38 protein-coding genes and 1 pseudogene (1 of these 39 running past the window's edge) are annotated in these 47,772 nt (G+C 72.2%); 16 read left to right on the forward strand and 23 right to left on the reverse strand.

Annotated elements, in window-relative coordinates:
* Positions 1–1,239 carry the 3' end of a tetratricopeptide repeat protein gene (locus AB0O82_RS06885; protein WP_363580919.1) on the forward strand. It extends 1,320 nt beyond the left edge of the window, so only the last 1,239 of its 2,559 coding nucleotides appear in the window; the start codon falls outside the window, past its left edge; it ends in the stop codon at positions 1,237–1,239.
* Positions 1,240–1,260: 21 nt separating this feature from the next.
* On the opposite strand, the gene AB0O82_RS06890 is transcribed toward AB0O82_RS06885, so the two are convergent.
* The gene (locus AB0O82_RS06890; RefSeq protein WP_363580921.1) at positions 1,261–2,172 is read right to left on the reverse strand and encodes a serine/threonine-protein kinase; all 912 of its coding nucleotides are present in this window, start codon (positions 2,170–2,172) and stop codon (positions 1,261–1,263) included.
* A 146-nt stretch (positions 2,173–2,318) separates the two neighbouring features.
* Here AB0O82_RS06890 and AB0O82_RS06895 point away from each other — a divergent pair, with 146 nt between their 5' ends.
* Genes AB0O82_RS06895 through AB0O82_RS06910 form a run of 4 tightly spaced genes read left to right on the forward strand, consistent with a single transcriptional unit; the run spans position 2,319 to position 11,066 of the window.
* On the forward strand, positions 2,319–3,833 hold the full coding sequence (locus tag AB0O82_RS06895; RefSeq protein ID WP_363580923.1) for a PD-(D/E)XK nuclease family protein: 1,515 nt from the start codon (positions 2,319–2,321) through the stop codon (positions 3,831–3,833).
* Positions 3,830–4,945: a hypothetical protein gene (locus AB0O82_RS06900; RefSeq protein WP_363580925.1), complete on the forward strand. Its 1,116-nt coding sequence runs from the start codon at positions 3,830–3,832 to the stop codon at positions 4,943–4,945. Before AB0O82_RS06895 ends, AB0O82_RS06900 begins: the two co-directional genes overlap by 4 nt.
* Positions 4,917–8,405: a hypothetical protein gene (locus AB0O82_RS06905; protein WP_363580927.1), complete on the forward strand. Its 3,489-nt coding sequence runs from the start codon at positions 4,917–4,919 to the stop codon at positions 8,403–8,405. The genes AB0O82_RS06900 and AB0O82_RS06905 overlap by 29 nt, the downstream gene beginning before the upstream one ends.
* A 48-nt stretch (positions 8,406–8,453) precedes the next feature.
* Positions 8,454–11,066 carry a DUF3962 domain-containing protein gene (locus AB0O82_RS06910; RefSeq protein WP_363580929.1) on the forward strand — a complete coding sequence of 871 codons (2,613 nt, stop codon included), beginning with the start codon at positions 8,454–8,456 and terminating at the stop codon, positions 11,064–11,066.
* A gap of 98 nt (positions 11,067–11,164) precedes the next feature.
* Here the strand turns inward: AB0O82_RS06910 and glnA are convergent, their stop codons facing one another.
* Positions 11,165–12,577 carry a type I glutamate--ammonia ligase gene (gene glnA, locus AB0O82_RS06915; protein ID WP_063347323.1) on the reverse strand — a complete coding sequence of 471 codons (1,413 nt, stop codon included), beginning with the start codon at positions 12,575–12,577 and terminating at the stop codon, positions 11,165–11,167.
* A 263-nt stretch (positions 12,578–12,840) separates the two neighbouring features.
* Between glnA and AB0O82_RS06920 the strand changes: the two genes are divergently transcribed.
* Positions 12,841–13,308, forward strand: coding sequence for an RDD family protein (locus AB0O82_RS06920; protein WP_350885262.1), 468 nt, complete (start codon positions 12,841–12,843; stop codon positions 13,306–13,308).
* Between the two features lie 125 nt (positions 13,309–13,433).
* Here AB0O82_RS06920 and AB0O82_RS06925 read toward each other — a convergent pair whose 3' ends face one another.
* From AB0O82_RS06925 to AB0O82_RS06955, 7 genes are all read right to left on the reverse strand, one after another.
* Positions 13,434–14,123, reverse strand: a complete 690-nt coding sequence (locus AB0O82_RS06925; protein WP_063347321.1) for a DUF4191 domain-containing protein — start codon at positions 14,121–14,123, stop codon at positions 13,434–13,436.
* Between the two features lie 220 nt (positions 14,124–14,343).
* The gene (locus tag AB0O82_RS06930; RefSeq protein WP_363580931.1) at positions 14,344–14,523 is read right to left on the reverse strand and encodes a hypothetical protein; all 180 of its coding nucleotides are present in this window, start codon (positions 14,521–14,523) and stop codon (positions 14,344–14,346) included.
* Between the two features lie 224 nt (positions 14,524–14,747).
* Positions 14,748–15,701 (reverse strand): lipoyl synthase, encoded by a 954-nt coding sequence (lipA, locus tag AB0O82_RS06935; RefSeq protein ID WP_063347320.1) that lies wholly within the window; start codon positions 15,699–15,701, stop codon positions 14,748–14,750.
* A gap of 186 nt (positions 15,702–15,887) precedes the next feature.
* Positions 15,888–16,685, reverse strand: a complete 798-nt coding sequence (gene lipB / locus AB0O82_RS06940; protein ID WP_363580933.1) for a lipoyl(octanoyl) transferase LipB — start codon at positions 16,683–16,685, stop codon at positions 15,888–15,890.
* 169 nt (positions 16,686–16,854) lie between these two features.
* Entirely contained in the window at positions 16,855–18,762 is a 1,908-nt protein-coding gene (locus AB0O82_RS06945) for a GAF domain-containing protein (protein WP_363580935.1), read from the reverse strand.
* A 59-nt stretch (positions 18,763–18,821) separates the two neighbouring features.
* Positions 18,822–20,189, reverse strand: a complete 1,368-nt coding sequence (locus AB0O82_RS06950; RefSeq protein ID WP_363580937.1) for an MFS transporter — start codon at positions 20,187–20,189, stop codon at positions 18,822–18,824.
* A gap of 185 nt (positions 20,190–20,374) precedes the next feature.
* Positions 20,375–21,136, reverse strand: a complete 762-nt coding sequence (locus AB0O82_RS06955; protein WP_363580939.1) for a 3-hydroxybutyrate dehydrogenase — start codon at positions 21,134–21,136, stop codon at positions 20,375–20,377.
* Between the two features lie 310 nt (positions 21,137–21,446).
* Between AB0O82_RS06955 and AB0O82_RS06960 the strand changes: the two genes are divergently transcribed.
* Positions 21,447–23,351, forward strand: a complete 1,905-nt coding sequence (locus tag AB0O82_RS06960; RefSeq protein ID WP_363580941.1) for a regulator — start codon at positions 21,447–21,449, stop codon at positions 23,349–23,351.
* Positions 23,352–23,517: 166 nt separating this feature from the next.
* Here AB0O82_RS06960 and AB0O82_RS06965 read toward each other — a convergent pair whose 3' ends face one another.
* The 3 genes from AB0O82_RS06965 to AB0O82_RS06975 form a co-directional block, all read right to left on the reverse strand.
* Positions 23,518–24,741, reverse strand: coding sequence for a cation:proton antiporter (locus AB0O82_RS06965; RefSeq protein ID WP_363580943.1), 1,224 nt, complete (start codon positions 24,739–24,741; stop codon positions 23,518–23,520).
* A gap of 216 nt (positions 24,742–24,957) precedes the next feature.
* Positions 24,958–26,289 carry an NAD(P)/FAD-dependent oxidoreductase gene (locus AB0O82_RS06970; RefSeq protein ID WP_363580944.1) on the reverse strand — a complete coding sequence of 444 codons (1,332 nt, stop codon included), beginning with the start codon at positions 26,287–26,289 and terminating at the stop codon, positions 24,958–24,960.
* 505 nt (positions 26,290–26,794) lie between these two features.
* On the reverse strand, positions 26,795–27,700 hold the full coding sequence (locus tag AB0O82_RS06975; protein ID WP_363580946.1) for a TIGR01777 family oxidoreductase: 906 nt from the start codon (positions 27,698–27,700) through the stop codon (positions 26,795–26,797).
* 64 nt (positions 27,701–27,764) lie between these two features.
* Here AB0O82_RS06975 and AB0O82_RS06980 point away from each other — a divergent pair, with 64 nt between their 5' ends.
* Together AB0O82_RS06980 and AB0O82_RS06985 are read left to right on the forward strand one after the other, a co-directional pair.
* Entirely contained in the window at positions 27,765–28,262 is a 498-nt protein-coding gene (locus tag AB0O82_RS06980) for a GNAT family N-acetyltransferase (protein ID WP_363580948.1), read from the forward strand.
* A gap of 119 nt (positions 28,263–28,381) precedes the next feature.
* The gene (locus AB0O82_RS06985; RefSeq protein WP_363580950.1) at positions 28,382–29,443 is read left to right on the forward strand and encodes a DUF2510 domain-containing protein; all 1,062 of its coding nucleotides are present in this window, start codon (positions 28,382–28,384) and stop codon (positions 29,441–29,443) included.
* Positions 29,444–29,485: 42 nt separating this feature from the next.
* Here the strand turns inward: AB0O82_RS06985 and AB0O82_RS06990 are convergent, their stop codons facing one another.
* The 7 genes and pseudogenes from AB0O82_RS06990 to cobU all read right to left on the reverse strand — a co-directional run.
* Entirely contained in the window at positions 29,486–30,001 is a 516-nt protein-coding gene (locus tag AB0O82_RS06990; RefSeq protein ID WP_350885237.1) for a DUF4240 domain-containing protein, read from the reverse strand.
* A gap of 211 nt (positions 30,002–30,212) precedes the next feature.
* Entirely contained in the window at positions 30,213–31,949 is a 1,737-nt protein-coding gene (gene sucB, locus AB0O82_RS06995) for a 2-oxoglutarate dehydrogenase, E2 component, dihydrolipoamide succinyltransferase (protein ID WP_363580952.1), read from the reverse strand.
* 56 nt (positions 31,950–32,005) lie between these two features.
* Positions 32,006–33,394 (reverse strand): dihydrolipoyl dehydrogenase, encoded by a 1,389-nt coding sequence (gene lpdA / locus AB0O82_RS07000; RefSeq protein ID WP_363580954.1) that lies wholly within the window; start codon positions 33,392–33,394, stop codon positions 32,006–32,008.
* A 406-nt stretch (positions 33,395–33,800) separates the two neighbouring features.
* Complete coding sequence (locus tag AB0O82_RS07005; protein WP_363580956.1) at positions 33,801–35,306, reverse strand: leucyl aminopeptidase; 1,506 nt, start codon at positions 35,304–35,306, stop codon at positions 33,801–33,803.
* Between the two features lie 260 nt (positions 35,307–35,566).
* Complete coding sequence (locus tag AB0O82_RS07010) at positions 35,567–36,346, reverse strand: adenosylcobinamide-GDP ribazoletransferase (RefSeq protein WP_363580958.1); 780 nt, start codon at positions 36,344–36,346, stop codon at positions 35,567–35,569.
* 87 nt (positions 36,347–36,433) lie between these two features.
* Entirely contained in the window at positions 36,434–37,549 is a 1,116-nt protein-coding gene (locus tag AB0O82_RS07015; protein WP_363580960.1) for a nicotinate-nucleotide--dimethylbenzimidazole phosphoribosyltransferase, read from the reverse strand.
* 28 nt (positions 37,550–37,577) lie between these two features.
* Positions 37,578–38,132: pseudogene (gene cobU, locus AB0O82_RS07020) on the reverse strand (bifunctional adenosylcobinamide kinase/adenosylcobinamide-phosphate guanylyltransferase); the annotation flags it as partial.
* 135 nt (positions 38,133–38,267) lie between these two features.
* Between cobU and AB0O82_RS07025 the strand changes: the two are divergent.
* On the forward strand, positions 38,268–38,468 hold the full coding sequence (locus AB0O82_RS07025) for a hypothetical protein (protein WP_350886321.1): 201 nt from the start codon (positions 38,268–38,270) through the stop codon (positions 38,466–38,468).
* Between the two features lie 17 nt (positions 38,469–38,485).
* On the opposite strand, the gene AB0O82_RS07030 is transcribed toward AB0O82_RS07025, so the two are convergent.
* Together AB0O82_RS07030 and AB0O82_RS07035 are read right to left on the reverse strand one after the other, a co-directional pair.
* Complete coding sequence (locus tag AB0O82_RS07030; protein WP_363580980.1) at positions 38,486–39,226, reverse strand: methyltransferase domain-containing protein; 741 nt, start codon at positions 39,224–39,226, stop codon at positions 38,486–38,488.
* A gap of 158 nt (positions 39,227–39,384) precedes the next feature.
* Positions 39,385–39,975, reverse strand: a complete 591-nt coding sequence (locus tag AB0O82_RS07035) for a DUF3043 domain-containing protein (protein ID WP_350886323.1) — start codon at positions 39,973–39,975, stop codon at positions 39,385–39,387.
* 298 nt (positions 39,976–40,273) lie between these two features.
* Here AB0O82_RS07035 and AB0O82_RS07040 point away from each other — a divergent pair, with 298 nt between their 5' ends.
* On the forward strand, positions 40,274–41,077 hold the full coding sequence (locus AB0O82_RS07040) for a PspA/IM30 family protein (protein ID WP_363580962.1): 804 nt from the start codon (positions 40,274–40,276) through the stop codon (positions 41,075–41,077).
* A gap of 37 nt (positions 41,078–41,114) precedes the next feature.
* Positions 41,115–41,408: a hypothetical protein gene (locus tag AB0O82_RS07045; protein ID WP_363580964.1), complete on the forward strand. Its 294-nt coding sequence runs from the start codon at positions 41,115–41,117 to the stop codon at positions 41,406–41,408.
* Positions 41,409–41,494: 86 nt separating this feature from the next.
* Here the strand turns inward: AB0O82_RS07045 and nadA are convergent, their stop codons facing one another.
* Positions 41,495–42,667, reverse strand: coding sequence for a quinolinate synthase NadA (nadA, locus tag AB0O82_RS07050; RefSeq protein WP_363580982.1), 1,173 nt, complete (start codon positions 42,665–42,667; stop codon positions 41,495–41,497).
* Positions 42,668–42,898: 231 nt separating this feature from the next.
* Between nadA and AB0O82_RS07055 the strand changes: the two genes are divergently transcribed.
* The 3 genes from AB0O82_RS07055 to AB0O82_RS07065 all read left to right on the forward strand — a co-directional run bounded on the left by AB0O82_RS07055 (position 42,899) and on the right by AB0O82_RS07065 (position 46,089).
* Positions 42,899–43,822 (forward strand): NADP-dependent oxidoreductase, encoded by a 924-nt coding sequence (locus tag AB0O82_RS07055; protein WP_363580966.1) that lies wholly within the window; start codon positions 42,899–42,901, stop codon positions 43,820–43,822.
* A 215-nt stretch (positions 43,823–44,037) separates the two neighbouring features.
* The gene (locus AB0O82_RS07060) at positions 44,038–44,502 is read left to right on the forward strand and encodes an Lrp/AsnC family transcriptional regulator (RefSeq protein ID WP_363580968.1); all 465 of its coding nucleotides are present in this window, start codon (positions 44,038–44,040) and stop codon (positions 44,500–44,502) included.
* 219 nt (positions 44,503–44,721) lie between these two features.
* Entirely contained in the window at positions 44,722–46,089 is a 1,368-nt protein-coding gene (locus AB0O82_RS07065) for a pyridoxal-dependent decarboxylase (RefSeq protein WP_244293334.1), read from the forward strand.
* A 91-nt stretch (positions 46,090–46,180) separates the two neighbouring features.
* On the opposite strand, the gene AB0O82_RS07070 is transcribed toward AB0O82_RS07065, so the two are convergent.
* On the reverse strand, positions 46,181–47,041 hold the full coding sequence (locus AB0O82_RS07070) for a GNAT family N-acetyltransferase (protein WP_363580970.1): 861 nt from the start codon (positions 47,039–47,041) through the stop codon (positions 46,181–46,183).
* Between the two features lie 246 nt (positions 47,042–47,287).
* Between AB0O82_RS07070 and erpA the strand changes: the two genes are divergently transcribed.
* Entirely contained in the window at positions 47,288–47,641 is a 354-nt protein-coding gene (erpA, locus tag AB0O82_RS07075) for an iron-sulfur cluster insertion protein ErpA (protein WP_030391519.1), read from the forward strand.
* Positions 47,642–47,772 lie beyond the last annotated feature (131 nt).

The raw sequence follows: 47,772 nt of genomic DNA on the forward strand, positions 1-47,772 counted from the left end.
GCCCTTTCCGAAGAAGCTAGTTGTCTGCTCTGGCAGCTCGCGGTGCATCCTGGGCCGTCGATCGGCTGGGATGCGGTGATGGATCTCGGTTCGGCGGCCGAGAGCGTGCACCCCGACCGGGCGGTGGAGGAGTTGCGGGCGGCGCACCTGGTGGAGTTGCAGTCGGGCCGGTACCGCCTGCACAACCTGGTGCGGACCTTCGCCCGCCAACAGGTGCGACCTCCGGCCCTGACCTCGTCCCCCAGGTTCGAGGAGGCCACCGTCTGGCAGATCCTGGAACACCAACTGCACTACGTCTGGGCCTGCGACCGGTGGCTGGACGGGCAGCGATGGCTGCCGGTCGGAGAGCCGGAAGGGATTACGGTGGTCCAGCCCGAGGACCTGGAGCGGGCGCTGGCCCTCCTCGACGACGAGTACGAAGCAGCCATGCGCGGAGTCGAATTGTCGATCGAGCGCGGAAGCCGACGCCACATGTGGCTGCTGCCGATGGCCTTGGTCACCTACCAATGGCGCCGCCATCGCTTCGAGGACGCCCAGCGGGGTCTCACGTGGGCCAGCGAGGCCGCAGAGCGGAACGACGCACCCCCGGTCGACCAAGCCATGATCTTCCGGATGCTTGCGGGGACCCGCTGGCGTCAGGGCCGCTTCGAGATCGCCGCCAACCATCTGTCCCGTGCCGTGCTGCTGAGCAAGCGGGACAGCAGCCCGAGTGGGCGGCTGAGCCTGGCCCGATCCCTGCACACCCTGGCGCTCACCCGCCGCAAACAGGGACAGGAGACGGACGCGGAGCAGTGCCATCGGTCGGCGTTGGAGCTGTACCGGGAGCTGGCCGACGACGCGGGGGCGGCGGCCGCGTTGAACGGATTGGGGACGCTCTACCACGACCGCGGGGAGCACGACGAAGCCCTCAGGCTCTGCAACGAGGCGCTCGACCTGGTGCGCCGGACGGCAGACCGCAGCGGCCGGGCCGACGTGCTGCGCACCCTGGCCGGAGTCCGATTCGCGCTGGGTGAGAGGGAGTCGTCGCTGGTGCTGTTCCAGCAGGCCGTCGACATCTACCGCGATCTGGGCTCGTGGACCGATGAGGACAGGGCGCTGTGCCTGCATACCGATGCCCTGGTGGCGCTGGGTCGGGCGGCCGAGGCCGTGTCGGCACTGGAACGGGTGTTGGTGCTGCGCGAGCTGATGGGCAGAGGGGATCTCCGGGAGGTGCGCGACCGTCTGGAGTCACTGCGGTGACGGCCCGGGGCCGTCACCGCCTCACCACCTGGGCGGCCGGGTCCGGTAGTACTCCGTCGGGTCGGGCCGGAGCGGTTTCACGGGTCGGGGCCCGTCGACTGTGGGCAGGTGCGGGCGGAGGCATTCGAACACCTCGCGCACCGAGGCGGGGCGCTTCTCCGCCGTGAACTCCACCATCGAGAGGGCGAGCGCGGTGAAAGGCGTCGGCACGAGGGCGAGTCGATCCGCAGGCAGGACGACCGGAGGGGTGGCGGTGATCCCCGCCCTCGTCCCGCCGTAGGGGAGCTGCATGACGGTCATCTCCAGGAGTAGGCAGCCGAGTGCGAAGATGTCGGCCCGCGCGGTCACTCCGTCGGCGGTCGCGGTGAGTTGCTCGGGGGGCGCGTAGCCGATCGTGCCGCAGCCGTGCCGGGTGCCCTGGCGGGCCAGCACGCTGAGCCCGAGATCGAGCAGCCGCACCCGCCCGGAGTGCTCCACCATGACGTTCTCGGGCTTCAGATCACGGTGGACGAATCCCTTGCGGTGGACATCGTCCAGGATTTCGCAGAGTTGGCCGGTGATCGAGGCCACGGTGGCTACATCCTTGATCGGCCGGAAATCCGTCATCAGGTCATACAGCAGGACGCCGTCGACGTACTCCATGACGATGCAGCGCCGACCTTGGTATTCGCCCATTCCGAACAACTGCAGCGTTCCGCCCGGACCGTCGGAGACCAGGTGGCTGAAGACCCCTTCGCGGGTGAGTTCACGTGCAAGTTCGGCGAAGCTCCGCTCCGATTCGAACTCTTGCTCCCGCTGGATCTTGATGGCTACCTGTTCCCCGGTTCCCAGGCCATGGGCGAGGTAGAGATCTCCTTGGGCACCCCCGCCGATGTGTTCGATCAGTTCGTAGTGGTCTTCGATTGCGCCGAACTTCTTGATCCGTCGCGTCATGGTCGTCTTCCCGTCCTGTCGTTGTTCGGAGTCCGGCTGATTTCCGAGCATGTCAGCAGGGCTCCGGTTTCCACAGATATGGAGTCATAATGCCTGACTCATGGCTACCCCCGGACGGGGTTCGCCGTGTTTCCAACGTCATCAGGGTGTCGGTCGGCATGTTCAAGGGCGGCGACTTCCGCTGTCCGGCCGCTGACGCGCTCAAGGCGCGCGGCTACCAGCCGGTGCAGGCCGGCCGTCGGCGCCAAGAGCGGTTGGAACAGTTCGCCTTCGGCCCCTTCATGGCCGCATGTGACGCCCTCAGCCAGCCCACGGGCGAGCCCGCCGAGGAGCCGCGGTCCGCGAAGCCGCTGCATGATGGCCTGCGTCAGTGGACAGCGCACGCGGTGGCGAGCTACACCGCCGCCTTTCCGGAGGACCCGGATCTCCTGCTGTCAGACGTGAAAACTCCTTGGCGCTACAGCCACTTGGTGACCGGTACCAGTTCCTCGGGTGCGGACGAGTACCACCTGACGGTCTGGGGCCGGTGCTTGCAGTCCCGTGATGGCACGGTGCGCGAACTGCGTTTGCCTGTCAATCGCTTGGGACGGCAGCGTCCGCCGGAAAGCTTCGTCGCGGCGGCTGCTCTGGTGCTCGCCGAGGGTGCCCCCGGGCCACGGCCGGAGCGCGTGCGGATCGTTGAGTTCGCACTGCTGGACGGCCGGGTCCGCCCGCTCTTCGACGGCACTCGGGAGGAGTCGCTCGCGCACTACCGTGCACACGGTCGCGCCGCGTTGACCGCGTTGTTGGCCAGCCAGGAGTACCGCCCGGGCGCCTCCTGCGCCGACTGCCCGTACGTCTCCGCCTGTCCGGTGCTGCGCCGCGCTCCCGGCCTGCTGGGGATCGACGAGCCGGGACGGACCAAGCGTTGGTGGTCCGTCACCAATGGACGGAACTACAGGGCTTGCCCGGCCCGCGATCACATGCGTCGGCTGCACCTGCCGGCTGCGGACGACGTCGAGCACGCCGCGGCGGTCGATCGTGGCCGCGCCCTGCACGCGTACCTCGCCGAGCGCCACGGCGGTGGTCCACCGCGCCCGTGCACGGTGAAGGTCCCCGAGCAGTGGGTGCCCGAAGGCTTCGAACTGCCCGAGCCCGAGCGCGCGCTCGGCGCGAAGCTGCTGCGCGGCCACGCTGCGGTCTGTCCGATGCGGCTGGTCCGGGACGCCACCGATGTCCGCAACGAGCCGCGGGTGGTGCGCCACGACACCGCCGCTGACGTGGTGGTGGTCGCCAGGCCCGACCTGCTCTACCGGGACGGCGGTGCCTGGGTGTGGCGCGAGACCAAGACGGCGGCGCGCGATCGGTCCTTCGACCGCCCGCTGTTGGAGCAGTACCCGCAACTGGCCTTGGCCGTGTTGCTGCTCGCCCGCGGCGACCTGGCCGGCACGTCGGACCGGGCCCGGATCGAGTTCGAGGTGCTGCGGCCGGGCGGCGCGGACTTGGAGATCATCGATCCGTTCGTCCTGGAAGTACGGGCCGCGGCCGAGCAGGTCGTGCGCGGGCTGGTGGACCGCTGGCTCCGGGACGAGGACTACGCGCCACGTCCCGGACCGGCCTGTGCCCGGTGCGAGACGGCGCGATGGTGCTCCAGCGGACCGGCTTTCCAGGCGGCCCGATGACGTCGGACGGAGTCGCATTGCTCCGTGAACTTGCGGAAGTCGTATGCGAGTTGGGGGAGGAGGTCGGTCTCAGGTCGTTCCTGCTGCCCTACCCGCCCGCTGCGCAGCGAGTACTGGACCGGATGGTGCTGCACTGTATGGGCCTCGGCCTGGTGCCTCCGAAGAGCCTGCCGGAGCTGATCGAGTGGTGTCGTTGCACGCTGGCCGGCGACCGGCCTTTCGAGGTCCCACCCGCGCTGGTCTTCCCGGACGCGGCCCTGGTCGACCGGAACGGGTTGCTGCCCACCCGCACCTGCCTGGAGCTGGCCTCCGCGGGCGCGGAGGGTGGTCCGGAGAAGACCGCTCACGTGCTGCTGAGCGAACTGGCTGGCCGGTGCGGCTCGATGGAGCGGTTTCACAAGAGCCGGCGGTTCCTGGCACTCAATCCGGTGGTGCGTCATGGAGACCGCTTCCAGCGCGGCTGGAGCAAGGAGATCTGGTCCCGGGTCAAGGACCTCTACCGTCCCGTGCCGGAGTCTCTGACCGTCGAGGGCACCCTGTTGCGCTGCGGTACTTGCCGGCTGCCGGCCCTGCTGGGGGGACGTCGGGTGCCGGACCAGGGGGCGGTGTCCGGGTCGGATACCTGGTGCGAGGGCGAGAGCTGCCCGCATGGGATCCCGATGGAGCTGATCCGCACGACGGACGGCGTCCTGCTGCTGGGCAGGCCGTTGCGGGCCTTCCTGTCGCTCCCGTTCCGGTTGGAGCAGGCGGTCCTGGCCGACCTGGACCGCGCGGCCGTCGGCTACCAGGCCCTGCCGAATGAGCTGAGCGCGTACCGGCTCCAGGGCGCCGGGCTGTCGGTCCGCCAACTACACATTCATGACCGGGTTCAGCCTGCGCTGTTGGCTGAGCGGTTCAGCGGTGCCACGGGGCCGGTCCTGGTGGTGGTGCCGGAGGACCTCGCCGGCGTCGTCCGGTACCGGAACGCCTTCACCCAGGCGCTGTCCGCCCCAGAACAGGTCCTGCTGACCGGGCCGGGCGATCTGGGAGCCCGGCTCCGTGGTGAACGAGCCGTCGGCGAAACAGAGATGAGAGGAGAAGGAAGTGCGCAGTCTGACGCCGATCCTGCATAGGACGGTTCGGGAGCTCCAGCATTACGCCCGACCGAAGTTGCCCGGACCGACGGCGGAGTTCCTTTGCCAGGTCGAACTCGGCCTGTACCTCCAGCACCGGCTGATGCCGGAGGCCCCGGCGGCCCAGGCCTGGGTGCTGTTCAGCGGGTACGGGTTCGCCAAGGCCTATCAGGTTCCGCTGCCGCCGGATGCCGATCGAACCCTCAAAGTCGCCAGGTATTCACTCTGGACCCTGGCCCGGCGCAGGGCCTGGCGGGAGGCTCTGGAGCGCTACCAGCAGCTGGACCCGGCGCTACGCGGTTACGACGTGGCGCACGCCGACACCGCGGCGGTCCGCCGGGAGGTCTCGGTGGGAACAGAGCGGTGGCAGACCTACGACCAGCTGCTGTCGGTGGCACCACCTTTGGCGGGTCGGAGGCTTCCGGTCGCCGGTCCGGGGCCGCACGCCTTCCCGGTCGGCCGCTCGCTGGCGGTGGTCGACCTGCCGGAGGTCTCCCCGGCGCCCATGGTGGTCCACGACGTGGATCTGGTCCCGGCCGGCGGGGGTGAGCCGCTGACCTTCCGGTTGAAGGACCTGGCACGCACCGCAGCCGTGATGGACGCCGTGGACCGGCGCTTCGACAAGGCGAAGGACCTGAGCTGGGCGGGGCGGTTGCGAGGGTTCGAGATGTCCACGGCGGAGCTCGGTGTCTTCCGGGGGTCCGAGGAGTTCACCGTGGACGGGATCCAGCACCTGCTCGGCATCGTCGGGGCGGGCAAGAGCACGCTGCGGGACATTATCGCGGTCCACTTGGCCAGGCGCCGGAGGCGGACTACCGTCGTGGTCTCCGACGTGGCCGAGGTCCTGAAGCTGGTCGAGCTCTACAACCGGTACACCGGTGGCGCGGCGGCGCCGGTGCTCGGCTCCTCCGGCCGGGAGCGCCACGCCCAGCGGCTGCACCGCAGACTGGCCGGCCGCGGCGAACACCGACTGCTGGCGCACGACGACCCGGCCTTCGCCTACCTGGGGACGTCCTGCGTGCTGAACCTCAAGCTGCGCGGCGGGAACGGCGAGCCGCTCGCCTTCGGCGAGTCGCCGTGCAGCCGGCTACGCCCACCGTCCGACCCGCACCGGCGGACCGGGCGCGCCCACGCCTCGGAGTGGCAGAAACAGAACCTGGCCTGCCCGTACTGGTCCGCCTGCCCCCGGCACCATGGTGCGCGGGCCCTGGTCGAGGCGGCCATCTGGGTCGCCACGCTGCCCAGCCTGATCGACTCCGCGCCACCGTACCCGCAGAACGGGGAACGCATCCGCTACCTCGAACTCGCTTGCCGGCGCAGCGATCTGGTGATCATCGACGAGGCCGACCGGATCCAGATGCAACTTGACCAGACTTTCGCCCCCGCGGTGCTGCTGGCCGCCGACAAGGAGCGGGGGCTGATCGACTGGCTGAGCCGGCACAAAATCCGCGAACTCGCCGCGAGTGGTCGCACCCAATTGTCCGACCGAGACGTGGCGATCTTCTCCGCCGCGCTCAACACCGTAGTGGCGGCGACCGACCGGCTGCACGCCATGCTGGTGGCCCAGTATCCACTGCGCCAATGGGTGGGGCGCGGCTACTTCAGCGCCTGGACGCTCCAGTTGGACATCCTCGACGAGCGATTCCCCCTGCCTGAGGACGCGGCTGAGGACCACCCGCACCGTGCCCCGCTGGAGGAGCTCCAGAACCTACTGGAGGCCTTCCGCGACAACCCGTTCGGCGACCGCGCCCGGCACACCGAGGTGGACTTCTCGCACCTCACGGTGCTGCTCAACGAACTGCTGCACACCGGGAACCCGGAGCGGACCCGGGCCCGCCTACTGGCCGTCGTGAAGTCCCTGCTCCAGCTCGATGAGGCCTTCATGGCCGAGAAGGAGGCGGAGTACCAGGAACGGTTCGCGGCCTGGCAGGCGAAGCAGGAGGCGCGGCAGTGCCGGCAGCGCAGCGGCAAGCGAGTCGGAAAGGAGGCCCCGCCGCCGCAGACCCCCGGGCAATGGTGCGACAGCATGGCCGATCGGTTCGAACTCACCTTGTTGTTGAGCGCCCTGGAACCGCGCCTGGCGCTGATCAACGCCATGTGGCCGCGGGTCGAAGCCGCACTCAGTCTGGGCTTCAGCGAGATGTACCGACGGCCGAACGACTACGCCCCGATGGTGCCCGAGGCGCCGATGGGAAACGTGCTCGGCTTTCAGTTCCTGGTGCACGGCGAGGACGGCGAAGGGGTCCGTAGCGGGGAGCTGACCTTCTTCCGGTGCAGCGGGGTCGGCCGTGAACTGCTGCGGGTCATGCCCGGCTTGGCCGCAGTGGACGGCCGGCCCGGTGCCCACGTGCTGCTCATGTCCGGCAGCAGTTGGGCGGGGCAGTCCAGCCGCTACCACATCCAGGTTCCGGTCGGAGTGGTGATCGAGCCACCGCCGGAGGCGATGGAGCGGATCGCCGCCGAGAGCGGGATGCGCTTCGAGTTCATCGACGACGACCAGGGGAAGTTGCGTGTGTCGGGCAGCGCCCCGGCGGAGCGGCCGGCCAAGCTGCGCCGCATCGCGACCTGGCTCGGCGCCAGCGCGGACGACATCGAGGACGGCGGGCCGCTGGAGCAGGAACTGCTGTCGCTCCCTCCGGAGCGCGACCAGATCCTGCTGCTGGTGGGCAGCTACCAAGAGGCACGCGTGGTGGCGGACACCCTGCACAACCTCAACAAGCGCTGGCGGAACAAGGTGCTCTGCCTCGTCTCGGATGACGAGGAGATCGAGGAGGAGGACGAGGCCCCGTCCGCGCAGCGGGCCCGGACCCTGCGCCGGGGCGACGTCGAACGCCTGCGGGACCTCCAGGCGGACATCCTGGTGGCGCCGCTGCTCTCGGTGGAACGCGGGCACAACATCCTCAACCGCAGGGACGAGGCGGCCATCGGGTCGGTCTACTTCCTCGCCCGTCCGAACCCGCACCCCGACGACCTGTCACTGGCGGTGCATGCCGTCAACGACTGGATCGTGCGGGCCCAGGAGGATGGACGGTTCGGGGAGTGGGTGCGCAGCGGGAACAGTTTGGAGGCAGGCGCCGAAGCGGTCCGTCGGGAGGCGAGGTCATGCTGGTACCGGGTGCTGCAGCGGTCCATGGCGTGGAGCCGGCTCAACGAGGACCGAGCGCAGGTCACCTGGGACATCCTGGTGTTGATGTGGCAGGTCATCGGTCGGCTCGTGCGTGGCGGTGTCCCGGCTCGTGTGGTCTTCGTGGACGCGGCCTTCGCCCCGAACCGCGCGTCGTGTCCGCCGGCCGCGGACACGGCGAAGTCCAGCCTGCTGCACAGCATCCTTGAGGTCCTCGATCCGTACTTCCAGGACGGGGCGACACCTGCCGACCACGAATTCATCGTCCGGGCCCTCTACCAGCCGCTGTGGCGCATGCTCGGTCGCTGCCTGGCCCAGCCGCTGCCAGCAGCTTGATGGTGCATCAGTCGTCGAGTCCGTGTCCTTTCACCGAGGAGCACTGCCATGTATCACGCCATTCGTGCCGTGGCTTACGAGCCGAACCCTGAACACGGAGCCTGGCAGGAAGACCTGCACGTCCTGCAGCTCGGATGCGGCCTGCAAAAGGAGTTGATGGATCGTCAGAAACGTTCGCGCGGCGGTGGCCAGTCGCACCTCCCCGTAGCCCGGCTCCACTCGCTGCTGCGGGCCTGGGCGCCGGGGGTACTGGCCACTGGGCGCAACGCCGGAGCCGACGGCCGACTGCCTTGGCTCTACGCGCGCGAGCCCGTTCCGCGGCAGGTCCTCGCGCCGCTGATCGGCACCTGGGCCGCCGCCCTTTCCAGCAGCGATGACGAAGCGGTCGACCTGGAACGGGAGTTGCAGACAGGGTGTGAAGCTACGGCGCTATCCCTGCCTGAGTGGGAGACCGAACGGGTTGACCTTACAGAGACGGTCGTGTCCCCCGGCGGTACGGCGGAACCTCTGTCCAGGCTCTACCGCCTGCTCCCCGAGGCGGTTGCCTTCCGCTTGGCCGGCACGCCTTTTCGTACTGGTGGCGGCAGCCTCCGCTTCCGTGTCGTCAGTTCCGGAATCGGCGGGGTCGATCTGGTCTCCTGGCCGCCGCTGCGGTACGAACACCGGAAGCAGACCTGGTACTACTCGGCCCACCTGACCGTCACCGTCCATACGGTGCCGTTCGCCCAGCGGTTCCGGGTCCACGTGACCACCGGGGTGCGTCGCTGGGCCACCCGGCTGGACATCCCCCGGTGGAAGCTGGGCGGAGCGACCGTACTGCTGGATACCCCACTGCCGTGGCCGGAAGGGCCGGACCAAGGCTACCGGCTGATGGTCAACACCCTGGGGTACGACTGGAGGTCCAAGGAAATCGCCTGGAAGCGGCGCAGCCCCGCCCTGCTCCTGTCCGATCTCGACATCACCCGCCGGTTTCCGGAGCCGGAGGAGCTGTTCACCTCCCCCGAGAAGTGGCTCAACGGACGCCAGGACGTTGCTGCCGGAATCGTCTACCACCCGGTGCTCGGGCTGCACGAGGTAGGGGCCGGCCTGATGCCACGGGAGCGGGCTGGACTGGACGCGTGGATCGAGCAGGGGCTGAGCCCCGTCCTGCGCCGAGTAGCGGACCTGAGCCGGGTCACCCGGCGGAACACCCCTTCCCTGCTGCCCCGCTCCGCAAAGAAGGGCGAGCCGGGCAGCAGGGAAGCACAGCAGGCTCTGGCACGCCGTACCGCGTTGGGCCGTGCTCTCGACGGCCGACCGCTGGACGTGGAGATCCTCTGGCAGTCACCGCAGACCCGGGACGCCCTCCTTGCGGCACTTCCGAAGGTCATCGGTCTTGTGCCGGGGAGCCGGACCGACGGGGGCGGCGCGACCAGCTGGACGGCCGACGGCGTCCGGATCGTGGTCCGGACCAGGCCGGCCGGAGAGCTGGCGAGCGCCCTGCGGCTTTCCACCGACCGCAAGCGCCGCCCGGCCGTTCGCCTGGCCGAGGCCATCACTGAGCGCTGCGCCCTGGTGGCGGAAGCGGATGACCGGACGCGTGACGGCGTCAGTCTGGTGATCGCAGAGATCGCCGGGAAGGAGCACTTCGCCTCGGTGCCCGGTTCCGACCCCAAACATGCGCTGCGCCTCGCCTGCGGGCGACAGGGGAGGCTCACCCAGTTCATCAACCTGCCCGATCCCGGGACGGCGGCCCTGGAACACCGGGCCAACTGGGCTTGGCTGGACGCCTTCCGGCAGCTCGGTGCGATCAGCCCGCCGGCCCACCGGGCGGGTGACGGTATCCCAGGGGACCTGCAGTACGCCGCGCTCTGGCTGGTGCGCTGCACAAAGGACGGGCCCACCCGGAGCCCAGCCCGCCGCCTGGTTGCGGTGCGGGTCCGTTCCGACGGAGACCCGGGGACGGTCGAGGGTTGGGACACGGGACGGGCCGAGTGGGTGCCCTACCCCAGCATGCTGCTGTCTCTCGTAGAGGCCGGCGGCACGGTCCCCACGGACCTGGAGCGCGAGATTCGCACCGTGCTCTTCCAACTCCGTGACCGGCCGACCTTGTTGCTGGTCAACTCGGGAAACCTCCGGCAGTGCTGGCCGAGGCTGCGCAACGGCGCGCTGACCCGCGACATGCTCGCCTTCGGCACCGGTCCGGATCAGCGACTCACGGCCTACGGCAACGACCTGCGGATGGTCCTGGTCCGGGACGAGAACGGCCGGGGCGAAGTACCCGAGTGGTACGCCCATGACGAGCTGGCCAAGATCGGCTTCTCCGAAGGCGTCTGGGCCCTGTCGGACGGTCCCCACAACCGCATCTTCGCCAGTACGACCAGCACCCCACCCACCGCGGCAAGGCCGAAGGGGCTGATGAAGCTCGCCCCGACTCCGGGAAGCCGGACCGCGCCCGGGAAGACGGCCTGGAACCCCAGGCTTCTTGAGGTTACGGTTCTCGGCTGCTGTTCCTCTGAACGCTCGGCAGACCATCCCGTCGACTGGGCCACCCTGACCCACCAACTCCGCTACCACGACGACTACCCGCCCCTGGCGTACCCCCTCCCGCTACACCTCGCGCAACTGGCGAAGGAGTACGTCCTCCCGCTCGCCCCTGCGGAGGGATCGGCCGAGGGGTGAACGAGTGCCAGCCATCAGGCGTTTCCGTAGGTCAGCGCATGGCTGACCTACGGAAACGCGATTATGAATTGGCGTGTTTCCGCAGGTCAGAGCACCTTCTACAGGTCGTAGTACAGCTCGAACTCGTGCGGGTGGGGGCGGAGGGCGATGGGGGCGATCTCGTTGGTGCGCTTGAAGTCGATCCAGGTCTCGATCAGGTCCGGGGTGAAGACGTTGCCGGCGAGCAGGTACTCGTGGTCGGCTTCCAGGGCGTCGAGGACGGCCGGGAGGGAGGCGGGTACCTGCGGGACGTTGGCGTGCTCCTCGGGGGCCAGCTCGTAGAGGTCCTTGTCGACGGGCTCCAGCGGCTCGATCTTGTTGCGGATGCCGTCGAGGCCGGCCATCAGCATGGCGGCGAAGGCCAGGTACGGGTTGGAGGAGGGGTCGGGCGCGCGGAACTCGATGCGCTTGGCCTTGGCGTTGGAGCCGGTGATCGGGATGCGGATCGCGGCCGAGCGGTTGCGCTGGGAGTAGACGAGGTTGACCGGCGCCTCGAAGCCCGGGACCAGGCGGTGGTAGGAGTTCACCGACGGGTTGGTGAAGGCCAGCAGCGAGGGGGCGTGCCGGAGCAGGCCGCCGATGTAGTAGCGGGCGGTGTCGGAGAGGCCGGCGTAGCCCTGCTCGTCGTAGAAGAGCGGCGAGCCCTCGGTCCACAGCGACTGGTGGACGTGCATGCCCGAGCCGTTGTCGCCGAAGATCGGCTTGGGCATGAAGGTGGCCGTCTTGCCGTTGCGCCAGGCGACGTTCTTGATGATGTACTTGAACAGCATCAGGTCGTCGGCGGCGTGCAGCAGGGTGTTGAACTTGTAGTTGATCTCGGCCTGGCCGGCCGTGCCGACCTCGTGGTGCTGGCGCTCGACCTCGAGGCCGGACTTGGCCAGTTCGAGCGACATCTCGGCCCGCAGGTCGGCGAAGTGGTCCACCGGCGGGGTGGGGAAGTAGCCGCCCTTGTACTTGACCTTGTAGCCGCGGACGTCGCCCTCGGCGGCGCCGGAGTTCCAGGCGCCGGCCTCCGAGTCGATGTGGTAGAAGGACGCGTTGGCGCTGGTCTCGAAGCGGACCGAGTCGAAGACGTAGAACTCGGCCTCGGGCCCGAAGAACGCGGTGTCGGCGATGCCGGAGGAGGCGAGGTAGGCCTCGGCCTTCTTGGCGACGTTGCGCGGGTCGCGGCTGTAGGCCTCGCCGGTGACCGGGTCCTGGATGAAGAAGTTGATGTTGAGGTGCTTCTCGACCCGGAAGGGGTCGAGCCGAGCCGTGGCGAGGTCCGGGACCAGGGCCATGTCGGACTCGTGGATGGCCTGGAAGCCGCGGATCGACGAGCCGTCGAACATCAGGATCTCGGACGGGTCGAAGGTCGCCGCAGGTACGGAGAAGTGCTGCATGACGCCAGGCAGATCGCAGAAGCGGACATCGACGAACTTCACGTCGTTGTCCTGAATGAACTGCTTCACTTCGGCGGCGTTGTTGAACATCCATCCTCCTCGGCGTGCGAATGTGGCTCACCCTAGGAACGGGCCGTTTCTGGCCGGTGACCCGGTCGTTTCATAAATGTTAACCACGCCCGCCGATCGGGTGGCAAAGATGTACGGGACGGGGCAAAACGTACCGCCGTCAGGCTCGGCTCTCCACAAGTGGTCTGGACCACTTGGAAAGCTCCGGCGGCACGATTCACCCGCCCGTGGCGTTCGGGGGAGCCGGTGGCGGTCCGGACGGGTCGCCCGGTTAGTGTGGATTCGTGGACACCAGAGAAGCGTTGGGATCGTGGATCGACGGCCCGAAGGCGGCCGCCGAGAAGATGGGGGCCGACTTCGGCTTCCGCGGCGAGCGCCTCGGCCTGCCCAAGGAGGGCCCCGGCTCGATCGCGGGCCCCGGCCGCCGGATCGGCGCCCTGTTCGTGGACGGTTGGCTGGTCGCGCTGATCGCCTACGGGCTGATCGGCAAGGGCAGCCCGGCCGAGGCGAACCTGTGGACCAGCCCGCTCTACTTCCTGGTCGCGGCGGTGCTGCTCGCCACCACCGGGACGACCGTCGGCAAGCGGCTGTTCGGCCTCCGGGTGATCCGCCTGGACGGCGGCCGCGCGACCATCCCGCAGGTGCTGCTGCGCACCTTGCTGCTCTGCCTGGTGGTGCCGCCGCTGGTCTGGGACCGTGACACCCGCGGCCTGCACGACAAGGCGGTCGGCACCGTCGAGGTCCGGATCTAGTCGGGATCTGTCGAGGCCCTGACCCAGTCCGGATCCAGGGCCGGACGACCTTGCCGCACAACACTGAACGGCCCCGCTGCGGGATCTCCGCGGCGGGGCCGTTCAGTGTTGTGGTCGGGGGAGCGTCAGCGGGCCTGGCCGCCCTTGGGCATCCGGGCACCCTTGGGCATCGGGCCCTTGGGGATCGGCGCCTTGGAGAGCAGGTCGCCCAGGGCGCGCAGACGGTCGTTGGTCTCGGTGACCTGGGACGCGGTGATGGCGCGGGGCAGTCGCATCAGGTGGATCTGCAGCTTCTTGAGCGGGATCTCGCCCTCGCCGGTACCCACCACGATGTCGTGCACCGGCACGTCGCCGACGACCCGGGCCATCTTCTTCTTCTCGGAGGCCAGCAGCTGGCGCACCCGGTTCGGGTTGCCTTCGCCGATCAGCGCGATTCCGGCCCGGCCCACCGCGCGGTAGACCGCGTCCTGGTTGCGGGTGACCGCGACCGGGGTGGAGTTGGAGCTCCAGCCGCGTCGGATGTTGTTCAGCACCGCCGCAACGGCGCCCGGCTGCCCTTCCATCTGTCCGAACGCCGCGCGTTCGGCCCGGCGCCCGAAGACGATCGCCATGGCCAGGAAGGCCACGATGAAGCCCAGGATGCCCAGGTAGATCGGGTGGTCGATTGCGAAGCCGATGGCGAGGAACACGCCGAAGGTCAGCAGGCCGACGCCGGCGATGATCAGGCCGATCTTGGTGTCGACCTTCTTGGTCATGGTGTACGCCAGGCGGATCTGCTTCAGTCGCCCGGGGTTCTCGGATGTTTCCCTCGCCATAACGCTCATGGTACGTGGCACGGGTACGGGATAACCAAGCCCGGGTACCCGTTCGCCTCGATCCGTGACTCGTGTGCCCTGTGTCGTCGCACACAGCGACCGTCTGCCACGGCGAACGGCCCCCGGCGCGGTCGCGTCGAGAACGTCGCCGTCGAGAACGTCGCCGTCGAGAACGTCGCCGTCGAGAACCGTGGAGAACTGTAGAGAACCGTCGGGGACGTCACCGTCGTGGCGGTGACGTCGTCGCCGCCCGCGCGTCGTGGCGGCGGTCCGCCGCGTACTGGCGGTTCTCGCAGACCGCCGCCCAGGCGTTGCGCCGGGCCTGCTGCTGGCCACCCGCCAGCAGGACGCTCTCGGCGAGCCGCAGCGCGACCCCCACCGACCGGATGCGCATCCGCATGCCGAACAGCTCCCCTCGTGGCTGAGAAGAATCGAACGATCGCAACGAGTCCATCGTCACCATCCCGTGTTACCAGGCGGTGACCAGGCAGTCAAAGCGCGGTGAAAACCAAAAGGGCGGAGCCGAGGCTCCGCCCTTCGTCCGCATGCGGGTGGCTCAAAAGCACCGGATCAGCAGGATCGGCGGGCTCAGCCGACCCCGCTGCCCCAACCGGCCCAGTCGGATCAGACCGCGGCCTGCGCGCGCCGCTCCAGCGCCTGCCGGTACAGTCGCCCGGCCCGGTAGGAGGAGCGCACCAGCGGGCCCGACATGACCCCGGCGAAGCCCAGCTCCTCGGCCTCCTGCTGGAGCTCGACGAACTCGTGCGGCTTGACCCAGCGCTCCACCGGGTGGTGGCGCAGCGAGGGGCGCAGGTACTGGGTGATGGTGATCAGCTCGCAGCCGGCGCCGACGAGGTCGGCCAGCGCCTGGCTGACCTCCTCGCGGGTCTCGCCCATGCCGAGGATCAGGTTGGACTTGGTGACCAGCCCGGCCGCGCGGGCCTGGGTGATGACGTCGAGCGAGCGCTCGTAGCGGAAGGCCGGGCGGATCCGCTTGAAGATCCGCGGCACCGTCTCGACGTTGTGCGCGAGCACCTCGGGGCGGGAGGAGAAGACCTCGGCCAGCTGCTCGGGCACCGCGTTGAAGTCGGGGATCAGCAGCTCGACGCCGGTGCGGCCGCTCTCGCGGTCGGCGGTCAGCGCGTGCACCTGGCGCACGGTCTCGGCGTACAGCCAGGCGCCGCCGTCCGGCAGGTCGTCGCGGGCGACGCCGGTGATGGTGGCGTAGTTGAGGTCCATCGTGACGATGGACTCGGCGACCCGGCGCGGCTCGTCCCGGTCGAACTCGGCGGGCTTGCCGGTGTCGATCTGGCAGAAGTCGCAGCGGCGGGTGCACTGGTCGCCGCCGATGAGGAAGGTCGCCTCGCGGTCCTCCCAGCACTCGAAGATGTTGGGGCAGCCGGCTTCCTGGCAGACGGTGTGCAGCCCCTCCTTCTTCACCAGCGACTGGAGGGCGTTGTACTCCGGCCCCATCTTCGCGCGGGTCTTGATCCACTCGGGCTTCCGCTCGATGGGGGTCTCGCTGTTGCGGACCTCCAGGCGGAGCAGCTTCCTGCCGTCGGGCGCGACAGCGGACACGTGCGACTCCTAGAACTAGACGGGGTACCCCCAGGGTACGCCTGTGGTTGTAAGGCCTTTGCGCGGCCTGTTGCCCCGCAATCGCAGGGCAACAGAGCTACTGGCCGGTAGATTCCCGGGGGAGAACCCGGAACAGGACACGGGGAAGAATCCGGAGCAGGACCCGGGTGAGGGCCCGGGCCCGGGTCAGCGGGTGAGCGCGGGTTCGGGCAGCTCCGCGAACACGTCCGCCAGGTGCCGCTCGACCATCGGCAGCGCCTCGCCGACGGTGAAGTCGCGCCCCAGCTCACCGGCGAGCGAGGCGACGCCGGCGTCCCGGATGCCGCACGGCACGATCCGGTCGAACCAGGTCATGTCGGGGTCGCAGTTGAGCGCGAAGCCGTGCATGGTGACCCCGCGGGCGACCCGGACGCCGATCGCGGCGAGCTTGCGGTCGTCGCCGCGCTGGCCGGCGTTGGACGGCGCGTACTCGGGGCCGGCCAGCCGCGGGTCGATGCCCAGCGGCAGGCCCATCCGCAGGGTCAGCTTGCCGATGTCCACCACCTGCGCCGGGTCCACCACGGCGTCCGGGATGGACTCGCCCAGCACCCAGACGCCGCTGCGGCCCTCGACCCGGGTGGTTCCGACGCCGAACCCGGCGCAGGCGCGGATCAGCGCCTCCTCCAGCCGGCGGACGTAGGCGACCACGTCGATCGGGTCGGGCAGCTTGACGATGGGGTAGCCGACCAGCTGGCCGGGGCCGTGCCAGGTGATCTCTCCGCCCCGGTTGACCTCGACCACCGGGGTGCCGTCCAGCGGCAGGTCGGCGGGGTTGGTGCGCTTGCCCATCGTGTAGACGGGCTGGTGCTCCAGCAGCAGCACGGTGTCGGGGATCTCGTCCGCGACTCGCAGCGCGTGCAGGCGCTGCTGCTCCTCCCAGGCCTCCTGGTAGGCGATGGCGCCCTCGCCTGTCCCCATTCGAACGAAACGCACGTTCTCGCTCACCGCTGCCGCTCCTTGCCAGGCGTTCGAGACCAACCTCGCCACTGTACGCCCACGCCCGTACGGACGGTTCAGCCGCCCGTACGGGACGTTCGGGCGCCCGCACGGGTCGCGCCCGCAAGGGCCGATCAGCCCTCCGCAAGGAGGTCGATCAGCCCTCCGCGAGGACCGCTCAGCCCTCCGCGAGCAGTTGCAGCCGCAGCGCCAGCTGGAGTTCGAGCGAGCGCTCGGGGTGGTTCCAGTCCGGGCCGAGCAGCGCCTCGACCCGGTCCAGCCGTTGGACGACGGTGTTCACGTGGACGTGCAGTTCGTCCTTGGCGCGGGTGAGGCTGCCGCCGCAGTCGAAGTAGGCGCGCAGGGTGCGGACCAGCTCGGTGCCGCGCCGGGCGTCGTAGGCGAGCAGCGGGCCGAGCGCCGAGCCGACGAAGCCGTCCACGTCGTGCCCGTCGCCGAGCAGCACCCCGAGGAAGCCCAGCGCGCGGGCCGAGGCGCCCTCCCCGGCGCGGCCGAGCACCCGCAGCGCCCGGACGCAGCGCAGGCCCTCGGCGTACGAGGCGGCCAGCGCGGGCGGGCCGGCGGCCGGACGGCCGGCGCCGACGGTGACCGGGAACCCGGCCAGCCGGGCCAGCCGCTCGGCGGCCTGCCGCGCGGCCTCCTCCGGGTCGCCGGCCTCCGGCACCAGCAGCACCACCGCCTCGCCGTGCTCGGCGCTGACGCCCCGGGAGCCGAACAGGTACCGCCGGGCGGCGCCGGCCAGCCGGCCGCGGTCGGGGACGGGGGGCCCGGCGGGTTCGGCCGGTTCGGCGACCAGGACCAGGTGCGGGCGGGCGAGGTCGACGCCGAGCCGGCGGCCGCGCGCGGTGAGCCCGGCCGGATCGCGGTCGGGGGCGGTCAGCAGGTCGGTGAGCAGCTCGCCGCGGACCCTGTTCTCGGTCTCGGCCACCGAGCGGCGCAGCAGCAGGAGCAGCGCGGTCACCACGCTGGCCCGTTCGAACAGCCGCCGGTCCGCGTCGTCGAGGCCGGGGCGTCCGCGCAGCACCAGGGTGCCGAGGGCGTCGTGCCCGGCCAGCACCGCGCACACCCACAGCTCGCCGTGCCGGACGGACCGCCCCTCGGCCCGGGACGCGGCGACCGCCTCCGCCAGCTCGCCGGCGGGTGCGGACCGCCCGGCCAGCGGCTCGCCCTCGGCGTCGAGGACCGCTATCTCGCCGCCCAGCAGGGCCGCGACGGCGGCGGCGACGTCCGGAACCTCGGCGCCGCGCAGCACCAGGTCGGTGAGCCGGTCGTGGGCCTGCTCGGCGCGCTGGACGGCGGCCGAGTGGGCGCGGACCAGTTCGTTGGCGCTGTTCAGTTCGGCGAGCGCGGCCCGGGTGTCGGCCAGCGACTTGGCGGTGTCCAGGGCGATCGCGGCGTGCGCGGCCAGTGTGCACAGCAGCGCCACCTCGTCGGGGGAGAAGGCGCGGGGCGAGCGGTCGGCGGCGAACAGTACCCCGATGACCTCGCCGCCGAGCAGCAGCGGCACCCCGATGATCGCCACCAGGCCCTCGTCGAGCACGCCCGCGTCGATCGTGCCGGTGTGGTGGAACCGTTCGTCGGTGCGGTAGTCGGGGGTGGCGTACGGGCGGGCGGTCTGCGCGACCAGGCCGCCCAGGCCGTGGCCGAGACTGAGCCGCAGGGTCTGGAACAGGACGGAGACCGAGCCGTCGGTGACCCGCATGTAGGTGTCGCCCGCGGCCTCGTCCGGCAGGGTCAGGTACGCGGTGTCGGTGCCGAGCAGCATCCGGGCGCGGCGGACGATCGCCTGGAGCACGGTGTCCAGCTCCCGGGAGGCCGCGAGGTCCCCGGCGGTGTCGAACAGTGCGGTCAACTCCGCCTCCCGGCGCCGGTGTTGACGCAGCGTGCGGTGCACCCGCAGGGCCTGCCAGGTGGCGTCGTCGATCTCGGCGAGGACGGCGGCCGGCGCCCCGCGGCGGCGGGCGTCGGCCAGCACGTCGGCGAAGTCCTCGGTGGCGGCACCGGAGGCGAGCAGGTCGAGCAGCCGCCGCAGCGCGGGCGCGGCGCTTTCGTGAGGGTGGTTCATGGTGCGTGCCGCCAATCGGCGTCGGGTCCGGCGGAAGCGCGATCGTAGCGGCTCCGCCGTCAGGCGGTGGCGGGCTTGGCCGCCACGGCGGCGGCCTCCGCCTCCACCGCCGCCTCGACGTCCGCCAGGTCGCTGCCCCTGGTCTCCCGCCCGCACAGCACCGCCAGCACGGTGATCGCCGCCGCGATCGCCACGTACACCGAGATCGGGGTGGCGTTGCCGTAGTCCTTGAGCAGCGCGGTCGCGATCAGCGGCGCGGGCGCGCCGGCGGCCACCGAGGCGAACTGGGCCCCGATCGAGGCGCCCGAGTAGCGCATCCGGGTGGCGAACAGCTCGGAGAAGAACGCCGCCTGCGGTGCGTACATCGCGCTGTGGAAGACCAGCCCGACCGTCACCGCGACCACCAGCTGTCCGAACGACCTGGTGTCCACCAGCCCGAAGAAGACGAACGCCCAGACGCCCACCCCGACCGCGCCCACCAGGTACACCGGCTTGCGTCCGACCCGGTCGGACAGTGCTCCGAACAGCGGGATCAGCGCGAACTGGATCGCGGAGCCGATCAGTACGGCGTTCAGCGCGGTCTGCTTGGAGAAGTGCGCGTGGGTGACGGCGTACGTCAGCACAAAGGTGGTCATCACGTAGTACGAGATGTTCTCCGCCATCCGCGCGCCCATCGCCACCAGCACCTCCCGCCAGTGGTTGCGCAACACCGCCACCAGCGGAGGCTGTTCGGCGGTCCTCCGCTGCTGCTGGGCCGCCAGCGCCTGCTTGAACAGCGGCGACTCGTCCACCGCCAGCCGGATCCACAGCCCGACCCCGACCAGCACCGCCGACAGCAGGAACGGCACCCGCCACCCCCACGACAGGAACGCGTCCTCCGACAGCACCGCCGTCAGCAGCGACAGCACCCCCGCCGCCAGCAGGTTCCCGGCCGGCGCCCCGCCCTGCGGCCACGACGCCCAGAACCCGCGCCGCCGCTGGTCCCCGTGCTCCGACACCAGCAGCACCGCCCCGCCCCACTCCCCGCCGAGCGCGAAGCCCTGCACCAGGCGCAGCACCGTCAACAGCACCGGCGCCGCCGCCCCGATGGAGCTGTAGGTGGGCAGCACCCCGATCAGCGTGGTCGACCCGCCCATCAGCAGCAGGCTGAGGACGAGCAGCTTCTTCCGCCCGACCCGGTCCCCGAAGTGCCCGAACACCAGCGCCCCGATCGGTCGCGCGGCGAACCCGATCGCGTAGGTGAGGAAGGACAGCAGCGTCCCCGTCAGCGGATCGGTGTTCGGGAAGAACAGCTTGTTGAACACCAGCGCGGCCGCTGTTCCGTACAAGAAGTAGTCGTACCACTCGATGGTGGTCCCGATGAGACTGGCGGCCACGACCCGAGGGAGTGAGCGGGTGGCTGCCGTGGCTGGTGCGGAGGCGTTCATGGTCACCACTTCCGGGCCGGGGGGGAGGATGTCGCCCCAGGGACGTCGCCCCGAGGAGTGTCGTCCCGAGGGGCGCCGCCCCAAGGGACGTCGCCACAAGGTAGGGAGGCGCGTTCCCCGGGACTATGTGGGCCACCCACATAGTCCCGGGGGTCGGCCTGGGGAGGACGGCCAGGTGCCGCCGCTCAGTGCGCCGTCCAGCCGCCGTCGACGGGGAGGCTGGCGCCGGTGATGTAGGAGGCGGGCGGGGAGCAGAGCCAGAGGGCGAGTTGGGCGATCTCCTCGGGCTCGATGAGGCGCTTGACGGCCGTGCGTTCGAGCATGATCTGCTCGACGACCTCGTCCTCGCGGATGCCGTGGGCGAGCGCCTGGCTCGCGATCTGCTTCTCCACCAGGGGAGTTCGGACGTAGCCCGGGTTGATGCAGTTGCTGGTGACGCCGTAGGGGGCACCCTCCAGGGCGACGGTCTTGCTGAGGCCCTCCAACGCGTGCTTGGCGGTGACGTAGGCGGACTTGAAGGCGCTGGCCCGCAGGCCGTGGACGGAGGAGATGTTGACCACCCGGCCCCACTCCTGCTCGTACATGTGCGGGAGAGTGCGGCGCAGGATGCGGAACGGCGCCTCGACCATGACGCGTTGGATGAGGGTGAAGCGGTCGGGCGGGAACTCGTGGACGGGCGCGACGTGTTGGAGGCCGGCGTTGTTGACCACGATGTCGGCGTCGGCCGGCAGGGCCTCCACGGCCTCCGGGTCGGCGAGGTCCGCGACGACGGCGCGACCGCCGATCCGCTCGGCGAGCTCCCGGGCCGGTCCGGCCGCGAGGTCGACGACGTAGACCCGGGCGCCGGCCTCGGCGAAGGCCTCGGCGCAGGCCCGGCCGATGCCCGAGGCGGCCCCGGTGACCAGGGCCGTCCGGCCGTCGAGCGGGCGGGCTGTAGTGGTGTCCATGGCCGAGAACGCTAGGAAATCCGGGGGCCCGGCTCCCATGTGGTGGTCCACCACAGCAGCCCGGTGGGCTGTGGTGTTCACCGCCATGACAGCCGATCGACGGTTCGACCGCGGAAGGCCAAACCCGCGCCGACCGCGCTTCCCCACAATGGGCGCGGTTGCTTCACCCGTTCGGAGGATTGCTCGGTCAGATCCACCCATAGCGCCCGAATGCTCGCTACATTCACGCCGATTCCCGACAGGGGGCGCCGCCCCAGGCAGCCGAAGTGCTGGTAGAGCCCGGTGCGACGTCCGAGAGGTGTTGACTGACATGCCCCAACGGCCTGCAACCGACAGCCCGGCGTACGGACCGCTCGACCCGCTCGGCCACCACCGAGGCCCGGTCGGCCGGACCCTGCCGGACGCCCCCGACGCCCTGACCGCCGACGCCCCGACCGCCGACGAACTGCGGCTGCCCGCGCAGGCCACAACCGACCGGCACGAACCCGCCGTCCCCGCCCCCGGGCCGGTCGGCGGCCACTCCGGGCACTCCGGCCCGGCCCCGCAGAACGGCCAACTCGCCGCGCTCATCGAGGAAGCCGGCTTCTCGCACGCGGGCCTGGCCCGCCGGGTCGACCAGCTCGGCCTGGAACACGGCCTCGACCTGCGCTACGACAAGACCTCGGTCACCCGCTGGCTGCGCGGCCAGCAGCCCCGCGGCGCCACCCCCGCGCTGATCGCCGAGGTCTTCACCCGCCGCCTCGGCCGCCGCCTCACCGCCCAGGACCTCGGCCTGGACGCCTGCGCCCCGGTGTACGCGGGCCTGGAGTTCGCCGAGACCCCGCAGGAGGCGGTGGACATCGTGGCGAGCATGTGGCGCAAGGACAACGGCCCGCAGTCCGAACTGCGCCGGATCGCCTTCACCCCGGCGGGCCTGGTCGTCCCCAGCCGGGACTGGCTGATCGGCCGCACGGACGAGCGCGTCGCCCGGGACGGCTCGACGATGGCCCGCCCCGATGTCGCCACCGGCCCGCCCACCGGTCCGCCCGCCGCCACTGCCGGTACCACCGGCACCGCGGCATCCGCCGTGACGGCAGCATCCGCAGCGTCCGCCGCGCCCGCCCAGAGCGTGCCCCCCGCGCCCGGCGCTCCCCCTCCGAGCCCGGCGCGCGGCCAGGCCCACCACGGGGCCCCCGGCATGCGCCCCGTGCCGGGCGCGGCCGGCCCCGCCGGGCCCACCATCGGCCGGGTGCCCACCCAGAGCCGGCGCCCGCCGACCGCCGTCGAGCCGCCGTACACCGAACCGGCCCGCGAGTCGCGCCCCGCCCTGCGGGTCGGCCGCGGCGACATCGCCGCCATCCGCGCCGTCGGCGACCTCTTCCGGGCGCTCGATCACGCCTACGGCGGCGGGCACGCCCGGCAGGCGCTGGTCCGCTACCTGGAGAGCGAGGCCGAGCCGATGCTGCGCGGCCGCTACGGCGAGCAGATCGGCCGGGCGCTGTTCGGCGCCGTCGCCGACCTGACCAGGCTGGCCGGCTGGACGTCCTTCGACATCGCCGCGCACGGCCTCGCCCAGCGCTACTTCGTCCAGGCGCTGCGCCTGTCCCAGGCCGCCGGGGACCGCGCGCTCGGCGGGTACGTCCTGGTGACGATGAGCCAGCAGGCCGTCCACCTGGGCCACGGCCGGGAGGCCGTCCAACTGGCCAGGGTCGCCCAGCAGGGCGTGGGCACCGCCGTGCCGCCGGTGGTCCAGTCGCTGATGCACGCCGCCGAGGCGCGCGGGCACGGCCTGCTGGGCGACGTCCGGGCCTGCACCACCGCCCTGGTGCGCTCCGAGCGGGCGCTGGCCGCGGCCCGGGTCGGCGACGAACTGCCCTCCTGGGCGCGGTACTTCGACGAGGCCCAGCTCTCCGACGAGTTCGCCCACTGCTACCGCGACCTCCAGCAGTGGCGCACCTCCGCGCAGCACGCCGAGAAGTCGTTGCGGCTGCGCTCGCCCGCCTACGCGCGCAGCCGGATCTTCTGCCGGCTGGTGCTGGCCACCGCCCGGCTCGGCATGGGGGACCTCGACGAGGCCTGCACCATGGCCACCGACGCGCTGCGGGCGGCGGGGGAGATGCGCTCGGCCCGCTCGCTGGAGTACGTCCGGGACTTCCACCGCCGCCTCACCCCCTACCGGGGCAGCCCGGTGGCCCGCGCCTTCGAGGAGACGGCCCGCCAGGCCGGCGTGATCTGAGGACCTGTCGAAGAGGGGCCGGTCGGGCGAGCCCCGGCGGCCCTGGAAACCCGTCCGGCCCGGGTCCGCCCCGGGCCGAAGGGCCCGTCCGCCCGGCACCGGCTCCGGCTCCGAGTGCCCCGGCGGCGGGTAGGACCGCCTCGGCGACGGGCGGGGGCGAAGCGGCTCACCAGCTCTCGGCCCGGACGCGCGGCTGCCCGGCCTCCGGTGCGGGCGGCCGGACGCCGCCGCGCACCCGCTGCGCCACCAGCGGGAACACCAGCACCGAGAGCAAGCCGGCGCCGACCAGCGCGGCGGCCGTCGAGGACGGCAGGTGACCGTCGTCCACCTCGATGGTGGTGATCACCACGACCAGCGGCAGCGCCGTCGCGCCGTAGAGCCCGAGCGCCGTGCGGTCCCGTCGGCCGAGTCCGGCCGGGGCGAGCAGCCCGGCGGGCAGCCCGCGCACGGCCAGGAGCAGCAGCAGGAACACCGGGACGAGCAGTATCGTGCCGGGGTCGTCCAGCAGGGCGGACAGGTCGAAGTTCATCCCGCTGACCACGAAGAACACCGGCACCAGGAAACCGAAGCCGATGCTCTCCAGCTTGGCCTCGATCACCTCCTCCTCGGCCCGGCGGATGTCGGAGAGCAGCAGCCGGGAGACGATCCCGGCGGTGAAGGCGCCGAGCAGCATGTCCAGGTCGAGCCAGATCGCGGCGGCCACCATGACGGCGAGCACCAGGATCACCGCCCGGACCGCGAACTGCCCGGAGGTGCGCAGGGTGCGCTCGATGAGCCGGGTGGCCCAGCCGGGCCGGGGGCGGCGTGCGCCGAGGACCGCGACGGCGGTGATCACCGCGAAGGCGCCGAGGATGACGGCCGTCCGGACCGGGGAGTTGCCGCTGAGCAGGATGGCGATCGCGATGATCGGCCCGAACTCGCCGACCGCCCCGGTGGCCATCACCAACGATCCGAAGGGGGTGGGGAGTTCGCCGGAGTCGCGGAGGATCGGCAGGATGGTTCCGAGGGCGGTGGTGGTGAGCGCGAGCCCGGCGAAGGCGCCGTTCAGCGGGTCCCGGTTGACCAGCGCGCCCACGCCGAGCGCCGCCACGAGCGTGACCAGCCACGCGGTGCCCGCCCGTTTCAGCGGGCCGCCGCGCAGCTTGGCGAAGTCGATCTCGTACCCGGCCAGGAACATCAGCATGGCCAGGCCGAACTGGGAGAGCGCGTTGACCAGGTCGTCGACGTGCGCCCAGTTCAGGACGTCGGGGCCGATCAGGACGCCGAGCAGGATCTCGAACACGACGGTCGGGACGGCGATCCACCGCAGCAGGCGGTCGGCGAGCAGCGGCGCGGCGACGGCCGCGGCGGGGATCAGGATCAGGGCCACCGGCTGGACGGCGGCGCTCACCGCGCAACCGGCCGTACGGTGTAAATCATCCGATGAGCGGTCATGTCGGCATCCTGGCATGTCGCCGCTCCGTCACCCACCGGCAGGTCGTCAGCGTGTCCCCGGAGCCAGACCCGGAGCCCACCGGGCCGGGAGCCGGAGCCGGACCCGGAGCCCGCCGGACCGGGAGCCGGACGGGGAGCCGGGCCGGGAGCCCGCAGGCCAACCCCGCCAGGCTCAGGCCGCCGCCTCGGCCTCCCGGGCGTTGGTCGGGACGCCGAGGTCGCGCAGCACGGCCTGCGCCGCCCGCCGCCCGGAGACCAGCGCGCCCTGCACGGTGCTGGTGTCCCGGTGGTCCCCGGCGACGTACAGCCCGGCCAGCACCCGCACCGGGCGCCGGGGGTTGTGCGGCGGCGGCATCGCGGGCAGCGCGTCCGGGACGTGCCGCACGTTCAGGAACTGCCAGCCGGTGGTCGAGGCGCCGTACAGCTCGGCGAGCCGGACCCGGACCGCCGGTTCCAGCCCGGCCGGGCCACCCGAGTCGAAGGAGCGCCGCCCGAGCACGGTGGTGGCGATCAGTGCCTGCCCGGCAGGGGCGTACGAGGGGTGCAGTTCGCTGAGCACCAGGGAGTGCGAGACCAGCGGCGGCTGCCCGCCGGGCCGGTCGCCGTCGAGCAGCAGGACGGCCTCACCCAGCGGGGTGCGGTCGGCCGCGTGGTAGAAGGTCGTGACGGGGTGGAAGTCCGGCAGCCGTAGCCCGGGCAGCAGTTCGGCGGCGGAGCGGGCGTCGGTGGCGAGGACGACGGCCTGGGCGCCGATCCGCCCGTGGGTGGCGGTCTCCACGCCGTCGGCGGCGATCGAGGTGACCTGCACCCCGGTGCGTACGGTGCCGGCGGGCAGGGTGGTGGCCAGCTGGGCCGGCACGGCCGCGATCCCGCCGGCGGGCAGACAGAGCCGCCCGCGCGCGTAGGAGCGCAGGACCAGGTCGGCGATCCGGCTGCTGGTGCCGAGGGCGGGGTCGCTGAGCAGCGCGCTGAGCAGTGGCCGTAGGAAGCCGTCGAGGGTGCGCGGGGCGAGCCCGTGGCCGGCCAGCGCGCGGGCGGTGGTGGTCTCCGGGCGGGCCTTGAGGCGGCTGGCGGGGGTGGTGGCGAGCCGGCCGAGCCAGCTGCCGAGCCGGGCCTTGTCCAGCGGGCTGCCGAGTGGGGCGCGGGTGGCGGCCTGCCGGGCGGTGGTGAGCTGCGGGTCCCCGGTGCGGTAGCGCCGGCCGCCGCTGTGCACGAGGACTCCGGCCGCGAGTGGGCGCAGGTCGAGGCGGTCGAGGTCGAGGACGCGGCGGAGTTCGGGGAAGGCGGTGTTCAGCAGGTGGCTGCCGTCGTCGAGCCGGAATCCGTCCAGTTCGCGGGTGGCCATCCGGCCGCCGATCCGCTCCGTGGCCTCAAGGATCTGCACGGTGAGGCCGCGGCCGGTGAGCGTGCGTGCGGCGGCCAGGCCGGCGAGTCCGGCGCCGATGACGATGACGTCAGGGTCGGACGGGCGGCGGGCGCGGCGGGTGAAGTCGTATGTGGGCACTGGCGTGCTCCCTCCCTGGTCCCGGGGCTCCGGCCGACGCAGGCAGCGGGGTGCCGGGACACGGTCCGACGGTGTGATGCCCAGTCAGTGTGAGCATCAGACAAGCGCATCGGGCCCGATCCAAGGGGCGAGAGGGGGCGCGCGGCACCGGGCGGGAGCGCGGTCACGGACAGTGCGCCGTTGGGGCCGGGTTCCGGGGTCGGCGGGCGCGCACGGTCACCGGGGGCGTGCGACGCGCCTGGTGTGTGCTCCCATGCGCCCCCTCCCGGAGCCCCGTCCGACCCCCACCCGATCTCCGCCCGGCATATGCCCCTGGCCAGGGCGAATGCCGTAGCCACCGTACGCAGCGGGACGTACCGGAGCCCTGCGGCGGAGCCCGCACCGGAGCCCCGCGGCGGACGGCAGGGCTCCGCGACGCCGGTCGCCCCCAGCGTCACTCACAGCACCGTGCGCACCATCCCGGCGCCACTCACAGCGCCGCGCGCACCGCCACTCACAGCGCCACTCACAGCGCCGCGCGCACCGCCGCGTCCACGTCCGGGTGCGCGAAGCGGAAGCCCGCGTCCAGCAGCCGCCGCGGCACCACCCGGTGGCTGCCGACCACCTCGACCGCCAGCTCGCCGAGCACCACCTTGAGCACCGCCTCCGGCACCGGGAACGGGGTCGGCCGCCGGAGCACCCGCCCGAGCGCCGCCGTCAGCTCGGCGTTGGTGACGGGGTCGGGCGCGGTGAGGTTGACGGCGCCGGAGAGGTCGTCCCGGTCGATCAGGAACCGCAGCGCGGCGACCTGGTCGGCCAGTGAGATGAAGCTCCAGTACTGCCGTCCGTTGCCGAGCCGCCCGCCCAGCCCCAGCTTGAACAGCGGGAACAGCCGCGCGCCGGCCCCGCCGGCCGCGGACAGCACCATCCCGGTGCGCGGGTGGACGACCCGGATGCCGGCCAGCTCGGCCGGCCGAGCGGCCGCCTCCCACTCCACGCAGACCTCGGCCAGGAAGTCGTCGCCGGCGGGGGAGTCCTCGTCGATCACCCGGTCGCCGGTCTGCCCGTACCAGCCGACGGCGGAGGCGCTGACCAGCACCCGGGGCGGCTCCTTGAGCGCGGCCAGCGCGACGGCCAGCGTCTCGGTGCCGAGTGCCCGGCTCTCCCGGATCTCCCGCTTGTAGGCGTCCGTCCAACGGTGGTCGCCGACCCCGGCGCCGGCCAGGTGCACGACCGCCTCGACCCCGGCCAGTCCGTCCTGCTCGACCTGGCCGAGCAGCGGGTTCCAGCCGATGGCCGTGCTGCCGTCGGGCTGCGGGCCCGTCCTGGAGCGGCGCCGGACCAGCCGGACCACCTCGTGGCCGTCCGCCAGCAGGGAGCGGACGAGAGCCGAACCGATCAATCCCGTGGAGCCCGTGACAGCGATGCGCATGCGTCCATCCTCCCAGTTCCTCAAGCCCTGTCATGTCGGCATGCGCCTCATTAGCATGACGCGCATGCACGAGGACAATCTGATCATCCGCCCAGCTCAACCCGAGGACGAGGGCGAACTCGCCGTTCTCAACCGTGCCGCCTGGTCCCCGCTGGCCGACGTCTCCCCGCAGCCGCCCGAGGAGGACGGCGTCTTCGACGAACGGCACACCCCGGAGCAGTACCTGGTCGCCCTCCTGGACGGCCGGGTGGTCGGCTACGTCCGCCAGGTCCCGCCGACCCCGCTGGCCAGCAACCGGCACGTCCGGCAGATCCAGGGCCTGGTCGTCGACGGCACGGCCCGCGGCCGGGGTGTCGGCCGGCGCCTGGTCGAGGCGGCTTGCGAGGCCGCCCGGGCCGCGGGCGCGCGCAAGCTGACCCTGCGGGTGCTCGGCTGGAACGCCCCGGCCCGCCGCCTCTACGAGGGCTGCGGCTTCGTCGTCGAGGGCTCGCTGGCGGAGGAGTTCCTGATCGACGGGTCCTACGTGGACGACATCTGGATGGCCCGCCGCCTGGCGGACTGACCCGCCCGACCGGCCTTGCCGGCCGCCACATCTGACGAGTGGTCAGATGTGGCGGGTGGTGCAGAGTCGTGACCGATCCGCTCTGTCTGGACCAGCACCCCGCCGGGTACCGTACGGCCGTGAGCAACTCGACGCCCCCCGGGTGGTACCCGGTCCCCGGTGCGGACGGCACCCCCGGTCACGAGCGCTGGTGGGACGGCAACGCCTGGACCAGCGAGCTGCGCCCGCTCCAGGGCGGCGTCGGCCACCTCGCCGACGCCCCCACCCAGGGCTGGCAGCCCCCCGGCCGGCAGCCCGGGTACGGCTACGGCGGTCCGCAGGACGCCCCCGGCTACCCGGGCAGCGCCCCCGCCCCGGGCTACGGCTACCCGGGCCAGGACGGCTACTACCCGGCCCAGGACGGCTACCCCGCCCAGGGCGCGGGCTACGGCTACCCGGCGCCGGGCTACCCGCCGCAGCAGCCGGCGCCCCGCCGGATGAGGCCCGGCCTGGTCGTCGGCATCGCGGTCGCCGTCCTCGCCGTGGGCGGGATCGTCGCCGGGATCGTGCTCAGTGGCGGCTCCCCGCAGGCCGACCCGGCCCCGAACCCGACGGTCACCATCACCCGGAGCGGCCCCGCCCCGAGCCCCACGGTGGGCACGTCCGCCCCGACGCCCGCGCCCAAGCCGGCGCCGACCGTCAGGAGCACCGTCCCGGACGCCCAGCACGCGATCACCGTCCCGGTGTTCGACGGCTGGGACGTGGCGCCCAACTCCCCGCACTCCACGGTCTACCTGGGCACCGGCCGCTACACCTGCCCGGACGGCAGCTCCTGCATCCGCGGCCAGTTCTCGGTGGAGAAGGACACCGTCCAGGGCGTCACCGCCAAGACGGCCGCCGAGGCCACGATGCCCGCGTACGCCGGCCAGATCTTCACCGGGATCAGCTCGCACACCGACTCCGGCTCCGGCTACACGACCGTCGCGGGCGTGTCCGGCTACGCCGTGCGCTGGCACATCCGCACCGCGGACGGCACCCAGGGCTACGTCCTGCTGGCGGCCGTCCCGGCCAAGGGCGGCGGCTTCGTGGTGTTCGAGGGCGGGGTGGACGACACCCCGAGCGCGCCGGACGCGTCCGTGCTGGACCAGATCCTCAAGGGCGTCAAGCAGGACGGCACGTCCGGCGGCGGCAGCACCGCCTGACGCGTCCGGCCCCGCTCATGCCGTGGGCGTGTCTGACGCGTCCTAATCCCCGTAGCGCTCCCAGAGCTTGGGAAACCGTTTCGCCATGACGTCCGGGTCGTCGAAGTCCAGCGCGGCCCCGGCCGGTCGGCCGGACTGCCGCCCGCCCACCTCGGGCAGCGGAAGTCCGGTCAGCTGCTCGTACGCCTCGTCGGCGGCGTAGCCGAGGTCCTCGGCCTCGCCGTCCTCCTCCTCGTCGAACTCGGGCAGCAGGTCCGCCAGGTCGTCAGGCTCGAACAGGGCGCCCTCGAAGACGTCCCGGCCCTGGCCGATCAGCCAGCAGCGGAAGTAGTCGAAGGTGTCGTCGGAGGCGCCGTCCAGCAGCAGGTAGGCGGCGCCCCAGAGGTCGTGGCGGTAGGCCCGCTGGAACCGGGCCTCGAACAGCCGGGCGAAGTCGATGACGTCGTCCGGGGTCAGCTGGACCAGCCGTTCCACCAGCCGGTCGGCCTGCTCGTCCGGATCGCCGTCGGCGTCCTCCCGGGTCTCGTCGATCATCTGCCAGAAGTCGGTCTCGTCCATCACCGCTCCAGCATCCCCGTTCGCAAGCCCCCGCGCATGCCATGGCCCGGCGAAACGCTGGTGATGTTCGACGCAGCCAGGCGCGGCCCGAGACAACCGGACGCGGCCGGAAGCAGGCGGACAGCAGGCGGGCCCGGGCAACGGCGGAGCCCCGCGCCGTCCAGGGACGACGCGGGGCTCCGTGCAGCCGAAACCGCGGACCGGCAGAGCCTTACAGGCCGAGCTCGACCTCGAACTCGCCGGCCTCCAGGATCTCCTTGACCGCGACCAGGTAGCGGGCGGCGTCGGCGCCGTCCACCAGGCGGTGGTCGTAGGAGAGCGACAGGTAGGTCATGTCACGGATGCCGATGGCGGTGCCGCCGTCGGCCTCGATGACCACCGGGCGCTTGACGGTGGCACCGATGCCCAGGATGGCGACCTGGTTCGGCGGCACGATCACGGTGTCGAACAGCGCACCGCGCGAGCCGGTGTTGCTGATGGTGAAGGTGGCGCCGGACAGCTCGTCCGGGGTGATCTTGCTGTCGCGGACCTTGGCGGCCAGCTCGGCGGTCTTCTTCGAGATGCCGGCGATGTTGAGGTCGCCCGCACCCTTGATGACCGGGGTCATCAGACCCTTCTCGGAGTCCACCGCGATACCGATGTTCTCGGTGTCGAAGTAGGTGATGGTGCCCTCGGCCTCGTTGATCCGGGCGTTGACGACCGCGTGGGTCTTCAGCGCCTGGGCGGCGGCCTTGACGAAGAACGGCATCGGGGACAGCTTGACGCCCTCGCGGGCGAGGAAGCCCTCCTTGGCCTTGCCGCGCAGCGACATGATCTTGGTGACGTCCACCTCGACCACGCTGGTCAGCTGGGCCTGCTCGTGCAGGGCCTTCAGCATGTTGTCGCCGATGACCTTGCGCATGCGGGTCATCTTGACCGTCTGGCCGCGCAGGGCGGACGGCGCGGCGGCGGCCTTCGGCGCAGCGGCCGGAGCGGCGGCGGCGACCGGGGCCGGGGCGGCCTTGGCGGCCTCCGCGGCGGCGACGACGTCCTGCTTGCGGATGCGGCCGCCGACGCCGGTACCGGCGACGGAGGACAGCTCGACACCGTGCTCGGCGGCGAGCTTGCGCACCAGCGGGGTGACGTAGGCGTCACCGGCGTCGGCCACCGGGGCAGCCGGCGCGGCCGGGGCGACGGGAGCCGGAGCGGCGACCGGAGCGGGCGCGGCCGGGGCAGCCGGAGCGACGGGGGCCGGGGCAGCCGGAGCCGGAGCGGCCACCGGAGCGGCGACCGGAGCCGGGGCGGCGACCGGAGCCGGAGCGGCCACGGGGGCCGGGGCGGCGGCGACGGCACCCGCGGCACCGATCAGCGCGAGCTGGGCGCCGACCTCGGCGGTCTCGTCCTCGCCGACCAGGATCTTCACCACGACACCGGCGATCGGCGACGGGATCTCGGTGTCGACCTTGTCGGTGGAGACCTCGAGCAGCGGCTCGTCGACCTCGACCGTCTCACCCTCGGCCTTCAGCCAACGGGTGACGGTGCCCTCGGTGACCGACTCGCCCAGCGCGGGCAGCAGGACCGGGGTGGCGTCGGCAGCCGGAGCGGCAGCCGGAGCCGCCGGGGCGGCAGCGGCGACCGGGGCGGGGGCGGCGGGCGCCTCCACGACCGGGGCCGGGGCGGCGACGGGCGCGGCCTCGGCGACCGGGGCCGCAGCGGCGACCGGGGCACCGGAGCCGTCGTCGATGATCGCCAGCTCGGCGCCGACGTCGACGGTCTCGTCCTCGCCGACCTTGATCGAGGCCAGGATGCCGGAGGCCGGCGACGGGATCTCGGTGTCGACCTTGTCGGTCGACACCTCGAGCAGCGGCTCGTCGACCTCGACACGCTCACCCTCGGCCTTCAGCCAACGGGTGACGGTGCCCTCGGAAACGCTCTCGCCCAGCGCGGGCAGTGTTACTGAGACCGCCATGGTTTCAGCGACTCCTATCAAGTCTTGCGTACTGGAAATGGGGGGTGGTGGCGTGATCAGTCGTGCGCGTGCAGCGGCTTGCCGGCCAGCGCCAGGTGCGCCTCGCCCAGGGCCTCGGACTGGGTCGGGTGCGCGTGGATGAGCTGCGCGACCTCGGCCGGCAGGGCCTCCCAGTTGTAGATCAGCTGAGCTTCGCCGACCTGCTCGCCCATGCGGGCGCCGACCATGTGGACGCCGACCACGGCGCCGTCCTTGACCTGGACGAGCTTGATCTCGCCGGCGGTCTTCAGGATCTTGCTCTTGCCGTTGCCGGCCAGGTTGTACTTGAGGGTGACGACCTTCTCCTTGCCGTACAGCTCGACGGCCTTGGCCTCGGAGATGCCGACGGAGGCCACCTCGGGGTTGGAGTAGGTCACGCGCGGGACGCCGTCGTAGTCGATCGGCACCGGCTTGAGGCCGGCCAGGCGCTCGGCGACCAGGATGCCCTCGGCGAAGCCGACGTGGGCCAGCTGCAGGGTCGGGGCGAGGTCGCCGACGGCCGAGATGGTGGGCACGTTGGTGCGCATGTACTCGTCGACCAGGACGTAGCCGCGGTCCATCGCGACGCCGTTCTCCTCGTAGCCGAGGCCGGACGAGACCGGGCCGCGGCCGATGGCGACGAGCAGCAGGTCGGCGTCGATCTGCTTGCCGTTCTCGGTGGAGACGCGGACACCGGCCTCGGTGTACTCGACGCCCGAGAAGCGGGCCTTCAGCTCGAACTTGATGCCGCGCTTGCGGAACGCGCGCTCCAGCAGCTTGGAGGAGTTCTCGTCCTCCAGCGGGACGAGGTGCGGCAGCGCCTCGACGATGGTGACCTCGACGCCGAAGGACTTCCAGACCGAGGCGAACTCGACGCCGATCACGCCGCCGCCGAGGATGACGGCCGACTTCGGGATGCGGTCGAGCTTGAGGGCGTGGTCCGAGGAGATCACGCGGTTGCCGTCGATCTCCAGGCCCGGGATCGAGCGCGGCACGGAGCCGGTGGCCAGGACGATGTGGCGGCCCTCGATGCGCTGGCCGTTGACGTCCACCGAGGTCTGCGAGGAGAGCTTGCCCGCGCCCTGGATGAAGGTGACCTTGCGCGAGGCGACCAGGCCCTGGAGGCCCTTGTACAGGCCGGCGATGACGTCGTCCTTGTACTTGTGGACGCCGTTGATGTCGATGCCCTGGAAGGTGGCCAGAACGCCGAACTCGGCGGCCTCCTTCGTCTCGTCCGCGATCTCGGCGGCGTGCAGCAGAGCCTTGGTCGGGATGCAGCCGCGGTGCAGGCAGGTGCCGCCCAGCTCCCCCTTCTCGACCAGGGCGACGCTCAGGCCCAGCTGAGCGGCGCGGAGCGCCGCGGCGTAACCGCCGCTTCCGCCTCCGAGAATGACTACGTCGAAAACGGTGCTGGCGTCGTTCGCCACGTCACGTCCTCCATGCAATGGGGTGGGTCGCCGGGCCGGTCGCGGTCCGGTGGGTCGGAAGCCTTTGTGAGGCGCCCAGTCGTGCCGGAAATACATCTTCGCACTTGTTCGCGGTGGCTGATGTCCGGGTCCACCCCAGGGGTGTCCCACAGAGCGGTCACCGGGGCGGGAATACCCCCGACGGAAGGGCATCATTGCAGCTCAACGCGGGGTTGACAGCCGCCGGACGGGCGTCGGCGCGGCCCTGCGGCGCCACCTCTTCCGCAGGGTGGAACAAAGTTTCGCCCGCAGCGAACAGAGGTGCGGGGCGGGGTCCCGGCCTACTCGCGGGTAACCGGCGCCGGCGCGCGAACGCCGACGGGGGCCCGGCGCACGCGCGCCGGACCCCCGTCGACTCGGTGCCTGATCAGGCCTTGTTGCCCGCCGCGGTCTGCTCGGCGAACCGGACCAGGGTGCGAACCGCGCTCGCGGTGCCGCCCTTCGGGGTGTAGCCGAACGGCGCGCTCTCGTGGAACGCCGGGCCGGCGATGTCCAGGTGCGCCCAGTCGATGCCCTCGGCCACGAACTCCTTCAGGAACAGGCCGGCCACCAGGCCGCCGCCCATCCGCTCGCCCATGTTCGCCAGGTCGGCGATGGTCGACTCGGTCATGCCCTTGCGCAGCTCGGCCGGCAGCGGCATCGGCCAGGACTGCTCGCCGACCTCGCCCGAGACGGTGTGCAGGGTCTCGCGCAGCTCGTCGTTGTTGGACATCACGCCGAAGGTGCGGTTGCCCAGGGCCAGCACCATGGCGCCGGTCAGGGTCGCCACGTCGACGATGACGTCCGGGTTCTCCTCGCCGGCGCGCACGATCGCGTCGGCCAGCACCAGACGGCCCTCGGCGTCGGTGTTCAGCACCTCGACGGTCTTGCCGCCGTACATGCGCAGCACGTCGCCGGGGCGGGTGGCGGAGCCGGACGGCATGTTCTCGGCCAGCGCCAGCCAGCCGGTCACGTTGACGGCCAGGCCCAGGCGCTTGGCGGCCACCACGGCGGCGAACACGGCGGCGGCGCCGGCCATGTCGCACTTCATGGTCTCGTTGTGGCCGGCCGGCTTCAGCGAGATGCCGCCCGAGTCGTAGGTGATGCCCTTGCCGATGAAGGCCAGCGTGGCCTTCGCCTTCGGGTGGGTGTAGGCCACCTTCACCAGTCGCGGCGGGTTGGCCGAGCCGTTGCCGACGCCCAGCAGGCCGCCGAAGCCGCCCTTGAGCAGCGCCTTCTCGTCCAGCACCTCGACCTTGAGGCCGTGCTCCTTGCCGGCCGCCTGGGCGATCGCGGCGAAGCTCTTCGGGTTCAGGTCGTTCGGCGCGGTGTTGACCAGGTCACGGGCCCGGTTCATCTCCTCGCCGACCGCGGCGGCGCGCTCCACGGCCGCCTTGGCGTCCTTGCTGCCCTTGCGGGGGGCCAGCACGACCAGCTCGCCGACCGGCTCCTTGCCGCTGCCGTCGGCCTTGTAGGTGCCGAAGGCGTACGAGCCGAGCAGGCCGCCCAGCGCGACGGCCTCGACCTCGTCCGCGGACTCGGTCGGCAGGGCCAGCGCGGCCTTCTTGGCGCCGGCCAGGGTGCGGGCGGCGACACCAGCGGCGCGGCGCAGCGCCTCCAGCTGGTAGCCGGCCTCGGCGGCCTCGCCGAGGCCGACCGCGAGCACGAGCGCGGCCTTCAGGCCGGCGGGGGAGGGCACCTTGACGGCCTCGCCCTCGGCGCCGGTCGCGCCCAGGGTGCTGAGGACCTCGGTCAGCTTGCCCTCGAACGCCTCGTTCACGGCCTCGGAGCCGGGGGCCAGCACGATGCCCTTGGGGCCCTTGGCGACACCGACCACCAGGGCGTCCGCGCGCAGCGAGGCGGCGGAGGAGGTGCTCACAGACAATGCAGTCACGTAATGCGTCCTGTTCTTTCGCGGTCCACGGCCGGTTGCGGCGAGGCTGCCGCACCGGCGCAACCCGCCGTCGCAGGCCGGACCGCCCGGCACGCTCCGGGTCCGGGCCCCCTGGCGCGCGCACCCGCGCAGGTCGCGGCCACGCACACCAGAGGCCCCGGCTCCTCGGGTCACGCCGGGCGGGCAGGACCTGCGACGGTGCAGGGCTGCGGTGCTCCCCGCATGGTAGTCCGCATGGTGGGATCACGCGCCGCCCGGTATCAGCCGAGCAACGCCAGGGCGAACAGCGAGGCGGTCGCGGCGGTTTCCGCCATCGCGCCGAGCACGTCCCCGGTGATTCCGTCGAACCGCCGTACGCAGCGCCGGAGCAGCAGCTGGGCGCAGCCGACGCCAAGCACAACGGACAGGGGGAGACGGAGGATTGACGATCCGTCAAACAGTCCGAGTGCGGCCAGGGCGAGCGCCGCGGCGGCCGTCCCCGCGACCGCTCCGGCGGGTGCCACGGTGCCCGCCACCATCGCGCCCAGGCCGCCCGGCCGGGCGGCCGGCACCGACCGCAGGCAGCCCCAGGCGAGCGCGCACCGCGCGGTCACCGCCGACGCCAGCACCGCGAGCGCGCCGCGCGTGGTCGACTCGGCGAACTGTCCGGCCAGCGCCGCGATCTGGGCCAGCAGCACGAGAACGAGGGTCAGGACGCCGAACGGGCCGATGTCGGACTGCTTCATGATGCGCAGCGCGTCCTCGGCCGGTTTCCCGCTGCCCAGGCCGTCGGCCACGTCCGCCAGACCGTCCAGGTGCAGCCCCCGGGTGAGCGCGGCCAGCACCCCCACCGCCGCCACCGCCCCGAGCAGCCCGCCGGCCCGCCAGGCCACCAGCGCCCCCGCCCCGGCGCCCGCCGCGCCGAGCACCAGCCCCACCACCGGGGCCGCCGTCATCGCCCGCGCCGCCGCTGCCCGGTCCCACCGCTCCACCCGCACCCGCAGCACGGACAGCGTCCCGAACCCGAACCGGAGCCCCTCGGCCCAACTGGCGCCCTGCACGACGTGTTTCCCTCCGAACGGAAGCGCCCCGTCCGATGTGCCGGACGGGGCGCCCATGATCCTGGTGCCACGGGTTGCTGCGGGTTCCTACAGCCGCCGCAGCAGGTCCGCCGCCGACGGCAGCTTCGGCTGCTCCTTCGGCGCCGACGGCACGAACGGCCGCGGGGCCTCGTCCGCGAGCGCGTCGCCCGCCGCCTGGAGCAGAGGTAGGGCCAGCAGCGCGCCGAGGCCCTCGCCCATGGTGATCCCCTGGTCCTGCAACGGCGTCAGGGTGAGGCGGTCGTAGGCCTTGGCCTGGGCGGGCTCGCCGCTCGACTGCCCGGCCCGCCACCACTCCGGCGCCCGGAAGGCGATCCGCTGCGCGACCAGCGCGCAGGCCGCCGAGACGACGCCGTCCAGCACCACCGGGAGCCGTCGCGCCGCGGCCTGGAGCAGGAAGCCGGTGATCGCCGCGAAGTCGGCCCCGCCGGTGGCGCCGAGCAGCGCCAGCTGGTCGCCGAGGACGGGCCGGGCCCGCCGCAGGGAGTCGCGGATGGTGGCGCACTTGACCATCCAGACCCGGTCGTCGACGCCCGAGCCGCGCCCGGTGACGGTGGCCGCGTCCGTTCCGCACAGCGCGCCGACCAGGACGGCGGCGACGGTGGTGGCGCCGACGCCGAGGTCGCCGAGCAGCACCAGGTCGGTGCCGGCGTCGGCCTCCTCGTCGGCGACGGCCATGCCGGCCCGGAAGGCCCGCGCGGTCTCCTCGGGGGTGAGCGCGTCCTCGACGTCGATCCGGCCGGAGCCGCGCCGGATCCGGTGGGTGACCACGTCGTCCGGGAAGTCGGCGGGGTCGGCGTCCACCGCGACGTCGACGACCCGCACCTCGGCGCCGTAGCGCCGGGCCAGCCGGGTGACCGGCGCGGTGCCGTCCAGGACGGCGCGCACCCGCGCGGCGGTGCCGCCCTTGGCGGGCAGCCGGGACACCCCGAGCGCGGCCACGCCGTGGTCGGCGGCGAACAGCAGCACCTTGGGGGCCGACACCGGCCGCACGGGGGATCGCCCCTGTACGGACGACAGCCAGCTGCCCAGCTCCTCCAGCTTGCCGAGCCCGCCGCGCGGCCGGCCGGCCTCCTGCCAGCGTTCCTCGGCGGCCCGTCGGGCGCTCTCGTCGGGGCGCTCGACGAGCGAGGAGAACGTATCGAGATCCACGGTCGTGTCCATCGTCCGGAAGGCTACACGCCGCAGATGTTCAGGCGGCGGCTGGCTTGACGGTCAGAACCTGCCCGGCCACGACCAGCAGCACACGCTCGGAGGCGTCCGCCACGGCCATGTTCAGCCGGCCCAGGGTGTCGCGGAAGCGCCGGCCGGCGGCGGTCGCCGGGACGACGCCCATCCCGACCTCGTTGCTGACCGCGACGGCCGTGCGCCCGGTGGCCGCCCAGGCCCGCGCCAGGGCCTCGCAGCGCCGTTGGACGGCGGCCTCCCCGCCCGCCGCCCAGACCGCGTCGTCCCAGGCGCCGCACTCGTCCATCACGGCGGTCAGCCACAGCGCCAGGCAGTCGACCAGCACCGGCGCCGGGTCGGTCCGGTCGGCCAGCACGGCCTCCAGGCCGCAGGTCTCGGCGGTGCGCCAGCTCGCCGGCCGCCGCTCGCGGTGCAGCGCGACCCGCTGGGCCCACTCGGCGTCGCCGTCCCGGGCGCCGCCGGTGGCCACGTACAGGACGTCCGGGTGGTCGGCGAGCAGCTGCTCGGCCCGGGTGGACTTGCCGGAGCGGGCGCCGCCGAGCAGCAGCGTGCGGGGGAGCGGGTGGTGGATCGCCATGCCGCCCATCCTGCCCGACCGGGCATCCGGACCGTCCGGCCAGGCATACGGAAGATCGGGCCGGGCAGGCTAAGGTGCGCAGCACGCAGGCAGCGTCGTCGGTGGGAGGAACCGGGCATGGTCTGGACGTGGCGGTACGAGAAGGCGGACGGCACCGCGGTGGTGCCGGAGGGCGCTCAGGAGGAGTTCGCCGGTCAGGGGGACGCCGAGACCTGGATCGGGGAGTCCTGGAAGCAGCTCGCCGAGGACGGCATCGACACGGCGGTCCTGCTGGACGACGACCGGGTGATCTACTCGATGAGCCTGCACGAGGCGTAACCGCCGTCGCGGGGCCGCTACTTGGCGCCGACCACGTGCAGCAGCGCGGCGACCTGCCGGTACGGGTCGGTGCGGCCGGCCCGGTCCTCGGCCTCCAGCAGCTGGGCGAGCTGCCGCCCGTCCACCGGCGGGGTCGCGTCGTCGGGCGCGTTGTCGGTGAAGACCCGTACGCCGTACCAGTGCTTCAGCGGCACCGACACCTCGGAGAGGGTGACGGTGAGGTCGGCGAGGCGGTCGGCGCGGGCGGCCAGCCCGAGCCGGTTGTAGTACCGGTCGCTCTCGAAGGCGTGAAGGGCGGCCCGCCAGTCCCCGGCGGCGGCGGGCCGCAGGGCGAGCGCGTCGCGGTTGCGGACCAGCAGCGAGAGCAGCCCGCCCGGGGCCAGCAGCCGGGCCAGCGAGGCGATCATCGGGTCGGGGGCGGGCAGGTACATCAGGACGCCGTGGCAGAGCACCACGTCGAAGCTGCGCGGGCCGAACCAGCGCCCGCACTGGTGGGCGTCGCCGCTGAGCAGTTGCAGCCGGCCGGCAACCTCCGGCGGTTCCTCGGCGAGCGCCCCCTGGGCGACGCCGAGCGCGACCGGGTCGGAGTCGATGCCGGTGACGTAGTGGCCGGCCCGGGCCAGGCGCAGCGCCTGGGTGCCCTGGCCGCAGCCGATGTCGAGGACGCGCTGCGCGGTGCGGCCGGCCAGCTGCTCGGCGAGCTGCCGGGAGACCAGTTCCTGGCGGACGAAGTTGCGCAGTCCGCCGAGCCGGTCCAGCCAGGCGCCGGTACCGCCGGCGAAGGAGCCGCTGCGCGAGGGCAGCCGGCGCTCCTGGCCGATCCGGTCGTGGCCGCCGTCCCCCTGCCCCGGCAACGCGTACAGGCCGGGCCCCTCCCAGGAAGGGGGGGCCCAGCCGGAGTCCACCGGTTCGGCGGTCAGGGCTTCTCTCCGCGCCGCACCTGCGGCTTGGGCAGTCGCAGCCGGCGCATCTGCAGGATGCGCATCAGGCCGTAGGCGACCGCGCCGCGGGTGTTCTGGCCGGCGAAGCGCTCGGCGAACTGCTTGCGCAGACCGAAGCCGAGGCGGACGAAGTCCAGGATCACCAGCACGAAGAACAGCAGGAACAGCAGCGTGGACAGCAGCTGGATGGCGGGCACCTTGATGATGCTCAGCACCAGGATGACCACGGCGGCGGGCAGGAAGAACTCGGCGAGCGACCAGCGGGCGTCCACGTAGTCGCGGGCGAACTTGCGCACCGGGCCCTTGTCACGGGCCGGCAGGTGGCGCTCGTCGCCCTCCAGCAGCGCGGTGCGCTGCTTCTCGCGCTCGGAGCGCATCCGCTCGCGGGCCTGGCGGGCGGCCTCCTTGCGGTCCTTGGGCACCGTCACCCGGGTGCGCCGGTTGGCCTCGGCCTCACTGCGCTTGGGCGTTGGCCGGCCCTTCTTGGCCTGGGGGTGGCGGGTCTCGTCCGGCTTCTCCAGCACGGTGGCGGAGGCGGCTGCATCATCTGAACGGCGTCGGAACACACCACCAGCGTACGGGGTGCCGGGCGGCTTCTCGGGGTCCCCTCGGACCCAAACGCGTATCAATCCGCGAGGTCGGCGCCCGCCGGGGTTTCCCGGCCCCTTCCCGTAGGGGATCAATCGGATGGACTATGGAGGGGATGAGAGGCGGATCCACCCGGGGGAGGAGGAACTCCGCTGGTCGCTGTAGCAGTCTTGTAGCAGGCAGGTGCACTGCGGCGACGGGCTCGCTGCACATACACTCGTCGTGTCTGGTATCGAGATAGAGACCGCAGGCCGGAGAAGGGGGCACCCGAGGCCCATGAGCGACGGAATCATGAAGCGTATGGGGTTGATCTTCCGCTCCAAGGCGAACAAGGCCTTGGACCGGGCGGAGGATCCCCGAGAGACGCTCGACTACTCCTACCAGAAGCAGCTCGAACTGCTGCAGAAGGTACGGCGTGGCGTCGCGGACGTCGCGACCTCGCGCAAGCGCCTGGAACTCCAGCTGACCCAGCTCCAGCAGCAGTCGGCGAAGTACGAGGACCAGGGCCGCAAGGCGCTGTCCCTGGGCCGCGAGGACCTCGCGCGCGAGGCGCTGACCCGCCGGGCCAACATGCAGTCCCAGATCACCGACCTGGAGACGCAGTACCAGGCCCTCCAGGGCGAGGAGGAGAAGCTCACGCTCGCCTCCCAGCGGCTGCAGGCCAAGGTGGACGCCTTCCGCACCAAGAAGGAGACCATCAAGGCCACCTACACCGCCGCTCAGGCGCAGACCCGCATCGCCGAGTCCTTCTCCGGGATCTCGGAGGAGATGGGCGACGTCGGCCTGGCCATCCAGCGGGCCGAGGACAAGACGGCCCAGATGCAGGCCCGGGCCGGTGCGATCGACGAGCTGCTGGCGTCCGGTGCGCTCGACGACTCCAGCGGTCTCGGCCGCAAGGACGACATCGAGGCCGAGCTGGAGCGGGTGGCCGGCGGCACCGACGTCGAGCTGGAGCTGGCCCGGATGAAGGCCGAGCTGGGGGGCCCGTCCTCCGGTCCGGCCGCGATCGAGCAGGGCAATTCGCAGCAGCCGCAGGCCCAGCCGCAGCAGGACACCCCGCGCATCAACTACAACAAGTGATCTGAGCTCCATCCCACGAACCAGGGAGACGCACGGCATGATCATGAGGGTCATGGGTGAGGGGCAGTACGAGGTGGGCGAGTCCCACCTGAACCTGCTCAACGAGCTCGACGCCGAGCTCGTCACCGCAGTGGAGTCGGGGGACGCGGAGCACTTCCGTCGGGCCTACGGCAAGCTGCTGGACGCGGTGAAGCAGTTCGGCACTCCGGTGCCGCTGGATTCACTGGCGCCGTCCGAGCTGATCCTGCCGAGCGCCGAGGCGACGATCGACGAGGTCCGCGAGATGTTGATGGCCGACGGCGAGGGTGTGATCCCGGGCTACCCCGAGTAGCCGCCGCGGCCGGTGCCAGACGAAAGGGCGGGTCCCCTCCGGTGGGAGGGGACCCGCCCTTCGTCGTGTCCCGGCGGCCGGGCCGGCTACGGCAGGGCCAGCATCCGGTCCAGCGCCGCCTTGGCGTACTTCTCGGTCTCCGGGTCGACGGTGATCACGTTCGGCACCCGGCCCTCGACCAGCGACTCCAGCGCCCAGACGAGGTGCGGCAGGTCGATCCGGTTCATGGTGGAGCAGAAGCAGACCGTCCGGTCCAGGAAGACGATCTCCTTGTCCGGGTGGGCCTTGGCCAGGCGGCGGACCAGGTTCAGCTCGGTGCCGATGGCCCACTTGGAGCCGGGCTCGGCGGCGTCCAGCGCCTTGATGATGTACTCGGTCGAGCCCACCATGTCGGCGGCCGAGACGACCTCGTGCTTGCACTCGGGGTGCACCAGCACGGTGACGCCGGGGATCCGCTCGCGCACGTCGTTCACCGAGTCCACGCTGAACCGGCCGTGCACCGAGCAGTGGCCGCGCCACAGGATCATCTTGGCGTCCCGCAGCTGCTCGGCGGTCAGGCCGCCGTTCGGCTTGTGCGGGTTGTACAGGACGCAGTCGTCCAGCGAGAGGCCCAGATCGCGCACCGCGGTGTTGCGGCCGAGGTGCTGGTCGGGCAGGAACAGGACCTTCTGGCCCTGCTCGAAGGCCCACTCCAGGGCGCGTTCGGCGTTGGAGGAGGTGCAGATGGTGCCGCCGTGCTTGCCGGTGAAGGCCTTGATGTCGGCGGAGGAGTTCATGTACGAGACCGGGACGGTGACGTCGGCTATGCCGGCGTCGGTCAGCACGTCCCAGCACTCGGCGACCTGCTCGGCGGTGGCCATGTCGGCCATCGAGCAGCCGGCCGCGAGGTCCGGGAGGACGACCTGCTGGGCGTCGCCGGTCAGGATGTCGGCGGACTCGGCCATGAAGTGCACGCCGCAGAAGACGATGTACTCGGCCTCCGGGCGGGCCGCCGCGTCCCGCGCGAGCTTGAAGGAGTCGCCGGTGACGTCGGCGAACTCGATCACCTCGTCGCGCTGGTAGTGGTGTCCGAGGATGAAGACGCGGTCACCGAGCGCGGCCTTGGCGGCGCGGGCGCGCTCGACGAGGTTCGGGTCGGAGGCCGGGGGGAGGTCGCCGGGGCACTCGACGCCGCGCTCGCTGTTCGGGTCGGCCTCGCGGCCGAGCAGCAGCAGAGCGAGCGGCGTCGGAGTGGGGTCGACGCCGTGGGTCTCGGTGATGGTGGTGGTCACGGGCGGGTGCCCTTCTGTGCGGCCGATCAAGCCTGAAGCCTTTTCGTCTATCTGACGCTATCTATGATAGCCGGTTGGTGTCAGAGTGACGATGGCCATCCTGTCGATGTGACGAGAACCGCTCGCCGAATCGGACCCTGGCGGAACCGGATGACCGTTTTGGGGTGGTCCTCGCGTGGCCGAATCGATATCCGGCCGGGCCCGGGTATGGCTGAGGCCATGAAGGCAATCGCGATCAACCGCTACGGCGGCCCCGAAGTCGTCGAGTACACCGACCTGCCCGACCCCAAGGTCGGTCCGGACTCGGTCCTGGTGCGGATGCGGGCGGCCGGGGTGAACCCGGTGGACTGGAAGATCCGGGACGGCGCCCTGGACGGCCTGCTGGACGCGCACTTCCCGCTCGTCATGGGCTGGGACCTGGCCGGCGTGGTCCGCGCCGTCGGCGGCGGCGTCACCGAGTTCGCGCCCGGCGACGAGGTCTACGGCTACGTCCGCAAGGACACCGTCGAGCACGGCACCTACGCCGAACTCGTCTCCGCCCCGGTCCGCACCCTCGCCCGCAAGCCGGCCGCACTGGACTGGGCCCAGGCCGGCGGCCTGCCGCTGGCCGGGCTCACCGCGCTGCAGAGCCTCAAGGCACTGCGGCTGCGGGCGGGGGAGACCCTGCTGGTGCACGCCGCGGCCGGCGGGGTCGGGCACCTGGCCGTCCAGATCGCCCGGGCCCTCGGAGCCCGGGTGATCGGCACCGCGGGCGAGCGCAACCACGACTACCTGCGCGGCCTCGGCGCCGAGCCGGTGCTCTACGGCGAGGGCCTGGCCGACCGGGTCCGGGCGCTCGCCCCGGGCGGGATCGACGCGGCCCTCGACCTGGTCGGCCACGGCGCCGTCCCGCTCTCGGCGAGCCTGGTGGCGGACCAGAGCCGGATCGCCTCGATCACCGACTTCGGGGTGAAGGCCCTCGGCGGCCACTACGTCTGGGTCCGCCCGGACGCCGCGGACCTCGCCGAACTGGCTGCGCTGGCCGACGACGGCCGGCTGACCGTCACCGTCGCCTCCACCTTCCCGCTCTCCCAGGCGGCCTCCGCCCAGGCGCTCAGCGCCGAGGGCCGCACCCGGGGCAAGATCGTCCTGCTGGCCGACTGACGGCGGACTGACGCCGGACTGACGGCGGACCGGCTGCCGACCGGCGGCGGACCACCGACGGACCACCGGCCGTCATCTGCCAGCGGTGAACTCGCTCCTGACATCCGCCAGAATGGTTGGCGAACCGTTTCGGCAGCCGCCCCTACCGCCCTCCGTCCGAGGGCCCGCCGCCCGAGGCCGCAACCGACCCGTACGACCCGTGGAGCCCCGCACCGATGACCAGCAGCCGAGCGCACGAGGTGGTCGGGACCGACCTGGACGAGACCGACCGGCTCCTGCTCGCCCGGCTCGGCCGCGACGGCCGCGCCTCGTACGCCGAGATCGGCCTCCAGGTCAACCTCTCCGCCACCGCCGTGCGCCGCCGGATCGACCGGCTGCGGGCGCGCGGCGTGGTGCGGGGCTTCACCGTGGTGCTCGACCCGTCGGTGCTCGGCTGGCAGACCGAGGCCTTCGTCGAGGTCTACTGCCGCGAGCGGACCGCCCCCGAGGAGATCCTCGCCAGCCTGCGCCAGTTCCCCGAGGTGGTGGCCGCCTGGACGGTCACCGGCGACCCGGACGCCCTGGTCCACCTGCGCGCCGCCGACATGCGGCACCTGGAGGCCGTCATCGAGCGCATCCGCCGCGAGCCCGGCGTCCAGCGCAGCCGCTCCTCGGTCGTCCTCTCCCAGCTCATCGGCTAGGGCGCGCCCTGGCCCGCCGGCCCCCGTCCGGCCCCCTCCGGCCGGTGCGCAGGAATCCTGCGCGGACCGGCCCGAAGACGCCCGAAAGCTGCCTGACCAGCCGGGTTCCGACGCGCGGCGAACCCCTCCCGCTGCCTACGCTGATCACGTCCGGTCCACGCGGTGAACCGCCCCGCCGACCGGGCATCCCCCGACACCCCACAGCCGAGAGGGACAGCCGTGTCCGCAGCCCCCGACCGCATGCACCGGCCCGACAACGAACTGGTCGACCTGGTTTTCGACTACATGCGGGACCGGCTGCAGTACGACCCCGTCCCGCTCGACCACCCCGGTGACGGCGAGCACCTGCGCGCCCAGCTGGCCGGTCTGCTGAACGCGGACGGCAACGCCCCCGCCGACGTGCTCAAGCTCTACGACCACGAGCTGTCCCGCGCGGTGATCTCCGCCGACAGCCCGCGCTACCTGTCGTTCATCCCGTGCGCCCCGACCAAGGCCGCGCTGCTCTTCGACATGGTGGTCTCCTGCGCGTCCCTGCAGGGCATCTCCTGGCTGGAGGCGGCCGGCGCGATCGCCGCCGAGAACCAGGTGCTGCGCCTGATCGCCGACCGCGCCGGCCTGCCCGCCTCGGCCGGCGGCACCTTCGTCTCCGGCGGCTCCGCGGGCAACCTCTCCGCCCTCGTCGTCGCCCGCGACACCGCCCGCCGCAAGCTTGGCGTCGGGCCGGAGGCGCGGCTGCGGATCGCCGTCGCCGACCAGGTCCACTCCTCGGTCAAGAACACCTTCAACATCATCGGCGTCGAGGCCTTCAAGGTCCCCACCGTGAACCGCCGGTTCACCGGCGAGGCGCTGCGCGCCGCGCTGGCCGCCGACCCGAACCCGGAGACCGTCATCGCGGTCGTGGGCACGGCCGGGACGACCAACGAGGGCATCGTCGACGACCTCAAGGGCCTGGCCGAGGTCGCCCGCGAGCGGGACCTCTGGTTCCACGTCGACGGCGCCTACGGCGGCGCGGGCCTGTTCGCCCCCTCGGTGCGCGAGCGCTACAACGGCATCGAGCACGCCGACTCCTTCGTCGTCGACCCGCACAAGTGGCTGTTCGCCCCCTTCGACTGCGCCGCGCTGATCTACCGCAACCCGCAGCTCGCCCGGGCCGTGCACACCCAGGACGCCTCCTACCTCGACGTCCTGCACACCGAGGGCGACGAGTGGAACCCCACCGACTACGCCTACCACCTCACCCGGCGCGCCCGCGGCCTGCCGCTGTGGTTCTCCCTCGCCGTCCACGGCACCCAGGCCTACACCGACGCCATCGAGGCCGGCCTCACGCTCGCCCGGGACACCGCCCAGCTCATCCGCGACACCGACCACCTGGAGCTGCTGTTCGACCCGCAGCTCTCGGCCGTCTGCTTCAAGCGCAAGGGCTGGACCAACGAGGACTACTACCGCTGGTCGCAGCAGCTGCTCGCGGACCAGATCGGCTTCGTCACCCCCACCGGCTGGGACGGCGAGACGGTCGCCCGCTTCGCCTTCCTGCACCCGGGCACGACGATGGACATGGTCCGGGAGATCCTGGACACCATGGCCTGATCGGCCCCCGGTGACCCGTGGCCCCCGCCGGAGCAGGCAGCCGGCGGGGGGCCCGTCGTCCAGTCGTCCAGTCGTTCCGTCGTCCCGTGGTTCAGAGGAAGGCGCCGCTCGGCAGGTACGGCGCCGGCGGCCGCATCCCGCGCAGCCCGACGAAGCCCCGGCTCCGCGGGGTCAGCCCCACCTCCAGGCCGACGTCCAGCGCCCACTCCTGCTCGGCGGTCAGGAACTCCACGCGCGCCTCGACCCCGTCCGGCACCCGGGCCAGCGCCTCGCGCAGCAGCCGGGCGGCGATCCGCTTGGTGGTGGCCGCCAGCAGCTTCACCTCGCCGCCGTCCCGGTAGCAGTAGCCGCTGCCGGCCAGCGCGTCGGCGATCAGCAGTTCCTCGAAGTGGCCCAGCATCAGCTCGTGGTCCGGGCCGTGCGCGGACCCGCGCAGCCGCCGGTCCACCGAGTCCAGCAGGTGCCGGTGGACGGCGCCGCCCCGGTGCACCGGGATGTCCCCCGGGTCGAGCAGCCCGGCCCGGTCCACCCGCCCGGTCAGCCGCATCGCCGGGTGCAGGGTGAACCCGGCCAGCCGGTAGCGGCGGGCCGCCGCCGGGGACGCCGACGCGCAGACCATCCCGCGCAGGCAGCCCCGCGAGTGTGCCGCCGCCCGTTCCAGCAGCAGCCGCCCGACGCCCTTGCCCTGCGCCTGCGGCCGGACCGCGAACAGCGACGGCGCCCACAGGCCCTCCCGGCGCATCGACAGCACCGCGCCGACCGGCTCCCCGCCGCTCTCCGCCAGCCAGCAGCCCTCCGGATCGGTGCGTGCCAGATGTCTGGTCCGGGCGAGCTGCAGCGGGGTCCGTGCGGGCGCCGGACCGGGCAGGGCCGGATCGGCGAACGCGGCGAGGGAAAGCTCCTGGACGGCCTCCGCGTCGGCGGCGGTGTCCCTGACCTGGCGCAGGATCATGGCCACCATCCTGGCGTCCGCGGGTCCGGCCCGGGGCCGGTTCCCCGGATTCCGCGGCTCGGGCGGTGACCCACCCTCCCGGGTTGTGCGAGCATGGGGAGCGTAGGGGACGCGGGTGGCACACCCGGCCCACGGAAATTCCGCCACCAGCAAGCCGACGAAGACAATCGCCGTTCGGGAAATGAATCCGGACGGCCGTTGGTTGGCACTGGGGGCAAACCGTCGTCAAAGACCGGGAGAAAGCAGATGACCGTCCAGGACGAGACCACCGTCGAGAGTGGCATCCTCCTTACCGATGCCGCCGCGGCCAAGGTCAAGGGCCTGCTGGAGCAGGAGGGCCGCGACGACCTCGCACTTCGCGTCGCCGTCCAGCCCGGTGGCTGCTCCGGCCTGCGTTACCAGCTGTTCTTCGACGAGCGCTCGCTCGACGGCGACGTGCTCAAGGACTTCGACGGTGTCAAGGTCGTCACCGACCGGATGAGCGCCCCGTACCTGGGCGGCGCCACCGTCGACTTCGTCGACACCATCGAGAAGCAGGGCTTCACGATCGACAACCCGAACGCCACCGGCTCCTGCGCCTGCGGCGACTCGTTCAGCTAGGCAGCACCGCTCGACGCTCGTTCGAGCCGCAGTACGGAGGCGGCCCCGGGGGCTCGACGACCTCGCCGAGGCCCGGCTGATCCTCACCCGCGCCCCGGTCCAGCTCGCCGAGGCGCCGGCCATCTCGCTGA

Origin of the sequence: Kitasatospora sp. NPDC088264 (assembly GCF_040685715.1) — a bacterium.
Classification (GTDB): domain Bacteria; phylum Actinomycetota; class Actinomycetes; order Streptomycetales; family Streptomycetaceae; genus Kitasatospora.

Bases quoted from the DNA above. Each gene is read 5' to 3' on its own strand.
- AB0O82_RS06890 (WP_363580921.1), bottom strand. From the start codon at position 2,172: ATGACGCGACGGATCAAGAAGTTCGGCGCAATCGAAGACCACTACGAA.
- AB0O82_RS06900 (WP_363580925.1), top strand. From the start codon at position 3,830: ATGACGTCGGACGGAGTCGCATTGCTCCGTGAACTTGCGGAAGTCGTA.
- AB0O82_RS06910 (WP_363580929.1), top strand. From the start codon at position 8,454: ATGTATCACGCCATTCGTGCCGTGGCTTACGAGCCGAACCCTGAACAC.
- glnA (WP_063347323.1), bottom strand. From the start codon at position 12,577: ATGTTCAACAACGCCGCCGAAGTGAAGCAGTTCATTCAGGACAACGAC.
- AB0O82_RS06925 (WP_063347321.1), bottom strand. From the start codon at position 14,123: ATGGCGAGGGAAACATCCGAGAACCCCGGGCGACTGAAGCAGATCCGC.
- AB0O82_RS06930 (WP_363580931.1), bottom strand. From the start codon at position 14,523: ATGCGGATGCGCATCCGGTCGGTGGGGGTCGCGCTGCGGCTCGCCGAG.
- AB0O82_RS06945 (WP_363580935.1), bottom strand. From the start codon at position 18,762: ATGAACCACCCTCACGAAAGCGCCGCGCCCGCGCTGCGGCGGCTGCTC.
- AB0O82_RS06950 (WP_363580937.1), bottom strand. From the start codon at position 20,189: ATGAACGCCTCCGCACCAGCCACGGCAGCCACCCGCTCACTCCCTCGG.
- AB0O82_RS06955 (WP_363580939.1), bottom strand. From the start codon at position 21,136: ATGGACACCACTACAGCCCGCCCGCTCGACGGCCGGACGGCCCTGGTC.
- AB0O82_RS06960 (WP_363580941.1), top strand. From the start codon at position 21,447: ATGCCCCAACGGCCTGCAACCGACAGCCCGGCGTACGGACCGCTCGAC.
- AB0O82_RS06975 (WP_363580946.1), bottom strand. From the start codon at position 27,700: ATGCGCATCGCTGTCACGGGCTCCACGGGATTGATCGGTTCGGCTCTC.
- AB0O82_RS06980 (WP_363580948.1), top strand. From the start codon at position 27,765: ATGCACGAGGACAATCTGATCATCCGCCCAGCTCAACCCGAGGACGAG.
- AB0O82_RS06990 (WP_350885237.1), bottom strand. From the start codon at position 30,001: ATGGACGAGACCGACTTCTGGCAGATGATCGACGAGACCCGGGAGGAC.
- sucB (WP_363580952.1), bottom strand. From the start codon at position 31,949: ATGGCGGTCTCAGTAACACTGCCCGCGCTGGGCGAGAGCGTTTCCGAG.
- AB0O82_RS07015 (WP_363580960.1), bottom strand. From the start codon at position 37,549: ATGGACACGACCGTGGATCTCGATACGTTCTCCTCGCTCGTCGAGCGC.
- AB0O82_RS07025 (WP_350886321.1), top strand. From the start codon at position 38,268: ATGGTCTGGACGTGGCGGTACGAGAAGGCGGACGGCACCGCGGTGGTG.
- AB0O82_RS07040 (WP_363580962.1), top strand. From the start codon at position 40,274: ATGAGCGACGGAATCATGAAGCGTATGGGGTTGATCTTCCGCTCCAAG.
- AB0O82_RS07045 (WP_363580964.1), top strand. From the start codon at position 41,115: ATGATCATGAGGGTCATGGGTGAGGGGCAGTACGAGGTGGGCGAGTCC.
- AB0O82_RS07055 (WP_363580966.1), top strand. From the start codon at position 42,899: ATGAAGGCAATCGCGATCAACCGCTACGGCGGCCCCGAAGTCGTCGAG.
- AB0O82_RS07060 (WP_363580968.1), top strand. From the start codon at position 44,038: ATGACCAGCAGCCGAGCGCACGAGGTGGTCGGGACCGACCTGGACGAG.
- AB0O82_RS07070 (WP_363580970.1), bottom strand. From the start codon at position 47,041: ATGATCCTGCGCCAGGTCAGGGACACCGCCGCCGACGCGGAGGCCGTC.
- erpA (WP_030391519.1), top strand. From the start codon at position 47,288: ATGACCGTCCAGGACGAGACCACCGTCGAGAGTGGCATCCTCCTTACC.